The 43,432-nt window shown below is 27.7% G+C and carries 35 protein-coding genes, 1 tRNA gene and 1 pseudogene; 9 read left to right on the plus strand and 28 right to left on the minus strand.

Features of this window, described 5'->3' with window-relative positions; all coding sequences use genetic code 11:
* The 13 genes and pseudogenes from J2Z71_RS07235 to J2Z71_RS07295 all read right to left on the minus strand — a co-directional run.
* Positions 1–85: pseudogene (locus J2Z71_RS07235) on the minus strand (IS200/IS605 family transposase); the annotation flags it as partial.
* 188 nt (positions 86–273) lie between these two features.
* Positions 274–3,816: a pyruvate:ferredoxin (flavodoxin) oxidoreductase gene (gene nifJ / locus J2Z71_RS07240; RefSeq protein ID WP_210061616.1), complete on the minus strand. Its 3,543-nt coding sequence runs from the start codon at positions 3,814–3,816 to the stop codon at positions 274–276.
* Positions 3,817–4,237: 421 nt separating this feature from the next.
* The gene (gene argS / locus J2Z71_RS07245; protein ID WP_210061617.1) at positions 4,238–5,947 is read right to left on the minus strand and encodes an arginine--tRNA ligase; all 1,710 of its coding nucleotides are present in this window, start codon (positions 5,945–5,947) and stop codon (positions 4,238–4,240) included.
* Between the two features lie 51 nt (positions 5,948–5,998).
* A complete protein-coding gene (locus tag J2Z71_RS07250) occupies positions 5,999–8,377 on the minus strand; it encodes an endonuclease MutS2 (protein WP_210061619.1) in 2,379 nt (792 codons plus the stop codon).
* Positions 8,370–10,736, minus strand: coding sequence for a U32 family peptidase (locus J2Z71_RS07255; RefSeq protein ID WP_210061621.1), 2,367 nt, complete (start codon positions 10,734–10,736; stop codon positions 8,370–8,372). The genes J2Z71_RS07250 and J2Z71_RS07255 overlap by 8 nt, the downstream gene beginning before the upstream one ends.
* The gene (locus J2Z71_RS07260) at positions 10,726–11,280 is read right to left on the minus strand and encodes a cell division protein ZapA (RefSeq protein ID WP_210061623.1); all 555 of its coding nucleotides are present in this window, start codon (positions 11,278–11,280) and stop codon (positions 10,726–10,728) included. Before J2Z71_RS07260 ends, J2Z71_RS07255 begins: the two co-directional genes overlap by 11 nt.
* Before the next feature lie 46 nt (positions 11,281–11,326).
* Complete coding sequence (gene pheT / locus J2Z71_RS07265) at positions 11,327–13,708, minus strand: phenylalanine--tRNA ligase subunit beta (RefSeq protein ID WP_210061625.1); 2,382 nt, start codon at positions 13,706–13,708, stop codon at positions 11,327–11,329.
* 17 nt (positions 13,709–13,725) lie between these two features.
* The gene (gene pheS / locus J2Z71_RS07270; RefSeq protein ID WP_210061627.1) at positions 13,726–14,748 is read right to left on the minus strand and encodes a phenylalanine--tRNA ligase subunit alpha; all 1,023 of its coding nucleotides are present in this window, start codon (positions 14,746–14,748) and stop codon (positions 13,726–13,728) included.
* 407 nt (positions 14,749–15,155) lie between these two features.
* Positions 15,156–16,283 (minus strand): 4-hydroxybutyrate dehydrogenase, encoded by a 1,128-nt coding sequence (locus J2Z71_RS07275; protein WP_210061628.1) that lies wholly within the window; start codon positions 16,281–16,283, stop codon positions 15,156–15,158.
* A 13-nt stretch (positions 16,284–16,296) separates the two neighbouring features.
* On the minus strand, positions 16,297–17,475 hold the full coding sequence (locus J2Z71_RS07280) for a M20 metallopeptidase family protein (RefSeq protein ID WP_210061630.1): 1,179 nt from the start codon (positions 17,473–17,475) through the stop codon (positions 16,297–16,299).
* A 15-nt stretch (positions 17,476–17,490) separates the two neighbouring features.
* The gene (locus J2Z71_RS07285; RefSeq protein ID WP_210061632.1) at positions 17,491–18,939 is read right to left on the minus strand and encodes a YfcC family protein; all 1,449 of its coding nucleotides are present in this window, start codon (positions 18,937–18,939) and stop codon (positions 17,491–17,493) included.
* A 217-nt stretch (positions 18,940–19,156) separates the two neighbouring features.
* The gene (locus J2Z71_RS07290) at positions 19,157–20,251 is read right to left on the minus strand and encodes a M24 family metallopeptidase (protein WP_210061634.1); all 1,095 of its coding nucleotides are present in this window, start codon (positions 20,249–20,251) and stop codon (positions 19,157–19,159) included.
* Positions 20,252–20,281: 30 nt separating this feature from the next.
* A complete protein-coding gene (locus tag J2Z71_RS07295; protein ID WP_210061635.1) occupies positions 20,282–20,989 on the minus strand; it encodes a GntR family transcriptional regulator in 708 nt (235 codons plus the stop codon).
* 294 nt (positions 20,990–21,283) lie between these two features.
* Here J2Z71_RS07295 and J2Z71_RS07300 point away from each other — a divergent pair, with 294 nt between their 5' ends.
* Positions 21,284–21,787 carry an L-2-amino-thiazoline-4-carboxylic acid hydrolase gene (locus tag J2Z71_RS07300; protein ID WP_210061637.1) on the plus strand — a complete coding sequence of 168 codons (504 nt, stop codon included), beginning with the start codon at positions 21,284–21,286 and terminating at the stop codon, positions 21,785–21,787.
* Between the two features lie 55 nt (positions 21,788–21,842).
* On the opposite strand, the gene J2Z71_RS07305 is transcribed toward J2Z71_RS07300, so the two are convergent.
* From J2Z71_RS07305 to J2Z71_RS07315, 3 genes are all read right to left on the minus strand, one after another.
* Positions 21,843–22,481, minus strand: a complete 639-nt coding sequence (locus tag J2Z71_RS07305) for an SDR family oxidoreductase (protein WP_210061642.1) — start codon at positions 22,479–22,481, stop codon at positions 21,843–21,845.
* Between the two features lie 162 nt (positions 22,482–22,643).
* Positions 22,644–22,717, minus strand: a tRNA-Cys gene (locus J2Z71_RS07310).
* Between the two features lie 75 nt (positions 22,718–22,792).
* Positions 22,793–23,212: a 2-thiouracil desulfurase family protein gene (locus J2Z71_RS07315; protein ID WP_210061643.1), complete on the minus strand. Its 420-nt coding sequence runs from the start codon at positions 23,210–23,212 to the stop codon at positions 22,793–22,795.
* A gap of 119 nt (positions 23,213–23,331) precedes the next feature.
* On the opposite strand from J2Z71_RS07315, the gene J2Z71_RS07320 reads away from it, so the two are divergent.
* The 5 genes from J2Z71_RS07320 (at position 23,332) to J2Z71_RS07340 (ending at position 28,315) form a co-directional block, all read left to right on the plus strand.
* Entirely contained in the window at positions 23,332–23,862 is a 531-nt protein-coding gene (locus tag J2Z71_RS07320; protein WP_210061646.1) for a GNAT family N-acetyltransferase, read from the plus strand.
* Between the two features lie 7 nt (positions 23,863–23,869).
* The gene (locus J2Z71_RS07325) at positions 23,870–24,544 is read left to right on the plus strand and encodes a response regulator transcription factor (protein WP_210061647.1); all 675 of its coding nucleotides are present in this window, start codon (positions 23,870–23,872) and stop codon (positions 24,542–24,544) included.
* A complete protein-coding gene (locus tag J2Z71_RS07330; protein WP_210061648.1) occupies positions 24,541–25,572 on the plus strand; it encodes a sensor histidine kinase in 1,032 nt (343 codons plus the stop codon). The genes J2Z71_RS07325 and J2Z71_RS07330 overlap by 4 nt, the downstream gene beginning before the upstream one ends.
* Positions 25,573–25,656: 84 nt before the next feature.
* Positions 25,657–26,421: an ABC transporter ATP-binding protein gene (locus J2Z71_RS07335; RefSeq protein ID WP_210061649.1), complete on the plus strand. Its 765-nt coding sequence runs from the start codon at positions 25,657–25,659 to the stop codon at positions 26,419–26,421.
* Positions 26,408–28,315: an FtsX-like permease family protein gene (locus tag J2Z71_RS07340; RefSeq protein ID WP_210061650.1), complete on the plus strand. Its 1,908-nt coding sequence runs from the start codon at positions 26,408–26,410 to the stop codon at positions 28,313–28,315. The genes J2Z71_RS07335 and J2Z71_RS07340 overlap by 14 nt, the downstream gene beginning before the upstream one ends.
* Positions 28,316–28,366: 51 nt before the next feature.
* On the opposite strand, the gene gltS is transcribed toward J2Z71_RS07340, so the two are convergent.
* The 12 genes from gltS to J2Z71_RS07400 all read right to left on the minus strand — a co-directional run bounded on the left by gltS (position 28,367) and on the right by J2Z71_RS07400 (position 41,361).
* Complete coding sequence (gene gltS / locus J2Z71_RS07345) at positions 28,367–29,584, minus strand: sodium/glutamate symporter (protein WP_210061653.1); 1,218 nt, start codon at positions 29,582–29,584, stop codon at positions 28,367–28,369.
* Positions 29,585–30,004: 420 nt separating this feature from the next.
* Positions 30,005–31,915: a threonine--tRNA ligase gene (gene thrS, locus J2Z71_RS07350; protein ID WP_210061660.1), complete on the minus strand. Its 1,911-nt coding sequence runs from the start codon at positions 31,913–31,915 to the stop codon at positions 30,005–30,007.
* 281 nt (positions 31,916–32,196) lie between these two features.
* Complete coding sequence (locus tag J2Z71_RS07355; protein WP_210061662.1) at positions 32,197–32,892, minus strand: DUF6873 family GME fold protein; 696 nt, start codon at positions 32,890–32,892, stop codon at positions 32,197–32,199.
* Positions 32,885–33,661 carry a TrmH family RNA methyltransferase gene (locus J2Z71_RS07360; protein WP_245311206.1) on the minus strand — a complete coding sequence of 259 codons (777 nt, stop codon included), beginning with the start codon at positions 33,659–33,661 and terminating at the stop codon, positions 32,885–32,887. The genes J2Z71_RS07355 and J2Z71_RS07360 overlap by 8 nt, the downstream gene beginning before the upstream one ends.
* Before the next feature lie 4 nt (positions 33,662–33,665).
* Complete coding sequence (rho, locus tag J2Z71_RS07365) at positions 33,666–35,360, minus strand: transcription termination factor Rho (RefSeq protein ID WP_210061663.1); 1,695 nt, start codon at positions 35,358–35,360, stop codon at positions 33,666–33,668.
* A 54-nt stretch (positions 35,361–35,414) separates the two neighbouring features.
* Positions 35,415–36,383: a class II fructose-bisphosphatase gene (glpX, locus tag J2Z71_RS07370; protein WP_210061670.1), complete on the minus strand. Its 969-nt coding sequence runs from the start codon at positions 36,381–36,383 to the stop codon at positions 35,415–35,417.
* A gap of 3 nt (positions 36,384–36,386) precedes the next feature.
* On the minus strand, positions 36,387–37,043 hold the full coding sequence (fsa, locus tag J2Z71_RS07375; RefSeq protein WP_210061671.1) for a fructose-6-phosphate aldolase: 657 nt from the start codon (positions 37,041–37,043) through the stop codon (positions 36,387–36,389).
* 13 nt (positions 37,044–37,056) lie between these two features.
* On the minus strand, positions 37,057–37,533 hold the full coding sequence (gene ispF, locus J2Z71_RS07380) for a 2-C-methyl-D-erythritol 2,4-cyclodiphosphate synthase (protein ID WP_245311207.1): 477 nt from the start codon (positions 37,531–37,533) through the stop codon (positions 37,057–37,059).
* A gap of 2 nt (positions 37,534–37,535) precedes the next feature.
* Positions 37,536–38,240, minus strand: coding sequence for a 2-C-methyl-D-erythritol 4-phosphate cytidylyltransferase (gene ispD, locus J2Z71_RS07385; protein WP_210061673.1), 705 nt, complete (start codon positions 38,238–38,240; stop codon positions 37,536–37,538).
* A 4-nt stretch (positions 38,241–38,244) separates the two neighbouring features.
* Positions 38,245–39,666, minus strand: a complete 1,422-nt coding sequence (locus tag J2Z71_RS07390) for a peptidoglycan D,D-transpeptidase FtsI family protein (RefSeq protein ID WP_210061674.1) — start codon at positions 39,664–39,666, stop codon at positions 38,245–38,247.
* Between the two features lie 8 nt (positions 39,667–39,674).
* Positions 39,675–40,922, minus strand: coding sequence for an FtsW/RodA/SpoVE family cell cycle protein (locus J2Z71_RS07395; RefSeq protein WP_210061676.1), 1,248 nt, complete (start codon positions 40,920–40,922; stop codon positions 39,675–39,677).
* Position 40,923: 1 nt separating this feature from the next.
* Positions 40,924–41,361 (minus strand): FHA domain-containing protein, encoded by a 438-nt coding sequence (locus J2Z71_RS07400; RefSeq protein WP_210061678.1) that lies wholly within the window; start codon positions 41,359–41,361, stop codon positions 40,924–40,926.
* A 134-nt stretch (positions 41,362–41,495) separates the two neighbouring features.
* Between J2Z71_RS07400 and J2Z71_RS07405 the strand changes: the two genes are divergently transcribed.
* Genes J2Z71_RS07405 through J2Z71_RS07415 form a run of 3 tightly spaced genes read left to right on the plus strand, consistent with a single transcriptional unit; the run spans position 41,496 to position 43,321 of the window.
* Complete coding sequence (locus J2Z71_RS07405) at positions 41,496–42,107, plus strand: regulatory protein RecX (protein ID WP_210061680.1); 612 nt, start codon at positions 41,496–41,498, stop codon at positions 42,105–42,107.
* Positions 42,107–42,346, plus strand: coding sequence for a GIY-YIG nuclease family protein (locus J2Z71_RS07410; RefSeq protein ID WP_210061682.1), 240 nt, complete (start codon positions 42,107–42,109; stop codon positions 42,344–42,346). Before J2Z71_RS07405 ends, J2Z71_RS07410 begins: the two co-directional genes overlap by 1 nt.
* A gap of 9 nt (positions 42,347–42,355) precedes the next feature.
* Entirely contained in the window at positions 42,356–43,321 is a 966-nt protein-coding gene (locus J2Z71_RS07415) for a hypothetical protein (RefSeq protein WP_210061684.1), read from the plus strand.
* Positions 43,322–43,432: the final 111 nt, after the last annotated feature.

Consider the following 43,432-nt stretch of genomic DNA (forward strand, 5'->3'; position numbering starts at 1 on the left):
TTCTTCTATATTTTGGCGCAAAAACTATATGATATTTACAGTTCCATTTTGTATGTGATAAACTGTGTATATTATTATTTAACATAAAAAACCTCTAGTGATATTTTCTTGTAGTTGACAGGCTACAATATTATTTTATCACTAGAGGTTTTTTAATTTTTAGAGAATTAACGCTAAAGCGCTAAAGCTTTACGGAACCCCCAATCTAACTAGGGGTTTTCTATTTACAAAAAAAGACACAGTTTCCTGTGTCTTTTTTAATTACTATTTTAATTATTCAGCATCTTCTCCAGCTGCTTGAAATCTCTTGTAGTAATCTAATCTTTCTTTTGCATTTTCTTCTGCTTCTTCATATAAAGCTTCTGCTCTTTCAGGGAACATCTTCTTAAGTGAAGTATATCTTACTTCTCCATCAAGGAATTCTCTATATGATTTAGTAGGTTCTTTAGAATCTAAAATGAATGGATTTTTTCCTTCTTTTTTAAGTTCAGGATTAAATCTGTAAAGGTTCCAATATCCAGTTTCAACTGCTTTCTTTTCTTCTTCAATTGAAACTCCCATACCTTTTTTGATTCCGTGGTTAATACATGGAGCATAACAAATAATTAATGATGGTCCATTATAAGCTTCTGCTTCTTTAATAGCTTTAAGAGCTTGGTTCTTGTCAGCGCCAAGAGCGATTTGAGCTACATATACATATCCGTAAGTTGCAGCAATCATTCCAAGGTCTTTCTTCTTAATAACTTTACCTGATGCAGCAAATTGAGCTATTGCACCAGTTGGAGTTGCTTTAGAAGCTTGTCCACCTGTATTTGAGTAAACTTCTGTATCTACTACCATTATATTAATGTCTTCACCTGATGCAAGAACATGGTCAACACCGCCAAATCCAATGTCATAAGCCCATCCGTCTCCACCAAGGATCCATTGTGATTTCTTAATTAAGAATCTTTCAAGTACCTTAATTTCATCTAAAAGTTTTGCAGCTTTTTCATCTGAAACTTTTTTGTCTAATAGATTAACAACTTTTGCACTTGCAGCTTTAGATGCTTTAGCATCGTCCATTCCTTCAATCCAAGCATTGAATGCTTCGTTGATTTCAGAATCAGCATTAAGTTCGATAAATTGTTCCATTAAAGTTTTAACTAAGTTTCTTGATTGAGTTTGAGATATTGCCATACCAAATCCGAATTCAGCATTATCTTCAAATAGTGAGTTAGCCCATGATGGTCCATTTCCACAAGAATCTGTGCAATATGGCATTGATGGAGCTGATCCACCCCAGATTGAAGTACAACCTGTAGCATTTGCAATACTCATTCTATCTCCAAATAATTGAGTTACTAACTTAACATAAGGAGTTTCTCCACAACCAGCACATGCTCCTGAGAATTCAAGATGTGGCATGAAGAATTGTGAGTTTTTAACATTAGTTGGTTCAAAGTCGTCTTGTTTTGACTTAACTGTCATTGCGTAATCCCAGTTAGCTGCTTGAACTTCATATTCATCTTCAAATGGTATCATTTCAAGAGCTTTGTCTTTTGCAGGACAAACTTGAGCACAGTTTCCACAACCAGTACAATCTAATGGTGAAATTTGGATTCTGTATTCATATTTATCAGCACCTTTACCCATACCTTTTTTAGTTTCAAAAGTTTCTGGTGCATTTTTCTTTTCTTCTTCATCAAGTAAGAATGGTCTAATTACTGCATGAGGACATACAAGTGAACATTGGTTACATTGGATACAATTTTCGATTTTCCAATGAGGTACATTAACTGCAATTCCTCTTTTTTCATATTTACTTGTTCCTGATGGGAATGTTCCATCTACTCTATCAACAAATGCTGATACAGGTAGGTCATTTCCTTCTTGTCTAGTCATTGGTACTAGAATGTCATTGATAAATTGAGGTGCTCCTGGGATGCTATGATCTTCAGATACATCTGAATTTTTCCAACTTTCTGGAACATTAACTTTATGAAGTGCGTCCATTCCTAATTCTACAGCTTTGTAGTTCATATTAACAATGTCATCACCTTTTTTGCCGTAATCTTTTACGATAGCGTCTTTAAGGTATTTAACAGCTTCATCCATAGGAAGTACTTCTGATAATTTAAAGAATGCTGATTGCATTACCATATTTGTTCTTCCGCCTAGTCCTATTTCAGCTGCAATTTTAGTTGCATTGATAATATAGAATTCAATATCATTTTCAGCAATATATTTCTTTAATGAACCTGGAAGATGTGTATCAAGTTCTTCTTCACTCCAAGTAGTGTTCATTAAGAATTTTCCACCTTTTCTAAGACCTCTTAATAGATCATATTGGTGAATATATGATTGTTTTGAACATGATATAAAGTCAGATTCTGAAAGTAGGTAAGTTGAAGTAATTTTGTGGTGTCCAAATCTTAAATGAGACATTGTAACTCCACCTGATTTTTTAGAGTCATAGTCAAAATATCCTTGAGCATACATATCTGTATTATCTCCGATAATTTTGATTGCACTCTTGTTAGCTCCAACTGTTCCATCTGATCCGAATCCCCAGAATTTACATCTAATAGTTCCTTCTGGTTCAGTTGTAATTACTTCTTCAACTGGAAGTGATTTATGAGTAACATCATCATTAATACCAATTGTAAAGTCATTCATTGGTTCTTCTCTATCTAAGTTTCTGTAAACAGATAAGATATGTGAAGGGTTAGTATCTTTTGAACCTAGTCCGTAAATACCACCAACGATTAATGGAGCATTTTCTTCTCCATAGTACATATCTCTAACATCAAGATATAGAGGTTCTCCAATAGCACCTTTTTCTTTAGTTCTGTCAAGAACAGCGATTTTCTTAACAGTCTTAGGCATAGCTGCCATAAAGTGTTCTTTAGATAACGGTCTATATAGATGTACTTTTAGAAGACCTACTTTTTCTCCCTTAGCATTTAGATAGTCAACTACTTCTTCAATAGCTTCAGTAACTGATCCCATTGCTATTATTACATTTTCAGCTTCTTTATCTCCATAATAATTGAATAGTCCATAATCTCTTCCTGTTACTTTAGAGATTTCTTTCATGTATTCTTCAGTAATTCCTACAATATTTTCATAGTATCTATTAGATGCTTCTATTGATTGGAAATAAATATCAGGGTTTTGAGCTGTACCACGAACTTCTGGTTGATTTGGATTTAAAGCTCTTTGTCTAAATGCTTTAACAGCATCATAATCAACAAGTTTAGCTAAATCATCATAATCAAGAACTTCAATTTTTTGAATTTCATGAGATGTTCTAAATCCATCAAAGAAATGTAGGAATGGAACTCTACCTTTAATTGATGCAAGATGAGCAACTCCACCTAAATCCATTGCTTCTTGAACTGATCCAGATGCAAGCATAGCAAATCCTGATGCACGACAAGCCATAACGTCTTGGTGATCACCAAAGATTGAAAGTGCATGTGATGCTAAAGCACGAGCTGCAACGTGGAATACACTTGGTAGTAATTCTCCTGCTATTTTATACATATTAGGTAACATTAATAGTAAACCTTGTGATGCTGTATAAGTAGATGTTAATGAACCTGCTTGTAAAGAACCATGAACTGCTCCTGCTGCTCCACCTTCTGATTGAAGTTGTTTAACAAGAACTTCTTGTCCAAAAATGTTTTTTCTTCCTTGTGATGCCCATGCATCAACATGTTCAGCCATCGGAGAAGATGGTGTTATAGGATAGATACAAGCAATGTCAGAAAACGCATATGATACGTGTGCTGCTGCTTCATTACCATCCATAGTTTTAAATATTTTTCCCATATATACCTCCCATTAATTTATACATATTAAACATTTAAGATAATATTAACAAAACATACTAGTATTATTATAGTTCTACTCTTCTTCTTTTGCAATTATTGTAAAATTATATATACAATGTCATAAATGCAAATAAAAAGTATAGTAATTATACTAAACTACATATATAACATATCATACTTTGAGATTTATTGTTTTGAAATTTTATAATGTGGGTTTTTAGACAGAAGATGTCCATTAAATTATGTTATACAAAAAATATATTAGAACATATAAATTTATATAAAAAATATTAATTTTATAATGAAATATAATACTATGTATATATACCTTTTTTTAGGATAAAATAAACGTTTTTTCATATAATTTTTTATATAAAAAAAGAAAGTACAAATAAATTGTACTTTCTAATTATTTTAAATTACATTTTTTCTGGTGCTTCTACCCCAATTAAGTTTAGTCCTTCTTTAATTACGTTTTTAACTATATAACATAAAAGAAGTCTAGTATTTTTAAGTTTTTCATCTTCTACAATAATTTGAGTAGTGTTGTAGTATTTATTAAATTGTTTAGCAAGTTCAGTTGTATATCTTGTAACAAAGTATGGTTCATATTTTTCATGAGCATCTACAACTACATCTGAGAAGTTATAAAGTGTTCTTAATAAATTAACTTCTGCTTCTTCACTTAATAATGTAGGATCTACTTCATTTTCTAAACTAAATCCACCTTTTTCAAGAAGTGAACAAATTCTTGCATGAACATATTGTACATATGGTCCTGTTTCACCATCAAATGCTAAAGTCTTATCCCAGCTAAATGCATAATCTTTAATTCTTTGATTAAATAGTTCTTGGAATTTAACTGCTCCAATACCTACTTGTTTAGCTAGTTCATCTTTATTTTCAATTTTTTCGCCTTTTTGAATTTCTCTTTCAGTTAAGATTTCTTCAACTTTATCTACTGCTTTATTTAATACATCTTCAAGATATACTACTCTACCTTTTCTTGTAGAAAGAGTTCCTTCTTCAAGAGAAACCATTCCAAATGGCACATGAACTACTTCATCTGACCAGTCATATTCCATTTCTTTTAATATAGCTTTTAATTGTTGGAAATGTAGAATTTGTTGAGATCCAACTACATATATATTTTTATATGGTTTATAAGTTTCATGTCTATAATGAGCTGCTGCAATATCTCTTGTAATATAGATAGTTGAACCATCAGATTTAATAATTAGTGAAGGTGGTAATCCATATTTTTCAAGATCTACAATCTTAGCTCCTTCAGAATCTACTAAAGCTCCAGATTTTTCAAGTTGTTCAACTTCTGCTGGCATTTTGTCTGAATAGAATGATTCTCCATTATAAGAATCGAATTTTATTCCAAACATGTCATATACTTTATTAAATTCTTTTAGAGATACTTCTTTAATCCATTTCCAAAGTTCTACAGCTTCTTCATTTTCTTTTTCAAGTTGGTTAAACCAGTATCTACATTCATCTCTTAGAGCAGGATCTTTTTCTGTTTCTGCATTGATTTGAACATATAATTTTAATAGTTCTGGTATTGGGTTTTCTTCAATTACTTTAAGATCTCCCCATTTTTTAATAGCTACTATTAGCATTCCAAATTGAGTACCATAATCTCCTAAATGGTTAATAGCTATAGTATTATATCCTAAGAAGTCATAAATTCTCTTTAAAGAATCTCCTATTATTGTTGTACGAATATGTCCAATATGGAATGGTTTTGCAATATTTGGAGAAGAGTATTCAACTACTACATTTCTTCCTTGTCCAACATTAACCTTTCCAAAGTCAGATCCTCTTTCTTTACCTTCTTCTAAGATATTTTCTGATAAAACATCCTTATTAATGAAAAAGTTAATATATGCAGATGCAGATTCTACTTTTTCAAATAAGTTACTATCAATTGATTCAGCTATTTCACTTGCAATTATTGCAGGGTTTTTTCTATATACTTTTGCAAGAGAGAATACTGGAAACGCATAGTCTCCCATTTCATAATTTGGAGGTGTTTCTATGGCATTTCTAATTTCTTCAGCTGAAAGACTTTCAATTTTTTCATCTAAAATCTTTACAATTTCCTCTTTAAAATTAATCATACTTACTCCTTTAAAATCACGTTTTATGTTATTTTTTATATTATACACTACTTACCTTAATTCTACAATGCTTACACCTGTTCCACCTTCGTTATATGGTGCATCTTTTGTAGACTTAACATGCTTATTATATCTTAGGTCCTCTTTTAATTTTTGTCTTAAAACTCCAGAACCCTTTCCATGTATTATTCTAACAGATTTTAGTCCAGAAAGATAAGCATCATCTAAATATTTATCAACTTCTATTTTTGCATCATCAAAATTCATGCCTCTAACATCTATTTCAGTAGTGATATTTTTAGCTTTTCTTTCTATTATTTTTTTAGTTCTTTGTTTTGACTTTTCTTCAACTTTTTCAGACATCACTAAAGAAGCCTTTGGAAGTTTCATTTTCATCATACCTATTTGAACTAAAACATTGCCCTGTGAATCAGGAAGTTCTAAAACTGTTCCTTCAGCATCTAAAGAACTTACCCTTACAGAGTCTCCAATCTTTATATTTTTAACAGGATTTTTAACTTTTTCAATTTTTATTTTTTTATTTCCAACAGCTACTTTTTTAAGATCATCTCTAAGTACGTCTTGAGCTTGTTGTAATCTTCTTGCTTGCTCAGTATTTACTTCTTCTTTTATAGAATGAATTTCATCAAGAACTAGATTTATATCATCTTTTGTAGCATTTAAAATTCTTTTAGCTTCTATTTTTGCATCATTTATTATTTTATCTTTTTGAGATTTAACTTTTTCAATTTCTTTTTCAAGTTCTCTATTTTTCTTTTCAAGATCTAATTCATGTCTTCTGGCTTCATCTCTATGTTTTTCAATTTTTGTCCTATCTTCTTCAATGGATTTTAAGACATTTTCAAACTCAATATTATCCTCACTTATTAAATCCCTTGCATAATCTATAATCTCATCAGAAAGTCCAAGTCTTTTTGAAATTTCAAAGGCATTAGATTTTCCAGGAACACCTATTAAAAGTTTATATGTTGGAGAAAGTGTATCTACATTAAATTCCATAGAAGCATTTCTTACTCCATCAACAGTTAATGCATAAATTTTTAGTTGATTATAATGAGTTGTTGAAATAGTTCTAATATTTCTTTCTAGCATATAATCCATAATAGATCTTGCAAGAGCCGCTCCCTCAGTTGGATCTGTTCCTGCTCCAAGCTCATCAAATAATACTAAAGAATCACTTGTTGCCTCTTTTAAAATCTCAACAATATTTACCATATGTGATGAAAAAGTTGATAGAGATTGTTCTATACTTTGTTCATCTCCAATATCAGCAAATACATTCTTTACTATTCCTATTTCAGAGCTTTCTTTCGCTGGTATATGAAGCCCATATTGTGTCATTAATGTCAATAATCCTATTGTCTTTAAAGTAACTGTTTTACCACCAGTATTAGGGCCTGTAATAATTAAAGAAGTAAAGTCATCTCCAATATATATATCTATTGGAACAATATTGTCTTGATTTAATAATGGATGTCTTGCCTCTTTTAAATTTGTATATCCTTTATTATTTAAACTTGGACTATTAGCATTTTGTTTTAAAGATAATCTTCCCTTAGCAAATATAAAATCAACCTCTGTTAATATAGTTTCATTTGCTAAAATTTCATAAGATACCTCTGATACAAGTGCAGATAATTCAAGTAAAATTCTCTCTATCTCTTCTCTTTCTTCAGCTGCAAGTTCACGAAGTTCATTATTTAAATTTACAACAGCCATTGGCTCTATATATACAGTTTGCCCACTAGAACTAACATCATGAACAAGACCTTTTACCTTTGATTTATTAGACTGTTTTACAGGAACAACATATCTTCCCTCTCTAATAGTAACTATTGAATCTTGAAGAAGAGTCTTATCCTTATCACTTGCTACTATTTGATTTAATTTATCTCTTACAGAATCTTTTTTTCTTTGAATTTGTCTTCTGATTGATGCAAGTTTTGTAGATGCATTATCAGAAATTTCATCTTCTGAAATAATAGCTTCATTTATTTTATCTTCTATATTTCTAAAGCTACTAAGATTTTCTATAAGTCCAGTTATAACTGGAAAATTCACACTTAAATCATCTTCTGCATTCATATAATTTTTTAAATATCTTGATACTCTTAAAAAATCACTTACATTTAATAATGCAAGTGGAGATAAACTTCCACCAATAGCTACTCTTTGCATATAATCTTTCATAGGATATATTCCAAAAAGAGGTGGTTCTCCTTTTTTAATTATTAAATTAACTGCTTCAGATGTTTCATTTTGTCTTTTTTTAATCTCTTCTAAATCTAAAGAAATCTCTGTATTTTTAACTAATTCTTTTCCAGGTTTTGATATTGCAAGTTCTTCAAGTTCATAAATTATTTTATCAAATTCTAATACTCTTTGTGATTTTTCAAATAATTTACTCATTTATTATCCCCCTGTTATAGTGACCATAGGTAATATGTCCAAACTTCTCTATTAATAGATCTCTAGTTTTTCCATCACTATATTCATAACCTTTTAAGGCTTTTGAATATATATCTATAGTTTTTTCTATATCTCCTCTTAAATTTAATTTATATGAAGATACACCTATTTTTTTAAATTCTTCTATTTTATCAATTAGCATAATTGGATAAGAATTATAAATTTCAGAAATACCATCTCGTCTTTCTACTAAGAAATCAACATCCATTGTATCTCTTACAAAAAATCCTTTAGCAAATTTACACATATCACAATTACTAGAATCTTTACAATTTTTTACAATTGACATAGGACAATGTGGCATAGTCATAACTGGTATTAATCCATGAGATACTATTTCAATTTTATCTGCAAAGTTTTTTGCAATATTTCTAATTTGTTTTATATTTAACTCTGGAGATAATATAAGTTTTTCAAATCCCATTTTTATAAATTCATTTGCAGTATAAGAGTTGAAAATATTTAAACCAATATCTGCAATTTTTTTAATATCTTCATCTTTAAATATTTCAACTTGAGCTAAATTATTTAGACATACTCCATCAACATAATCAATAAATGAATCTAATTTATAAATAGATTCTTCAAGTTCTATTGAAGTTTGATATTTTGGAAATACAACTGTTAATTTTACATTATTTTCTTTTATATAATCAACAATACTATCATTTATATTTCTCATATCCATATAAATATTATCAACACTATTTATATTAATATCTTTTAAATCTTCTAGATTATTTATCTCAACAGATACTTTAGCATCTTTGTCTTCTATATCTCTTTTTACCTTAAAATCATTTTTATTAAAATCAATTTCTTCTCTATCTATTTTTAATAAATATGCATCTAATTTTTCTATTGCATCTCTTCTTAGACTATTTAGTAGAGAAACTGGCATAAATATATTTTCATCTAATTTTAGATTTATATCACAAGCGTTATATACAGTATTTCCAAGTTTTGTAAGATTATTTATTATTTTTTCTTCAGTTAAAGGAGCTTTTTTCGCTTCTTCAACAATAGACTCACCATAAGTTTCAACTGAATAATCCCCTAATTTTATCTCAAGTTTTGGATACTTACCTAATAAAAACTCTCCATGAATACTTATATCATGGAATTTTTTCTCTTCATTTATATCTTCTCTTAAAGAATTTAATAGAGAATCTGATGATGTCTTATAAATTTGTGAATTTACTTTAATATCTTTATTAGTTTCAAATTTCACAATTTTTCCAGCTTTAATATTAAAGTTTGCACGAGTTCCAAAATATCCATTATTAGTTCTAAACTCTAGCCCGTCCTTTTCAGATACATCTTTTTTAAATGATAATATATAAGTGTTTCTATTTTTAGATAGCACTTCTCCTACAAGTATTCCCCTATTATCTGGTCTATCATATGATATAAAATCTCTTCCAAAATCTCCATAAAATAATCCCTTTGTAAATCCTCTATTAAAAATTTGAGTAGTATTTTCATAATCTATTTCATCTAATGTAGATTCAATAGATTTTTTGTAAGTAGATACTATCTGAGATACATACTCTGGTCTTTTCATTCGACCTTCTATTTTTAAAGAATATACTCCTCTGTCAATTAAATCCTCTACATTATCTAAAGTATTTAAATCCTTAGTTGATAAGAAGTTTGCACTTTCTGCAATTTTTTCTTTATTTAAATCATATATTTCATATTTTTTTCTACAAGGTTGAGCACAATCTCCCCTATTTCCAGATCTTCCACCTATCATAGAACTCATCAAACACTCTCCAGAAAAGCAAACACATAACGCTCCATGAATAAATGCTTCTATATCTAAAGATGTATTTTTCTTAATTCTATTTATTTCAAAAAGTTCTGTTTCTCGAGCAAGCACAACTCTTTCAAATCCTAAACTTTCCACAAATTTAGCACCATATAAGTTATTAATTGCCATTTGAGTACTTGCATGAATTTCCATATTCTTAAACAATTTTCTAACATTAATTGCAAATCCAATATCTTGAACTATAAGAGCATCTACTCCAATTTCATATAAGAATTTTGCAAATTTCAAAGCATCTTCCATTTCACTATCATCTATAAGAATATTTATAGTTACATAAATTTTAGCTTTTCTTAAATGTGCATAGTTCACTGCCTTAATTAAATCTTCATTTGAGAAATTTATAGCCTTTGATCTTGCACTAAATTTTTCTCCACCTAAATATATCGCATTACATCCTGCATTTATCCCTGAAACTAAAGATTCAAAGTTTCCTGCTGGTGATAATATTTCATAATTATTCTTCATGATCTGTTAAACTTTCCAACTCTCTATTCAAATCTATAACTCTTTTTTGAGCATCATAAATTTGTTCTTCTAATTTTCTAATTTCTTCCTTAGAATCATCTAATTCTAAAATTAGTTCTTTTTCTCTATCATCTTTTTCATCAATTGTGTTTTTTAATTCTCTATTTTCTTTTTCTAACTCTTTTATATTTATATTACAATCAGCAATAATCGAATCATATTTAATTTTATTAGATTCTAATTTTCTAATTTCTTCCTTTGCTTTTTGTAATTCCTTTATTGTCTCAAGAGCTTTATTTTCATCTTCTGTTACAGCTACTAATTTTTCACCTTTTTGAATAGCTTTCTCTTTTTCGTCTAATATATTTAGTGCTGTTAAAACTAAACTTTGAAACTGATTTAATCTATAATTAGAATTTCTAGTCTCTTCTATTTTATTATTTAAAACAGTTGCAAGGCCCTTTACATATTCCTCACTATCTCCACCTACGACGACAAAATTCATATCATCTATCTGGACTTTTACTTTGTGACTATTAGACATAATACCCTCCTTCTTTAAGAAAAGGTAGACATTTGTCTACCTTAATTTAACTTCTTAAACGTGCATCTATCTTATTTTCAAGTTCTTCAACAACTTTTTCTACAATTTCATTAACTTCTTTTTCTACAAGAGTTCTATCTTGCGCTCTAAATATCATTGAAAAAGCAACAGATTTTTTATTATTTCCAATATTTTCTCCAGTATATATATCAAAAATATTAAAACTTTCTAATAATTTTTTACCATTATTTTTTGCGATTTCTTCAATTTCATAAGCATCTACATCTCTGTCAATTACTATTGCAAGGTCTCTTTTCATTGATGGATACTTAGGAAGTGAACTATATTTATAATTTTCTATAGCATATGGAAGAAGTCTTTCAAATTCAATTTCTGCAACATATGCTCTTTTTTTCATTTCATAGTTTTTAAGAACACTTGGGTGAACTTCTCCAAGTACACCTATTTTTTCATCGCCTAAATATATTTCTGCAGATCTTCCTGGATGTAGATAATTTTCACTAGCTCTTTTATAAGTTAAATTATTTATTCCTATTTCCCAAAGAGCCTTTTCAATCATTTCTTTAAGATAATAAAAATCTCCTAAATCATAAAAACCAACTGTTAATTTATGTTCTTCCTTAGGTAAATCTTCTCCTTGTGGAATAAATATATTTCCAAACTCAAATCCAGCTACATTTTGATTTCCTCTATGCTCATTTCTTGATAGAGCTTCAAGCATATTTGAAACAAGTGTAGTTCTCATAATACTATATTCTTCACCTAATGGATTTATAAGTTTAACTACATTTCTTATTTCATCATCTTTATTAATATTTAATTTATCAAAATTTGAAGGACTTACAAAGGAATAAGTCATAAATTCACTACAACCTAATGAGAATAATACATTTTTTACTCTCTCTTCAAGAATTCTAAGCTCTGGTTTTCCACCAACTGTTATACTTCCCTCAAGTGGTTTTGGAATAATATTGTCAAATCCATATATTCTTGCAACTTCTTCAATTAAATCTTCTTCAATTTCAATATCAAATCTAAAAGTTGGAATATAAGCAGTAAGCTCATCTCCATTTATTTTAGTTTCTATTTCAAGTCTATTTAAAATTTCTGCCATTTCTTCAATTGAAATTTCAATTCCAATTAATTTATTACATTTATCTTTTCTTAACTTAACTTCTGTTACTTCTCTTTTATTTTTGTAATTATCTATTTCGCCTTTAACAACTTTTGCAGCACCAATTTCTTCTGCAAGTTGACATACACGATTTACTGCAACACTTGCATAATTTGAATCTACACCTTTTTCAAATCTTGCAGAAGCATCAGTTCTTAGATTAAGTCTTTTTGAAGTTTTTCTAATGTTTTTATCATTAAAACTTGCACCTTCTAAAAGAATTGTCTTAGTCTCTTTCTTAACCTCAGAATCAAATCCTCCCATAATTCCAGCAAGTCCTATTGCATTAGTTCCATCTGTAATTACAATATCTTCAATTTCTAATTTTCTATCTTGATCATCTAAAGTTTTTATAGTTTCATTTTCTTTAGCTTGTCTTACAACTATTTTTCTTTCTTTTAAATCTGCTAGATCATAAGCATGAAGCGGTTGGCCATATTCAAGCATAACAAAATTTGTTAAATCCACTATATTATTTACAGGTCTTATTCCACAAGATGTAATATAATTTTGAAGCCAAAGTGGAGATTCTTTAATCTCAACATCCTTTAAAACTCTTGCATAAAATCTATTACAATTTTCTGTTTCGATTTCAACAGAATCAAAATAGTCTTTAATATCATCAAATTCTTCTTTTATTTCAATTTTTGGTTCATGTAGTTCTTTCTTAAAAGTAGCAGCAGTTTCTCTAGCCATACCTATAATACTTAAACAATCTGATCTATTTGGTGTAATTTCAATTTCAATAACTTCATATTCTAAATTTAGTGCTTCTATAAAACTAGAGCCTAACTTTAAATCTTCATTTATAATAAAAATACCATCTTTTGCTTCCTTTGAAATAATTGAATTATCATATCCAACTTCTTCTAAAGAACAAAACATTCCAAAAGATTCAACTCCACGAAGTTTACCTTTTTTAATTTTAGTTCCATCAGCAAGATGTGAACCAACTAAACAAACTGGAACTGTCGCTCCTTCAAATACATTTGTAGCAGCAGTTACTATTTGAAGTTTTTCTTCACCAACATCAACTTGGCAAACTACAAGTTTATCTGCATCAGGATGATTTTCAATACTTAAAATTTTTCCTACTACTATTTTTTTAATTCCTTCTGATCTATCTTCTATTGACTCTACATGAGAACCTGTTGCTGTGATTTCATCTGCAATTACTTTTGCACTTTCATCTATATCAACATAGTCTCTAAGCCATTTTACTGGTAATAACATATTAATTTAGCCCTCCATTAAAATTGATTTAAAAATCTGTCGTCGTTTTCGAATAAAAGTCTTATATCGTCAATTCCGTATTTTACCATTGCGATTCTATCTATTCCCATACCAAAGGCAAATCCACTATAAACTTCTGGATCTATTCCACAGTTTCTAAGAACATTTGGATGAACCATACCACATCCTAAAAGTTCCATACTCCATCCTGTATTATTACAGCTTGGACATCCTGTACCGCCACATTCCGTACAAGTAACATCCACTTCAGCACTTGGTTCTGTAAATGGAAAATAGTGAGGTCTAAATCTAGTTTGTATATTTTCTCCAAAAAGAGTTTTTACAACAGTATTAAGAGTTTCAAATAAATTTGCAAGAGAAATGTTTTTATCTACAATAAGTCCCTCTAATTGATGAAACATAGGAGAATGAGTTGCATCTACCTCATCAGATCTAAAAACTCTACCTGGACAAATCATTCTAATAGGAGCTCCATGTTCTTTCATAGCTCTAATTTGTACAGGAGATGTTTGAGTTCTTAATAAAGTGTTTTCATTTATATAAAAAGTATCAGATAAATCTCTAGATGGATGATTATCTGGTGCATTTAAAAGATCAAAGTTGTTTTCAACAGACTCAATTTCTGGTCCATCATAAACTCTAAATCCCATACTAACAAATAAATCTTCAAGTTCATTTGTAGTTTTAATAAGTGGATTTTCATGACCTATTTTAAAATCTTTAGTTTTAAGTGTTATGTCTATTCTTTCCTCTTTTAGCTTTGCGTCTAAAAGTTTTTTATCTAATGCTGCTTTTTTTTCTTCAAGATCTCTTTCAATTTCAGTTCTAATTTCATTAGCAACAGCACCAATTACAGGTCTTTCTTCCTTAGAAAGTTTACCCATACCTTTAAGTACTCCAGTAAGTTCTCCCTTTTTACCTAAAATAGAAACTCTGATTTTTTCTATTTCATCTATATTATTTGCATTTTCAAGAGATTCTTTTGCTCTATTTTTAATATCTAAAAGTTTTTCTTTCATTATATCCTCCCGTTTCTTCATTCATAAAAATAATTATATCATTATAAAGTGTTATTTTCAACGAATGCGACTGTTTCATAAATTTAAAAATACAAGATTTTAAAATTATAATTATATTTTAGTTTATCATAAAATTTTATATATTTAACATAATAAAAGAATATGATACAAGAAATATTTTAAGATTTATTATTTTATTTAATTAAATTTATACTAGTTTAAATATTTGTGATTATTTTTTGAATTTTTGGATAAATATATAGTAACTAATTTTAAAACTTTTAATATTAAACTAATATAAAATGATCCATAAAAAGGTCTGTGCATATGCACAGACCTTTTTATTTATATTAATACCAAGATGGTTTATCACCATCTGTATTTGAATTTATAATCCTTTAATAAATTTAGTTTAAAGACTTATAAATATCTAAAATATCAGCTGAATTTAAAGGAACAAAACTATTTACTATTAACCTTTGTTGTGTTTCTAATACATTTTTTGTCCACTCTTCTAAAATTTCAATATTTGCACCATATTCTTTTAGAGTTTTTTTATAAATTATTTTGTTCAAAAGTAATTCTAAATTATTATAAACATTTTCTTCATCACATTCTAAAAGATTAGCTAAAAATATATTTAATTTTTTAATTTTTCCATCTGATTTTTTTGTCATATATTTTTTCATTACAGCTATAAAAACAGCATAGTTAGCCTCTCCATGTGGAACATGAAAAGTACCACTTAAAGGATAACTTAAAGCGTGAACAGTCGCACAACCTGCTGTTCCAAAAGCAATTCCTGCATAGTTACTAGCTATTAAGAACTCTTCTAACATATTTTTTCGAGATTCTTCTCCATTTTCTACTATATACTGGTAACCTTTTATTATTTTTTCAATTGCTTTATAACTAAAAAGCTCAGTATATTCCGTTGATTTTGGAGATAAACTAGATTCAACTGCATGTATTAATGCATCTATAGAACTTGATGCAAAAAACTGAAAAGGTAAACCCTCTAAAAGTTCTGGTAATATCACAGCTTTATCTGCATACATTTCATCTACAGCTAAACCTATTTTTGTATTTTTAGATACAAATGAAAGTATTGAGATATTTGTAACTTCAGAACCAGTTCCACAAGTTGTTGGAATTAAAATCAACTCTTTATCTTTTTCAATTTTTATATTTCCACTAAATAAATCTTCAACAGGAGAACAATTTTTAAGAGCTAATATTTTAGCTAAATCCATAATTGTTCCCCCACCAACTCCGATTACTCTTCTATATTCTTTCAACTTAGATATATCTAAATATATTCTTTCAAACATTTCATCAGTTGGTTCTCCATTTCCATATTTTTCTTGAAATATAACATTAGCTTTTATATTTAATTCTTTAAAATACGGTATGAATATATATTCATTTGTTAAAATTAAGTCATTTTCATCGATTTTAAAATCATTAATAAATTCAGTAACTTTATTAAATTTATAAAGTTCTGTTTTTAGAATTATCTGCTTAATTGTAGTCATCTCCTTAAACAAATCATCTGTTTTCTTCTAACCATCTAGATGCACATTGCGCATACACTGCTGCACCCATACAAAAAGCACTTTCATTGTGAACAACTTTCGGATTGTGTTGTCCATAAGGCCACACACTTTTTTCATCTGGTCCTGCACCTAAGAAAAAATATCCTGAAGGTATTCTTTGACAAATATAAGCAAAATCTTCAGAACCTACTTTTTTAAATGGTTTTTCTGCAACATAACCTTCCCCCAAAAGTTCATTAGCATAATTCTCTAATTCTTCAGATAATATTTCATTACAATGTAGTGCAGGAATTCCATCACCGTGATAAGTTATTTTAGCATTTGCTTTAAATACACTTGCAATTTGTTCTGATATTTCTTTTAATCGAACTTTTAATAAGGCTCTTTGCTCTTCATTATATGTTCTTAAAGTACCCTTCATTATTGCCTTGTCTGGAATTATATTATAAGCTCCTTCACCTGCTTTTACAGATGTAATTGATATTACATTTGTTTCTGTAGGAGTTGCTTCTCTACTAATTAAACTTTGAATAGCTAATTGTATATGAGACATAATATTTATTGGATCTATTGCATCTGCAGGTCTAGCCGCATGACCACCTTTTCCTATAATTTCTATATCAAAAAAATCATTTGACGCAAAAGAATGTCCTCTTCCTACAGTTAAATAACCAAGAGGCATAGTAGCATCGATATGAAGTGCAAGAGCTCTATCAACTCCATTAAGAACACCATCATCAATCATATCTATAGCTCCATTTAATCCTTCTTCATTTGGTTGAAACATTAATTTAACAGTTCCTTTTAAATTTCGTTCGTTTTCTTTTAAAAGTTTAGCAGCTCCTAAAAGCATTGCAATATGAGTATCATGTCCACATGTATGAGCTTTATCTTTATATACAGAAGCAAAAGGTAATCCGCTATCCTCTTCCATGGGAAGCGCATCCATATCTGCTCTTATCATAAAAGTTTTCCCGGAATTTCCGACTGTTGCAACTACACCATATTTCGCGCATTTTTCAGGTTTATATCCCATCTCTTTTAATCTACTTGTTACATAATTATAAGTTTCTGGCAATTCATCTCCCACTTCTGGATTTTGATGAATATGTCTACGATCTTTTATGATATCTTTTTCTATTTCTTTTGCTCTTTTTAAATAATCATACATACTATTTGCTCCTTATTAAAATGGTCCTAGATTTATAGTTGCTGCAATAAATAACATAATAAATCCAATTATCATGTAACTAATATAGTGTTTCCATGCTCTCTTTAAATATTGTGGATATGTAATCCCAGAAATTGCACATGCACCCATTATTGAAGCATTCATCGGTAACAACATATTTGAAAAACCATCACCATATAAAAACGCCATTACTACCGTTTGTTGTGTTAATCCAAGTACATCTCCTAATGGTGACATTATAGGAACTGTTGCTGCCGCTTGACCACTTGAAGATATTATAAAACAATTTAATACAGACTGAACTAAAAGCATTGCCATAGCTCCGATTTGTTTTGGTAAACCTACAACTATTGAAGATAAACCATAAACTATAGTATCTATTATATTAGCATCTGTTAATATAACACCAATACCTTTTGAAAAACCAGTTACTAATGCTCCTACTAAAACCATTTTTGCTCCATTTACAAATTCTTCCGCTAGTTTATTAGGTGAAAATCCTGCTGTTAAACCTATTACTACAGCCATTATTAAAAATATTGCAGGAAAACGAGTTTTAAAGTCCCAACCAGCTAATGCAGCATAAACAATCATACAAATTCCAAATAAAAATTCAACTAAACATATTTTTCTTCTTGTAGTAAGCTCTACAATCGAATAATCTTCTTCATTATTTCCAATACTTTGTTCCAATTCATAGCAATAACTTTTTGACGGATCTTTTTGAATCATTAAAGCATATTTTATTACCCAAAAAGAACATGCTGAAAATAATAGTACTGCTCCTATTGCTCTAAACCATAATCCTGAAAATGTTGGAAGCCCACATAAACTTTGTGCAGTTCCTGTTGAAAAAGGACTAAATAAACCTGTTGTATAGCCTGTAGATGAAGCAATCGTTACTATACACAGTCCTGTCATAGCATCAAATCCAAGTGAACGCGCTATTAATATTCCTAAAGGAAGAAAGGCAAGCATAGATTCTCCATTACCTGTTATTGCTGGTAATAAGAAAAATGGAAGCATTAATACTGGAAGTAGATAGACTCCTTTACTACCACGTAATTTATTCATAAATTTACCAATTAACGCTCTTGTCGCCTTAGTACTTTCTATAACGTGGAATGATCCTCCTATTATAAGTACCATCCAAGCAATCCATCCCGCTTCATTTAATCCACGTGGTATTGCAGTAAATATATCAAAAATACTTGCAGGCATTCTTTCTATTCTATGATAAGAATTAGGATCTACAATTAATCTACCAGTTGTTGGATCTTCAAAGCGAACGTATTCACCAGCTGGAATAATCCAAGTTAATATAGCTGCTACACAAATTAATAAAAAAATGATAATTAATGAATGTGGAAATTCAAACTTTTCTTTTGATTTTAAATCTGCAGAAACTTTTTTATCCATGGTTGCAGAATTTTTTTTATTCATATCTTCACCTCAACAAATAATATAACTGAAAATTATGGCTGTTTTCAGCGTATAAAATATCGTTTACATTTAAAAATACAAAACAGCAAATTGTATTTTCTATTAAATCATTATTTACTATTTTTGTCAACACATATATTGTCATTAAAAAAATAATATTATTTATAGAAATACAGACTTAAAATAAAAAAAACACTGAATATTCAGTGGTTTTTTTTTATTTTATTTGCAGTTTTCTCGGAAAATCATGTAGTACTTTTATTCCATTTTTAGTTATAACAACTTGATCTTCTATTCTAATGCCAAATTTCCCTGGTAAATAAATTCCTGGTTCTACTGAAAATGCCATACCTTCAACTATAGGAGTTTTTTCTCCTTCACATGCAGAAGGCCCTTCATGCCCATCTATTCCAATTCCATGTCCTGTTCTATGAGTAAAAAATTCACCATAACCTTTTTTTATAATATAATTTCTAGATGCTCTATCTACATCTTCAAGTAAATTACCTACTCTAGCCGCTTCCTTACCTAATCTATTGGCTTCCAATACTATTTCATACACTTTTTTAAATTCATCTGAAGGAATACCAAAATGAAAAGTCCTCGTCATATCAGTATTATAGTTATTATAATTTCCTCCAAAATCAACCATTAAACCATTTCCATTTTTTATTTTATCTTTACCTGTTATATGATGCGGTGCAGCTGCATTTTCTCCCACAGCTACAATACCACTAGGCAGTTTTAAATTCCTTTTAGACATTTCAAATGCTAAATATGCCATAAACTCATTTTCTGTTTTATCCAACCAATAATCACCAAGTTCAATTACTTCACTTAGTGATTCCGATGCTAGTTTACATGCTTTAGCCATATATTCTATCTCTTCTTCATCTTTTATTATTCTAAGATCATCAATTAAAGAATTCCCTAAAATAACTTCACAGTTATTTAATGAATTCAAAATAGGTATAGAAAATAAACTTGGAACAGACTTATCTATAGCGACTTTTTTTATTTTTTTATTTTGATTTTTTAATTTTTCAATTAATTTTTTAACAGGTTCTTCTTTATCATCCCAAAAAATAAAATCATTTATAATTGTTTTTTTAAGTTGTAATTCATATAATCTATTAGCTATAAAAAACGGTTCTTCTCCTGGCATCATCACAAGTAAAAGTAATCGTTCGTCTATTTTACCATTATATCCAACTAAATATTTTAATGATGACGATGGTCCTATCATAAATAAATCAATTTCAGATTTTTCTAATCTATTTTGTACAATGTCTAATCTTTTGCGAAAGTTCATAGATTTTATTAGTCCTCCTAAATTATATTTTTAAAATATTTTAGTAATTCCCTTAGGGATAGCATTTCTTCCATTACTAAAATCTGCAATCATCATAGAATACACATCTGCATTTATTCCATAAAACTCTGAAATATGCGGAATTATATATTGTAAAACTTTTTCTGTATCTCTTAGATATAAGCTTTCAATTATGTCTTTATGATCATAAGCACTATGGTTCATCAATTCAGGGTTTTCTTTCAATTTAACAGATTGAAGTAATGCAATTTTTAATTGAATTTGAGATTGAAAATTCGTTAAGAGATTATTACCTCCAATTTCTGTATAAGTTTTATGAAATTCCATATCTTTCTTTAATACATTATATAAATCTTTTTTTTCAATAGCATGAGATAAGCTTCTATTGATATCTTCTAACTTTTGGAAATCTGCATTACTACCATTAAAAACAGCTAATTGAGCAGTTAAAGAATCTAATTGAAGCTTTACTATTCCAAGCTCTTTAATAGTTTCATCTTCAAGAGTTACTATTTGAGCAAATCTTTTAGGCAGAATTTCAACTAAACCATCTGATTCTAACTTTCTTAATGCTTCTCGAATTGGAGTTCTACTAATTCCTAAGTATTCGGATATTTCTTCTTCTGGAATTTTTTGACCATATACAAATTTTCCGTGAAAAATTTGTTCTAAAATATAATCATACACTTCTTCATATAATCCTACTTTTTTTTTCATAATTATCTAGCCCTTTCAATAAATCCATATTAATATACATTAATTATACTATAGACTATATATTATACGTTTTCAATATAATAAAATAAACCAATAATTAAAATACAATCTTTATTATAATATATTTATTTAGTTATTGTATTTCTATTTTCTTTGATATATAATATATTAAAATCAATAAGTTCAGTATTATGGCTAACTTACTTTATTGATTTCCTTTATAAATTAAAGGTTATTGAATTCAATTTCAGCAAATTGTTTTTATTTTAATTAAATTTAAAAGGAGTTATTGATATGAGTATTATTAAAAATGAAACTACAATAGATGACGAAGAGATAATAGCACTTAGAAATGCATTTGCACAACGTGCTAGATGGATGAAACTTTTTATCGATGAAATGAAAGCCCAAGGAATAGATTGGGAAACAGCAGCTCGTAATGCTATTGGTAATTATGGAGAATCTACAGGTAAAAACTATCAAAATCAAATGGAAGGCCCTGGTTTATCAGATTTACACAACTTTGTTTGTGCTAAATGGTCTAAAAAAGTATTTGAAGCTGATATTATCGAAGATAATGAAGATCACTACCACTTTAACTTCCACCACTGCCCATTAGTTACAGGATGGCAAATGGAAGGATGTTCAGATGAAGAAATAAAATGTCTTTGCGATATAGCTATGGATGGAGATCGTGGAATTGCAAGAGGACTTGATAATGTTAAGTTTACATTAGGAAAAACTATTGCTGAAGGTCACGATTGTTGTGAAATAGCTTTTGATAGAATTAAAAAATAAATATAAAATGATCCATAAAAAGGTCTGTGCATATGCACAGACCTTTTTATTTATATTAATACCAAGATGGTTTATCACCATCTGTATTTGGTTTATTTACTCCTATATTTTCTTTTACATATAATTTTGGATTTTTTATAATTCTAACTACTAAATCAGCTATACTCTTTCTAGATACTTCTGTTCCCTTAAATACCTCATCTCTTGCAGTTATTTCATATTCAACTTCATCTTTATCTGTAAGCCAAGCTGGTCTAATAATTGTATAATCAAGTTTAGAATTTTCAATTAATTTTACTGATTTCTTATAAGGTGGTAAATAATCTTTTAAAATCTCATTATTCCATTTTCCAAATTTTCCAGGTACTTCATCTAATACTCCAATTGAAGCTATAAAAACAAGTCTTTTAATATTTACTTCATTCATAGTTTCTATAATATTTTCAGTTAGTTTATTTAGATTATCCCCTGCTAAATTTGCATATACCAAATCAACATCTTTCATTGTACTTTGCAATAGTTCTTTGTCTATTACATCTCCTTTAATAATTTCAATCCTATTACTATCATAATCAGGTAATTTTTTTGGATCTCTTAATAATAACTTTAGATTATAATCAGTTTCATTTAATAGTTGTTTAATTGCATTAGTTGCAATTTTACCATTTGCTCCTAAAATTAATACTGTTTTCATTTTATCAACCTTCCTTATAGTTAGTTTTATACCCTATCTATTTTTTAGTAATATGAAGGTTTTATTATAATATTTATACATTTTAATTTTATTTGTATTAAATATGTTTAATTTTAAATATAAAAAAAACCTAGAACAAAATGTTCTAGGTTTATATGTATCTGGAGGCGACAATCAGATTTGAACTGATGATAAGGGTGTTGCAGACCCGTGCCTTACCACTTGGCTATGTCGCCATGTCTCAAGTACTAATATATAATAGCATGGTTAGAATTTTTTTTCAAGCCTTTTTCTAAAAAAAGTTTAATTATTTAGAGTGTCATATCTTCAATATCTATTGTTTTTATATTTTTATTCTCTAGAGCTTGAGCAAATTTTCCTTTCCCTTTTATAAGTACTCCTGAAAAACTCCCATCATATATTTTATTTACTCCACAAGATGGACTTCTTGATTGAAGCACTGCATAGTATATTTTATAATCTTCTATTTCTTTTAAAACTTTATTTATTCCAATTTCAAATTCTTTAGTGCAGGATATACCTTCTTTTGTAAGAACTTCTCCTTTTACTATTTCAACTGCATCTCTTGGAGTGCCAAGACCTGATATAGCTTCTGGACATACTGATATATACTCTTTATTTTTAAGAAACTCAATTAATTTTTCATTTAGATTATTTCCACCATTATACTTACAATTTTCGCCAATTAAACAAGCACTTACAAGTATCATTTTTTTCACCTCTTAATATTACTATATTAATATATCTTATTAAAATAATAAATACAAATTTTAGATATACTTTAGATTTTTTTAATATTTATATAATATAATCACTATGAGGTGTAATTATGATTTATAGACAATTAAATAATATTAATGAGTTTAAACTTTTAAAAGATATAGATAGAAGTGAAATTGTAAATGAAAAATATATTTTAAAAAATAATAAAATTATTTTAGTAAAAGATTATTACAATATTACTTCTTGGATTGATGAAGAAGTAAATGAATATATTAATAGAATGAATGATATATATAATTCTAAGGGTTTAATTATAGGTGTCTTTGACAATGAGAAAATTGTTGGAATTGGAGCTTTAGATAAGAATTTATGTGGTAAAAATAAAAATATGTATAAATTAGATTTATTATATATCCACCATGATTATAGATCTCTTGGTATTGGAAATAAAATTATTGAAATTTTTAAAGAAGAAACAAAAAAAGATAATATAAATGCTCTTTATATTTCTGCAACTCCCTTTAAAAATACTATAGATTTTTATTTAAATCTAGGAGCAATTGTTACAAAGGAATTAGACTCTAATTTATTTGATCTTGAACCAGAGGATATTCATTTAGAATTAAATATTAAATGAGGTGCTTATGTATAAAATACTTTTAATAGAAGATGATTTAAGTCTTTCTAAAAATATTTCCATTAATATTAAAAAATGGGATTATGAAATTAAAACTATTGAAAACTTTCAAAATATTTTAGAAGAATTTATTGAATATAAACCAGATCTTGTTCTTTTAGATATTACATTACCATACTTTGATGGATTTTATTGGTGCAAAAAAATCAGAGATATATCTAAGGTTCCAATAATATTTTTATCTTCTCGTGATTCTAATATGGATATTATTATGGCTGTTAATATGGGAGCAGATGATTTTATTAAAAAGCCCTTCTCTACAGAGATCCTTCTTGCTAAAATCCAAGCTATTTTAAGAAGAGCTTATAGTTATTCTGATGAATTATCAGATATTATTGAAGTGAATTCTGCAATACTTAATATATCTGATAGTACTATTACCTATGGAAATAACTCTAAAGAACTTACGAAAAATGAGTTTAAGATACTGCAGATTTTAATGAAAAATAATGGTCATATTGTTTCTCGTGACAATCTAATGAGATTTCTATGGGATAGCGAATATTATATTAGCGAAAATACTTTAACTGTTAATATTAATAGACTTAGAAAAAGCTTAGAAGATATTGGCCTTATTGATTTTATCATTACTAAAAAATCTCAAGGATATATGATAAAATGACTTTTTTTAAATACATTAAAGAAAATTTAGTAAAATTCATTTATATTATTTCAATATTTATAGTAATTAATTTAATTATTTATTTAACTAATGATATTTTTATAGAAAATGAAGATTTATTATATCTAAATATTTTACTTCTTACTATTACTATCTTATTTATTTTATATGAGTATTTTACTTGGAAAAAAGATTTTTCAAAAATTTATAAAGCTACTTTAAATGAGTCTGATTTAAATAATATTAATATTAATGAAAATAAAATAGCTACAAAAATAATTAATGATATTATTAATATTAAAAATTATGAAAGAGTTCAGGATATAGAAATCATAAGAAGGGATTTAAATGATTTAAATGATTTTATTACTTTGTGGATCCATGAAATAAAACTTCCAATATCTGTTCTTGAATTAATAACTGATCAAATTGATGATCTTGAAGAATACAATATTTCAAAAAATTTGAGAATTGAAATTGAAAGAATGAATTTTTTAATTAATCAAGTTCTATACACCAGTAGGATTACTGATTTTTCAAAGGATTTATATATTACTGAAGTTGATTTAAATAATCTTGTTAGCTCTGTAATAAAAGAAAATAAAAATATTTTAATTTCTAAAAATATTAATTTAGATATAGATAAAACAAATTCTACAATTTATACTGACAAAAAATGGGCCTATTTTGTAATAAATCAAATACTAAATAATAGCGCTAAATATACAAAGGATTTTGGAAATATTAATATCACTTTTGAAGAAGATAGTAATAAAATATATTTAATCATAAAAGATGATGGGATTGGTATTTCAAAGTCTGATATTAATAGAATTTATGATAATGGATTTACTGGCAAAAGTGGAGTTCATTTTCAAAAATCAACAGGTATGGGACTTTATTTATCTAAAAAAGTAAGTGAAAAATTAAATTTTACTATTAATGCAAAATCTAAGGAAAATCTATATACAGAATTTACTATTTCCTTTAATAAAATGAATCCTTATTTCAATGTTACAAAAATGTAAGATTAAAGTCTTAAACGTAATATATATGGATTTTATAGATAGTTTTTTTTAGATAAGCTATTTATAGAAATTAAGGAGGAAATTATGGATATAGTTTTAGAAACAAAAAATATAAGAAAAGAATATGGTAGTAGAGGTAATTCATTTATCGCTATTGACAATTTAAATTTAGAAGTAAAACGTGGAGATTTTTTAGGAATTATGGGACCTTCTGGAGCTGGCAAGACAACTCTTTTAAATATATTATCAACTATTGATAAGCCTAGTTCTGGAGAAGTATTATATAATGACAAAAATATTGTGAATATGAAAAATAAAGATTTATCTTTATTTAGACGTGATAATGTAGGATTTATATTTCAAGATTTTAATCTAATTGATTCAATGACCATTGAAGACAATATTGCTCTTCCACTGTCTCTATCTAATGTAGATACGAAAACAATAATCAATAAGACTAAGGAATTAAGTATATTTCTTGGAATAGAAACTCAGCTTAAAAAATATCCCTATGAACTTTCAGGAGGTCAAAAGCAAAGAGTCGCAGCTGCAAGAGCTATGATTACAAATCCAACTATTGTCTTTGCAGACGAACCTACTGGAGCCTTAGATTCTAAATCTTCTCAAGAACTTTTAGAATATTTAATTAAAATGAATAGAGAACTTAATACAACTATTATTATGGTAACTCATGATGCCTTTGCTGCAAGTTATTGCGAAAAAATTCTATTTTTAAAAGATGGTAAAATCCATGCAAGACTTGATAAAGACAATAATAGAAAAGAATTTTTCAATAGAATAATTGATTTACTTGCAAATATAGGAGGAGGAAATAATGAACTCCTTTAAAATTGCTAAGATGAATTTTAAAAATAATATTAGAACTTATCTTCTATATATTATAGCAATGGTTTTTGCTGTATCTAGTTATTATAATTTTTGGAATCTATCTTTAAATCCACAAGTAAATGCATCTAAAGAAATATCAATGTATATAAATGCAACAAATGGAATTACAATATTTTTTATGATAATATTTTTAATATTTTTCATAATGTACTCATCAAACTTCTTTTTAAATGAAAGAAAAAAGGAAATAGGTTTATATTCTCTTATGGGAATAGACAATAATAAACTTGCTTTTATCTTCGCTTCTGAAGGACTTTTTCTTGGAGCTATTTCCATATTAGTTGGGCTATTTGTAGGAATACTTTTTAGTAAATTATTTATGATGATACTTGCTAAAGTTGCTATATTAAATATAGTATTTAAATTTAATATTTCTTTAAAGGCTATATTAATTACTTCTGCAACTTTTATTGTAATTTTTCTAGTATCTTTTATTATAGGCTATATTAAAATCATTAGAATGAATTTAATAGATTTAATCCACTCTGGTAAGACTGATGAAAAAGCACCAAAAGTAAAATATTTTTCAGGACTTATTTCTATAATAATTTTAATAATTGCATATATTATTGCGGTTTCTTATAAAAAGATAGGTTTTGGAACTAGTTTATATTCAGCTGTAATTCTTGTAATAATTGGAACTACATTATTTTTTAGATCATTTTTTACTATATTTATAAGTAGATTAATAAAAAATAAACATTTTCTATATAAGGGCACAAATATAGTAAGTTATTCTAATATATTTTTTAGAATACAAGATAATTATAAAACTCTTGCTGCAGTTTGCGTACTTGTCACTGCAACTATTACATCACTTGCTACAGTTGCATCGGTAAAATACTATGTAGAAAAAAACTATGAAATAGACTCCCCTTTTACTATCTCTTATATATCAAAGGATGAAAAAGAAATAGAAAAAGTAAATAATCTACTTCATAGTGAAAATGTAATTCCAAAATTAAATACAAATTATAAATATATAGAATCTAATTCTTATGCTGTAATAAACAGATCTACTTTTAGCAAAATTTTAAATGATTTAGATTATAAAAATAAAGATAAAATTTTAAATAAATATAATATAGATAATAAATCTTTATTATATATAGAAGCTCCTGGAACTATGGGCTCTCTTTTAAATCATAAAAGTATTAGTCTTTCTGATAAAAACTATGATATTTTAAATATTGTTCGTGTTCCAACTTTTGGTAAACTTATATCAAAAGCAACTATTGTTATAGATGATGATGAATATAATAATTTTAAAAATATTGAAAAAGAAAATCAATTTAATGGGATTTTATTAGAAGCAAAAAACTCTAAAGAGAAAATGAAAGAAATAAACATAAATATAGATACTAATAGTAATGTAGAAATAATTCTTACTACAAAACTTATGTCTATACTAAAAGAACCTAAGGATTTATATACTTCTGTAATGACTGATTTGTCTAGTTATAATGTGGCTGGAGTAGTATTCTTTTTAGGATCTTTCATGGCTTTTGTATTTATGTTTGCAACAGGAAGTATTTTATACTTTAAAATAGTTGGCGAAGCACTAAAAGAAAAAAATAGATTTACAATTATTAAAAATATTGGTACTACAAAAGAAGAAATAGAAAAATCTATAAAAGATCAAGTAAAAATATATTATATTTCGCCCTATATTTTAGGAATTATCCATAGCTCTTTTGCCATATATGTATTGAGTATGCTTATGACATTTCCGCTATATATTCCTATGGTTGGAAGCATTGTTATATTGGGACTTGTTTTATATGTATTTTATAGATTTACTATTAAAAAATATATTGAAACTGTTCTAAATTAAAAAACCTAAGACTTAAGTCTTAGGTTTTTTATATGTCTATTTTTATGTCTATTACATAGGGAATTTACTAGCAAATCCCATAAATCCTGTAATAATAATTGCATTTGTAAAGTTACTAAATAATCCACCTATTATAGGAACAATAAAGAATGCAAGTTTTGAATATGAATATTTATTACAAACAGCTTTCATATTTGCCATTGATACTGGAACTGCTCCCATACCAAATCCAACATGTCCTGCTGCAATAACTGCTGCATCATAATCTCTTCCCATTAAATTAAATGTAATATATTTTGCAAATATAAACATTAATACTACTTGTCCTATTAATAATACTACAAGTGGTAATGCAAGAGATGCAAGATCTAATAAATTCATTGACATAATTGCCATAGTTACAAATAGTGAAAGTGAAACATCACCCATTACATCTATTTCTGGTTGAGGAATAGCTTCTTCTTTCTTTGAAATCTTAGGTACAAGGTTTGTAAGAATACAACCACCTATCATTCCCATAACATGAACTGGTAATTTAATGCTTGGAATAATAATATCAAAGAAATCTTTAAAGTAAGCTCCTATTCCAAGTGCTATAAATACAAGAATTGTTGCATAAATAAATACATTATAACTTAATGGTCTTACTTCTTCTACAGTATTAGTATCTAATACTTCACTATTTTTCATACTTGGGTTCCAAAGATTTTTCTTCTTAATTAGACTATCTGCAATTGGTCCACCCATTAGACATCCTGCTACAAGTCCAAAAGTTGCTGCTGCAATTGCAACATTAGCTGCACTTGGATATCCAAGTTCTACTGCTTGAGGTCCAAAACTTGCTGCATTTCCATGACCACCTGTCATAGGAATTGAACCTGTCATTAAACCGATCATAGGGTTTATTCCAAGTGGGAATGAAAGTCCTATTGCTACAGCATTTTGTAAAAATGCCATTAAGGCTGCTAGTATTAAGAAAATAATAATTTTCTTTCCACCTTGTTTAAGTAATGCAAAGTTTGCTTGAAATCCAGCACATGTGAAAAATACATACATGAAAAAGTTTTGCATTGAATTATCAAATGTAAATTTAGCTACTCCCGCTACACTTAAAATTAAATTTAAAATTGCAAAAATAAGTCCACCTACTACAGCTGATGGTATGCAGTACTTTTTAAATACTGGAAACTTGTTTAACATAAATTCCCCTAACGCCATTAATATTACACAAATTAAAAGCGTCTTTGAAACGTCCATTGATATTTCCATATCTCTATACCTCCTCTATTAACACGCCTGATAATTATAGCACAGGTTTTTTATCTTTTATATAAGAAATGTTTAAAATTTCTACATCATTGTATCAATGCATACGATTAAATTATAGTATTCTTTTTAACCTTTCCTAATATTCTGAAAGCGATTTCCATATTGCAAATACTAGATATTTTTTTTGAACAATTTATGTATATTTGTTTAATATGTAATTATAGTTTTATACTATATATTATATTTGTATTAAGTATATTAAGGTTTGCTTATTTTATCCTCTCTTATTTCAATAAATGAAATATTGATTCCATAATATGAAATCTATTTTATTTATGTATTTTTCTTAATTTTGTTCATATTAAAAAAGAGACCTAATTTTCATTAGATCTCTTAAATATTTTTAATTATTTTTTATATTTATTCTGATATTTCTTTTGATTTTATTTCACTTAATAGTGATTCAATAAACTCTTCTGGAGATATATCTTTAATTTCTTCTCCATTTCTCTTTCTTACAGAAAGTTTTTTAGATGAAACTTCTTGTTCTCCAACTACAAGCATATAGTTGATTTTCTTAAGTTGAGCTTCTCTTATTTTGTATCCAACTTTTTCTGCTCTATCATCAAGTTTTACTCTTATTCCCTTTTCAGCAAATAAGTCTCTTAATTCTATTGCATAGTCATTAAACTTGTCAGATACTGGAATAATTTGAACTTGAACAGGTGCAAGCCATAGTGGGAATTTTCCTGCAAAATGCTCAATTAATACTCCCATAAATCTTTCTATTGAACCAAACATAGTTCTATGAAGCATAACAGGTCTTGCTTTTTCACCTTTTTCATTAACATAAGTTAAATCAAAGTTTTCAGGCATTTGGAAATCAAGTTGGATTGTACCACATTGCCAAGTTCTACCTATTGCATCTTCTAGATGGAAGTCGATTTTTGGTCCGTAGAAAGCTCCATCTCCTTCATTAATAACATATGGTAGTTCTCTTTCTTCTAAAACTTCTTTTAGATTTTGTTCTGCAAGATTCCAAGTTTCAATATCTCCCATAAAATCATCAGGTCTAGTTGAAAGCTCTAAGCTATATTTAAATCCAAAAGTACTATATAGATAATCTGCAAGATCAATCATTCTATATACTTCTTCTTTAATTTGAGAAGGAAGACAATATATATGAGCATCATCTTGAGTAAATGTTCTAACTCTAAATAGTCCATGAAGAGCTCCTGATAATTCATGTCTATGAACTTGACCGAACTCAGAAAGTCTTATTGGAAGATCTCTATATGAGTGAGGATTTGAAGAATATACTATTGTAGATCCAGGACAGTTCATTGGTTTTACTGCATAGTCTTCACCATCTATTTTTGTAAAGTACATATTTTCTTTATAATGAGCCCAGTGACCTGACTTATGCCATAACTCTTCATTTAAGATAATAGGAGTCATAATTTCTCCATATCCATTTTTTTCAAGAACATCTCTCCACCATGATAGAAGTTGATTTCTTAAAATCATTCCATTTGGATGGAAGAATGGAAATCCTGGTCCTTCTTCGTGAATACTAAATAAATCAAGTTCACGACCTAATTTTCTATGATCTCTTTTTTCTGCTTCTGCAAGTCTATCTAAATATTCATCTAATTGTTTTTTCTTTTCAAAGGAAATTCCATATATTCTTTGAAGCATTTTGTTGTTTTCATCACCTCTCCAATAAGCTCCTGCTATTGAAAGAAGTTTAAATGCTTTTATTTTTTTAATATTTTCAATATGTGGTCCTCTACAAAGATCTGCAAATTCTCCTATTTTATATAGAGTGATTAATTCATCTTCTGGAAGATCTTCAATAAGTTCCACTTTGTAGTCTTGATTTCTTTCTTTAAAGAATTCAATAGCTTCATCTCTTGAAACTTCAACTCTTACTACATCATGACCTTCTTTAACAATTCTTTTCATTTCCGCTTCAATTTTTTCTAAATCTTCAGGTACAAATCTATGATCTGTATCTATGTCATAGTAGAATCCATTGTCAATTGATGGTCCTATTGCAAATTTTGCATCTTCAAATAAGTTTTGAATAGCATATGCCATAACATGAGAAGTTGTATGCCAGAAAATTTTCTTTCCTTCTTTATCATCAAATTTTAAAACTTTAAATTCACAATCTTCATCTACAACATCTACCATTCCAAGAGTTTCTCCATTTACAACTGCTCCAAGCGCAACTCTTGCTAGTCCTTCAGAAATATCCATTGTAATTTCTTTTACGCTCTTTGGACTATCATAATTTCTTTCAGATCCATCTGGTAATCTAACTATCATAATTTGCCTCCTAATATTTTATAATAAAAAAAGGCCTACCATCCTAAAAGGACGATAGACCGTGGTTCCACCTTAATTAATACTCAATAGTTTTATCGCAACTAACGTTTTGTATTACCAAAAAACTCTAGGTCAGTTTTCAAATAATCTTATTTTAAGAACTTTCAGCCAAGGTTCTTTTCTCTTTTAAAATAGTTTTTATTCTACTCTTCCTATCAACGTTACTATATAAAAATTTAATATATACTATAGCACATATATTGTGCTTTTACAAATCTTTTTTATTTTTTCAAAGAAAGTATACTTCCATAGTCAATTATATCACTCTTTGATAAAAAATCATACTTTTCATTATTTTCTTCAAGAAACTCAATTATCTTATTATAAGAGCTGTGTTTTTCTAAACTTCCCGTAAAATACAAAGTATCATCTATAAGACCACTTGCTCCACCAATAAAACCATAATTAAATCCTGTAAGAATAATTTGTTTATGATCTATTAAAAGTATCTTTTCAAACTTTCTTACCTTTTCATATATATCCCGATCAGATGTAATTAAAACATTTTTTCCAATAGATATATTACATTTTGTATAACCCTGTCTTACATTTATTAGTTTATATCCATTTTTTGAATAATAATCAAGTAATTTTTCATCTGTGTATTTTAAGTTATGAATAAATAAATTCTTAAATACAGCAGCATTTAAACTAATGTCCTTGGGATATTTACAATCTAAACTAGAACTAGATTTTATAATATTATAATCATTAAATAAATTTTTATAATATTCATAATTATCTCTATCTACTACTAAATCTCCATTTGGTAAATTGTGAAGAAGTAAATCAGGATGCGCCTCTAAAGGCTCTAGTAAGTTTTTATTTGGTGTAGTTTTATAAATTTTAAAATTTAGATTTTCTAAAGATTTTTCTATTTCTCTATTAGTATTATAATTAATTAGAATTTCAGTCATTTTTACTCATCTCATACATACAAATAGATGCTGCCACATTTGCATTTAAAGAATTTATTTTAGAAGACATTGGTATTTTAATAAAATCATCTGAATAAGAAAAAACTTCTTCACTTACTCCATGAGCTTCATTTCCTATTGTCAAAACTAAAGATTCTGGAAAATCATATTCAAATATTGATGTGGACTTTTCAAGTGATGTTGAAATAATTTTAAATTTATCTTTTAATTGTAAAATTTCAGATTTTTCAGAAATAATATAAATTGGTAGTCTAAAAATAGAAGCCATAGTAGATCTTATTACTTTTGGATTATAGATATCTACTGTTTCTTTAGATAAAATAATTCCATTTATATTAAAAGCTTCAGCAGATCTTATAATTCCACCAAGATTTCCAGGATCTTTTAAATCATCTAAAAATAAATATCTTCCGCTTTTAAGACTATTTATACTCTCACTATGTAAAAATCTATAATAAGAAATTATTCCTTGCGAATGTTCTGTATCAGATAGAGAATTAAAAATCTTTTCACTAATAAATAGAACTTTTGAATTTTTTTCTTCTAATTTTTCTATAATATTTTTAATGTCTTCATTTTCCATAATTTTCGTTGAAATTACAGTATATAAAGGCATTGTCTCCTTAAGAGATTCTTCTATTACTTTAATCCCCTCAACTAAGAAAATACGCTCCTTTTGTCTTTGTTTTTTATTTAAAAAGCCCTTTAAATATTTATAGTTTTTATTATCAGTACTTTCAATAATCATATAATCACCAATTATTTTTATTTTTAAGTTCTTTTAACATTGCATGAACTAAATCACTATTTTTATCAAATTTAGTTAAACTATCTAGAAGATATTCTGTTACATCTTGAGTTGATTCTGAGCTCATTATTCTTCTAATAGTCCAAGCAAATTCTAATTCTTCCGTATTTAATAGATCTTCTTCTTTTCTTGTTCCACTCTTATAAATATCAATTGCAGGGAATATTCTTCTTTCAGATAATTTTCTATCTAAATGAACTTCCATATTTCCAGTTCCCTTAAACTCCTCAAAAATAACATCATCCATTCTTGAGCCTGTTTCTATTAAAGCTGTTGCAAGGATAGTTAAACTTCCTCCCTCTTCAATATTTCTAGCTGCTCCAAAAAATCTCTTTGGTTTATGAAGTGATAAAGGATCAAGTCCTCCTGATAGAGTCTTTCCAGATGAAGGCGTTATAAGGTTATATGCCCTTGTTAATCTTGTAAGAGAGTCTAGTAGTATAACTACGTCTTTTTTTTGCTCTACAAGTCTTTTGGCGCGTTCTATTACCATTTCTGCAACTCTTGTGTGGTTCTTTGGTTGTTCATCAAAAGTAGAATAGACTACATCACCGTGAACTGATCTTTTCATATCTGTTACTTCTTCTGGTCTTTCATCTATTAAAAGAACTATTAACTCTACTTCTGGATAGTTTTCAGAAATTGACTTTGCAATTTTTTTAAGAAGAGTAGTCTTTCCACTTTTTGGTTGAGAAACAATTAGTCCTCTTTGTCCCTTTCCAATTGGTGAAATTAAATCAATCATTCTAGTTGCAAAATCATTAGTATCTTTTTCTAAAATAAGTTTTTGTTTTGGATAAATTGGAGTTAAATTGTCAAAATATGGTCTTCTTATTGCATTATCTGGTGCCATTCCATTTACACTTTTAATATATAAAAGTCCATTATAGTTTTCTCCAGGATTTGAAGGTCTATTTACTCCAAGAACTTTATCTCCTGTTTTAAGTCTAAATCTTCTTATTTGAGATGGAGAAACATAAATATCTCCCTCTCCTGGTAGATAATTTTCAACTCTTAAAAATCCATATCCATCTTGATGCAAATCCAAAATTCCAGATACATAGTTTATATCTTCCATATTTTCTAAAACTTCAGTTGCATTATCTGATAAATCATTAATATTTACATCTTCACTAGGATTAATTTTTTCTTCCTCCACTTCATTTAACATTTCATCATAGGAAATATTTTCAGTATTATTTTCTAATATTTTTTCTATTAATTCACTTTTTTTATAGTCATAGGATTTTTTAATATTTAATATGTTTGCTATTTCACGCAGTTCAGAAATGTTTTTTTTATTTAAATTGAGTTCATTACTATTTTCATCTAAGTTTTCTTGAGTTTTTAATATTTCTTCAATTAATTCATTTTTCTTATATTTATAATTACTTTTTATATTTAAACTATCTGCTATATCTCTTAATTCTGACATAGTAAATTTTAAGAGTTCTTCTTCTGTATATGTACTTACAATTGGAACTACTCCATTTACTATATAATTATAATAATCGCCTCTATTAAGAGATGTGTGATCTTTTAGTCCCATAGAAAGAGCAATATTTTTCAAATCATTAATAGATTTAGAAATTAATACATCGCTATTTTCAATTTTAGGATTATTATCCTTATTATTCATAAATTACTCCTTAATAGTTAAATCAGATCTCCCTAGGGAGATCTGAACTATATTTTATTTTGCATATTCTGGTTTCATATCAAGTCTATGTGTACTATCAATAAATCTAACTGTAGCACTTGGAAGTCTTAAAACTAAAGTTTGTGTTGTAGCTTTATTATTTCCAATATATTTTACTCCATCAAGAATTTCTCCCTTTGAAACTCCTGTTGCTGAGAAAATTGCATCTTCTCCCTTTACAAGATCATCAATGTGATAAATTTTTTCTAAATCACTGTGGAAATTTTTACATCTTTGCATTTGGGCTTCATCTGTTGGATTAAGTCTTCCTTGGAAATCTCCACCTAAACACTTAAGCGCAGTAGCAGCAATAACTCCTTCTGGAGCTCCGCCAATTCCCATTACTAAATCTACTCCTGAATCTTCAAAGCAAGTTTCTATTGCTGTTACAATATCTCCATCAGAAATTCTTTTTATTCTTGCACCAATTGAAATGATTTCTTGAATCATTTTTTCATGTCTTGGTCTATCAAGAATTGCAACAGTAATATCATCTATATTTTTATCTAGAGCTTTAGCTACCCTTTTGATGTTTTCAGTTGGAGAGTCATCAAGATTTATACATCCCTTTGCTTTTGGTCCACAAGCAATTTTGTCCATATATACATCTGGAGCATTAAGAAGACATCCCTTTGGAGCAATTGCAACTACTGCTATTGCATTATTAGTTCCATTTGCAATAGATGTAGTTCCATCAAGTGGATCTACTGCAATATCAACTTTGTCAAATTCTTCTCCTTCTTTACCGATATGTTCTCCAATATATAGCATTGGAGCTTCATCGATTTCTCCTTCTCCAATTACTACCTCACCATCAATTTCAACAGTATCAAACATTCTTCTCATTGCATCTACTGCTGCTGCATCTGCTGCATTTTTATCTCCTTTTCCTAAGAATTTTCCTGAAGATAAAGCTGCTGCTTCTGTTACTCTTGCAAGGTTTAGTGCTAAATTTCTATCCATAGTTTAAAAATCTCCTTTTGTTTTTACACTTTTAAAATCACTTAAAAATGTTTCAATACCTGAATCTGTAAGTGGATGTTTTACCATTTGTTTAAATACTTTATAAGGTACAGTTGCTATATCTGCTCCTGATTTTGCACATTCTATAATATGAGTAGTATGTCTTACACTTGCAGCTATAATTTCTGTATCTATACCATATATATCAAAGATTTCACTTAAATCTTCAATTAAATCCATTCCATTTTGTCCAATATCATCAAGTCTTCCAATGAAAGGACTTACATAAGAAGCTCCTGCTGTTGCTGCTAAAAGAGCTTGATTTGCAGAAAATATTAATGTAACATTTGTTTTTATTCCCTCTTTTGAAAGAACATTAACAGCTTTTAGTCCATCTTCTGTCATTGGTATTTTAATAATAATATTTTTATGAATCTTAGCAAGTTCTCTTCCTTGTTCTACCATTTCTTCCCATTTAGTAGCAGTTACTTCTGCTGAAATAGGTCCATCAACAATTTTAGTAATTTCTAAAACAACATCTTCAAAAACTTTGCCTTCCTTAGCAATTAATGATGGATTTGTTGTAACACCAGAAAGAACTCCCCAAGAGTTAATTTCCTTAATTTCATCTACATTTGCAGTATCAATAAAAAATTTCATCTAATCAACCTTCCTATTTATTCTCAACTAATAAAACAACGCTTTGAGCAGATATTCCTTCACATCTTCCTACAAAACCTAGCTCTTCAGTTGTAGTTGCTTTAATAGATATATTGTCTATATCTGTATTTAATATACTTGCTATAGTATGTCTCATATCAAGTATATAAGGCGCAAGTTTTGGTTTTTGAGCTGCAATTGTGGCATCTACATTTCCAATCTTATAACCTTTTTCATTTATTATATCATAAACTTCTTTAAGTAGAATTTTTGAATCAATATTTTTATATTTCATATCAGTATCAGGAAATAATTTTCCAATATCTCCAAGAGCAAGTGCTCCTAGGATACTGTCCATAATTGCATGGATTAAAACATCTGCATCTGAATGACCTAAAAGTCCCTTATCATGTTCTATTTCAATGCCACCAATCATAAGTTTTCTTCCTTCTACTAATTTATGAACATCATAGCCTGTTCCTATTCTCATAATTACTCCTCTTCATGTAATTCATTGATTGCCTCTGCTATTATTAAATCTTCAGGCGTTGTTATTTTTATATTATTATAATCACTTAATATAAGTTTTACTTTAGAGCCTGTTTTTTCAACTAAAGAACAATCATCTGTACCATAATACCCCTCATCAAAAGCTTGTTTGTAGGCCTTTTTTATTACATCTATTAAAAATGCCTGAGGTGTTTGAACAGCCCATAAAACCGATCTATTTGGAGTGTAATCTACAACATCTCCATTAGATGAGATTTTAATCGTGTCTTTAACTGGATTTGCTAAAGTTGCAGCTCCAGTTAAAAATACTTTTTCTATAACCTCATTAATTTTCTCAACACTTACAAAAGGTCTTGCTCCATCATGAGTTATTACAATATTCGTCTCCTCTGGCATGTTTTTCAAACCATGAGCTATAGAATCTTGTCTTTCTTCTCCACCATATACAATTTTAAAGGGTTTTTTTAAACCATATTCATTTAAAATTTGCCCTACATAATTTATATCAGACTGTTTAATTAATATAATTATAAAATCTATATAATCACATTTTTCTATTTTATTTAAAGTATGTGCTAGTATAGGTTTGTCTTTTATAGTTAAAAACTGCTTATTAATAGCTTTTTTCATTCTTTTTCCCATACCAGCTGCTGCAACAATTGCTGTTACATAATTTGAATTATACATTTACTCACTCCATATTTCTTAGTGCATAATCTATTATATTAGCAGCTATTGGTGCTGCAACTTTTCCACCATAATCTTCTACATTTTGTATAACTACTGCAACACAAATTTGAGGATCATCTGCAGGAGCAAAACCTACAAACCATGCATCATTTGCCGCACTTTGAGAACTCTTCTGAGCTGTACCAGTTTTTCCTGCTACTTGTGCTCTTCTTATTCTTGCAGATTTTCCTGAACCTTTATTTACAACATTAACCATCATATCTTTAATTAAATTTGCATTTTGTTCATTCATTACATTTGATAATACCTCTGGTTCATGTGTAAGTACTGAAGTTCCATCATTTGAAACTACACTACTTACTATATATGGTTTCATCATATTTCCACCATTTGCAATAGTTGAAGCTACCATACACATTTGAAGTGGAGTTGCAAGTACATCTCCTTGTCCAATTCCAGCAGATGCAACTGCTTGTTTGTCCCAGTTTTTATATTCAAATTTTGATGGATTCATACTTAAATCAAAATCAAATTTTTTATTAAACATAAATTTCTCTGACATTTCCCCAAACTTATCTTTTCCAAGAGCCATTGCCTTATTTGCAAAATAAGTATTTACTGAAAATGTAAAAGCTTCATTTAAATCTACTTCTCCATAGACTTTTTGACCTGAGTTTCTAATAGGATGTCCTCCTGATGCTTCCTCTCCTGTATCTTTATAATTTTGATTTATATCATTTTCAAGAATTCCAGCAGCTGTAACTATTTTAAAAGTTGAACCTGGTGGAAATAAAGACTGTGTAGCTCTATTATAAAATGCAGCCTTATTTTGTTCTACAATTGCAGCTTGATCCTTATCAACTGTTTGAGAGTTAAAATCTGGATAAGATACAAGAGATAAAATTTCACCTGTTTTAGGATTCATAGTTACTATTGCACCTGATTCACCACTTTTATCAAGTAAATCTCTTGATCTTTGTTGAAGCCCTGTATGCGTAGTTAAAACTACATTATCTCCTGCTTTAGGATCAAGTTTTTTATTAAAAAATGATTTTAGTGATTTTAATGTTTGACTGCCTTCTTCACCTAATAAATATTTATTGTATTTTGATTCTATTCCTGCTTTTCCTGTTACTTTATTTGAATATCCAACTACATGAGAATAAATAATTGGATAAGTATAATGTCTTTCATACTTGTATTGCTCCCCATCAGAATAAGCAAGTACATCTCCATTTCTATCTAAAATAGTTCCTCTTTTTATTGCAGCTTCTTCTAAAAAATCCCTTCGATTTGCAGGATGATCTTTAATATCAGCTGATAAAAAAATCGTAAAATAACTTAAATAAAAAATTAAAGACATAAAAAGTAATATGAGAAAAACTAATAAAACTAAAATTTTTCTATTTTCTTTAAAATTCATACCCTACCTCATTCATACTTATATGACATATCTTCACTTGCAACTTGTAAAACTCCAAGAGCCATAAAACTTGAAAGCATTGAAGATCCACCATAAGAAACAAAGGGAAGTGTAATTCCCGTCATAGGGATTACTTTTATAACTCCTCCAATATTTAAGAAAGCTTGCACTGTAAATAAAATACCAACAGATAAAGCAAGTATTCTATAAAATTTATATTCTTGTCCTAATGCTATTTTAAAAGCTCTATAAGTTAAAAGCATATATAGCATAATTATTCCAATTCCTGCAAATATTCCCATCTCTTCACATATTACAGGAAATATTAAATCAGAATATCCTACTGGTATTAACTTAGGATAACCACGACCTATTCCTGTACCAAAAAATCCACCTTCACTAATTGCAAAAAGAGACTGAACTATTTGTCTACTTTTATCATAAATATTATCTTCTCTCCAAGGATGAAGCCATATATCAACTCTTACTCTAACATGGGCAAAAAGAAGATATCCAACTACTGCTCCTATTATCATCAATAGTATATTTATAAATAAACTTTTTCTATTTTCATCATATACAAATTGAATTCCTGTATATAAAGCTAAAAATATTGCAGCTGTTCCTAAATCCTTTTGTAAAAATAGCATTCCTATAAAAACATACATAATAGCCATTAAAACATAGGATTTATAAGAAAAGTTTTTGTCTAATTTATTATATTGAAAATCTGTATAAAAAGATCCAACTAAAAACATAACTAAGATTTTTCCAAACTCTGCTGGTTGAATAGAAAAAGAGCTTGATAAAACTATCCAGTTTTTTGCTCCTCCAATTTCTTTACCAAAAATAAATGTAGCTAAAAATAAAAATAATAATGCTACACAATATAAAATTGTTTTTTTCTCTAATTTTCTAAATGCCCTTACAGCAAAATAAGTTATATAAAACATCAATATTCCAACTAAAGACCATACAAGTTGTTTAAGTCCTAAATCTGGATTTATTCTATAAATAGTTATAATTCCTATTGTAAGAAGCATTGAAACAATTAAAAATATATAATTGTCTCCAGAAGATACTTTTCCAAGTATGAAATTAGAAATATAAATTATCGATATAAGCCCAATAAATAACATTGCAATATATTTATCAAATCCGTTATTGTTATAAAAAAACAAAAGTGTTATTGCAAGTATTTCAAAGATTAAAAGTAAATCTCTTGGACGTCTTGTCTTTAATAGTGCTTGTATCATGTTACCCCCTATTATCAACAAAGATAAATTGTATTAGACCTACGCCTATTTTGTCGCCATTTCTAAGTTCTATTATGTCCTCTACTCTTTCACCATTTAAATAAGTACCATTGGCAGAATCCAAATCCTCAAGAAAGAAAGAGCCCTTTTCTTCTATAATATTTAATTGATTTTTACTTACAAATTTATCCTTAATTACAATGTCACTTTTACTTGATCTACCAATACTGATAGTTCCTTTAAGTATATAATATTCTTGCATTTTAAAATTTAAAGAATCCAGTCTATTTACAACCTTTAAATAAGCTGTATCTAAAGATGATCCCTTTTTATTAATTGATTTAATATCTAAGTACATAAGTCTTATAATACTAAATATAAATAAGTATATTATAAGTATAAATACATACTTTAGAACTTGTGAAATTATTTCAAACACATCTGCACCTCACTAAATTATTCATTAGTATAATATCACAAATCGCCATTAAGTTAAATAATTAAGCACAATCAAATGTTATGAATAGTTTAAGAAACTCATAATTTTATGTTAAAATAATTATGGTGATAAAATTGATTATTAATAAAATTAAATATATAAAAAGAGAAAAAATATATATTATATACACTGACGATGTTGAATTTAATGTATTAGAAGATACTTTAGTAAGGTATAATCTATATAAAGGCAAAGAAATTGATATAGAAGATATAAATAATATTATTTTAGAAAATAAAAGATATGAAGCAAAAAAATTATCTATTAAATACCTGTCTAATATGAAAAGTGAAAAACAAGTTAGAGATCATTTGAAAAATAATAATATTGAGCAAGACATAATTGATGATACGATATTTTACTTAAATGAAGAAAAATTTTTAGATGATTATGAATATGCAAGTCTCTTTTCAAGAGATAAGCTAAAACTAAATAAATATGGAAAAAATAAAATTAGATTAAGTCTAAAATCAAAGGGAATTGATAATAATATAATTGACGAAGTACTTCTTGATATTCCCGAAGATATTGAATACGAAAACTTATTAAATGCTGCAAGAAAAAAAATAAAATCTTTAAATAATGACGAAAAATCCTACGAAAAATTAGTAAGACATTTAATTTATAAGGGCTATAATTACGATCTAATTAAAAAAGCTATTTCTGAAATAAAGGATGAATATTAATGCATTATGTATATATATTAAAATGTTCAGATGATACTTTATATACTGGATATACTAATGATTTAGAGAAAAGAATCAAAACTCACAATGCAAAAAAAGGTGCAAAATACACAAGAGGAAGAACACCTGTAGAACTTTTATATTTTGAAGAATTTGAAGACAAATCCTCTGCTCTTAAAAGAGAAATTGCAATAAAAAAGCTAAGTCGTGAAAAAAAATTAAAACTTTGTACTATTTAGGAGTATATTATGTTTAAAAATATTAAAGAAAAAACAAATTCCATAAAAGCTGATTTAACTGTTTTTGATAATTTACAAAAAGAATTTAACAAACAATTTATAGATCAAGATGATGCTAATTTTTACTTTCCTGAAGAAATCTATGGACTTCTTCAAGAAAATAAAGATATTTTATATTTTTCAGAAAATAAAAGGCTAACATCTGCTATTACGAATGATTACTTTCAAATGGATTTTTTAGTACTTGAAATACAAAGACTTTTTGAAAAAATAACTAGCAAGTCCTTTAGAAGTTCAACACTTCATCAAAATCATTTCTATATAAAAAATAATTACAGAAAGAGACTACAAAGTATTTTATACTCAGAAGATACTTTTAGAGATATAAGATATTCTATTCAACTTTCTAATTTAAAAGACAAACTTGATATTTCTACAGAAAATCTTAGAAATGTAATAAAAAATCATATATTAAATAATACTTTAGATGATAATCTAGTAACTCCATTAAAAGATGATAAATTATACATATTATATTTTAATGAAACTATTGAAATTTACAAAAAAATAAAAGAATTATTAGAAAAAATTATAGACAATAAAAATTTAAAAAAGAAAGAATTTAAAAGTTTAATACTTGCTATTTTCTCTCTTTCTATCCCAATTATATTATTCTTACCTGATTATATGAATTATAAAGAAATTGAAGATAATCTTACATATACTCTATCCTATAAAGAAAATTTGATTTATGACTCACTAAAACGAAATACAGATTTAAACGAATTTTCAACAATTTTAAACCATGGATATGATAATTCTAACCTTTCAAAAGAGGATATTAAAATACTAAAAAAACAAGAAGATATAATTAATACTAAAAATGAAAGAAAATATAAAAGAACTTATTTCATAAAAGTTACTTTTACAATCTTTGCAATAATTAGTTTTTTACTTATTATTTTATTTTTTTAAAATTAAAAAAGAGCTATATGATTATAATACCTCTAGAGTACACACTAAATAAAAAGTATAATATACTTAATTTAGAAAACTTTGGAGGTGTTATTTTTTTATGGGAAAACA

This window comes from Peptoniphilus stercorisuis, assembly GCF_017874395.1.
GTDB lineage: Bacteria > Bacillota > Clostridia > Tissierellales > Peptoniphilaceae > Anaerosphaera > Anaerosphaera stercorisuis.

Excerpts from the sequence above, each read along its gene's own strand:
- nifJ (WP_210061616.1), bottom strand. The coding sequence starts at position 3,816 with ATGGGAAAAATATTTAAAACTATGGATGGTAATGAAGCAGCAGCACAC.
- argS (WP_210061617.1), bottom strand. The coding sequence starts at position 5,947 with ATGATTAATTTTAAAGAGGAAATTGTAAAGATTTTAGATGAAAAAATT.
- J2Z71_RS07250 (WP_210061619.1), bottom strand. The coding sequence starts at position 8,377 with ATGAGTAAATTATTTGAAAAATCACAAAGAGTATTAGAATTTGATAAA.
- J2Z71_RS07255 (WP_210061621.1), bottom strand. The coding sequence starts at position 10,736 with ATGAAGAATAATTATGAAATATTATCACCAGCAGGAAACTTTGAATCT.
- J2Z71_RS07260 (WP_210061623.1), bottom strand. The coding sequence starts at position 11,280 with ATGTCTAATAGTCACAAAGTAAAAGTCCAGATAGATGATATGAATTTT.
- pheT (WP_210061625.1), bottom strand. The coding sequence starts at position 13,708 with ATGTTATTACCAGTAAAATGGCTTAGAGACTATGTTGATATAGATGAA.
- pheS (WP_210061627.1), bottom strand. The coding sequence starts at position 14,748 with ATGAAAGAAAAACTTTTAGATATTAAAAATAGAGCAAAAGAATCTCTT.
- J2Z71_RS07275 (WP_210061628.1), bottom strand. The coding sequence starts at position 16,283 with ATGACTACAATTAAGCAGATAATTCTAAAAACAGAACTTTATAAATTT.
- J2Z71_RS07280 (WP_210061630.1), bottom strand. The coding sequence starts at position 17,475 with ATGTATGATTATTTAAAAAGAGCAAAAGAAATAGAAAAAGATATCATA.
- J2Z71_RS07285 (WP_210061632.1), bottom strand. The coding sequence starts at position 18,939 with ATGAATAAAAAAAATTCTGCAACCATGGATAAAAAAGTTTCTGCAGAT.
- J2Z71_RS07290 (WP_210061634.1), bottom strand. The coding sequence starts at position 20,251 with ATGAACTTTCGCAAAAGATTAGACATTGTACAAAATAGATTAGAAAAA.
- J2Z71_RS07295 (WP_210061635.1), bottom strand. The coding sequence starts at position 20,989 with ATGAAAAAAAAAGTAGGATTATATGAAGAAGTGTATGATTATATTTTA.
- J2Z71_RS07300 (WP_210061637.1), top strand. The coding sequence starts at position 21,284 with ATGAGTATTATTAAAAATGAAACTACAATAGATGACGAAGAGATAATA.
- J2Z71_RS07305 (WP_210061642.1), bottom strand. The coding sequence starts at position 22,481 with ATGAAAACAGTATTAATTTTAGGAGCAAATGGTAAAATTGCAACTAAT.
- J2Z71_RS07315 (WP_210061643.1), bottom strand. The coding sequence starts at position 23,212 with ATGATACTTGTAAGTGCTTGTTTAATTGGCGAAAATTGTAAGTATAAT.
- J2Z71_RS07320 (WP_210061646.1), top strand. The coding sequence starts at position 23,332 with ATGATTTATAGACAATTAAATAATATTAATGAGTTTAAACTTTTAAAA.
- J2Z71_RS07325 (WP_210061647.1), top strand. The coding sequence starts at position 23,870 with ATGTATAAAATACTTTTAATAGAAGATGATTTAAGTCTTTCTAAAAAT.
- J2Z71_RS07330 (WP_210061648.1), top strand. The coding sequence starts at position 24,541 with ATGACTTTTTTTAAATACATTAAAGAAAATTTAGTAAAATTCATTTAT.
- J2Z71_RS07335 (WP_210061649.1), top strand. The coding sequence starts at position 25,657 with ATGGATATAGTTTTAGAAACAAAAAATATAAGAAAAGAATATGGTAGT.
- J2Z71_RS07340 (WP_210061650.1), top strand. The coding sequence starts at position 26,408 with ATGAACTCCTTTAAAATTGCTAAGATGAATTTTAAAAATAATATTAGA.
- gltS (WP_210061653.1), bottom strand. The coding sequence starts at position 29,584 with ATGGAAATATCAATGGACGTTTCAAAGACGCTTTTAATTTGTGTAATA.
- thrS (WP_210061660.1), bottom strand. The coding sequence starts at position 31,915 with ATGATAGTTAGATTACCAGATGGATCTGAAAGAAATTATGATAGTCCA.
- J2Z71_RS07355 (WP_210061662.1), bottom strand. The coding sequence starts at position 32,892 with ATGACTGAAATTCTAATTAATTATAATACTAATAGAGAAATAGAAAAA.
- J2Z71_RS07360 (WP_245311206.1), bottom strand. The coding sequence starts at position 33,661 with ATGATTATTGAAAGTACTGATAATAAAAACTATAAATATTTAAAGGGC.
- rho (WP_210061663.1), bottom strand. The coding sequence starts at position 35,360 with ATGAATAATAAGGATAATAATCCTAAAATTGAAAATAGCGATGTATTA.
- glpX (WP_210061670.1), bottom strand. The coding sequence starts at position 36,383 with ATGGATAGAAATTTAGCACTAAACCTTGCAAGAGTAACAGAAGCAGCA.
- fsa (WP_210061671.1), bottom strand. The coding sequence starts at position 37,043 with ATGAAATTTTTTATTGATACTGCAAATGTAGATGAAATTAAGGAAATT.
- ispF (WP_245311207.1), bottom strand. The coding sequence starts at position 37,533 with ATGAGAATAGGAACAGGCTATGATGTTCATAAATTAGTAGAAGGAAGA.
- ispD (WP_210061673.1), bottom strand. The coding sequence starts at position 38,240 with ATGTATAATTCAAATTATGTAACAGCAATTGTTGCAGCAGCTGGTATG.
- J2Z71_RS07390 (WP_210061674.1), bottom strand. The coding sequence starts at position 39,666 with ATGAATTTTAAAGAAAATAGAAAAATTTTAGTTTTATTAGTTTTTCTC.
- J2Z71_RS07395 (WP_210061676.1), bottom strand. The coding sequence starts at position 40,922 with ATGATACAAGCACTATTAAAGACAAGACGTCCAAGAGATTTACTTTTA.
- J2Z71_RS07410 (WP_210061682.1), top strand. The coding sequence starts at position 42,107 with ATGCATTATGTATATATATTAAAATGTTCAGATGATACTTTATATACT.
- J2Z71_RS07415 (WP_210061684.1), top strand. The coding sequence starts at position 42,356 with ATGTTTAAAAATATTAAAGAAAAAACAAATTCCATAAAAGCTGATTTA.